This is a genomic window from Bacillus bruguierae, from assembly GCF_037104725.1.
In the GTDB taxonomy this organism is placed as follows: Bacteria; Bacillota; Bacilli; order Bacillales; family Bacillaceae_G; genus Bacillus_A; species Bacillus_A bruguierae.
In genome coordinates this window covers 729,864-787,534 of sequence record NZ_JBAWSX010000001.1, presented here as the reverse complement: position 1 = coordinate 787,534, position 57,671 = coordinate 729,864, and the positions used below count along the sequence as shown (strand labels likewise).

General features: G+C 36.6%; 64 protein-coding genes, 3 pseudogenes and 1 riboswitch (2 of these 68 cut by a window edge). Of the genes and pseudogenes, 24 read left to right on the top strand and 43 right to left on the bottom strand.

Annotation, left to right across the window (positions count from 1 at the left end; genetic code table 11):
- The 4 genes from nagA to WAZ07_RS04025 form a co-directional block, all read right to left on the bottom strand.
- On the bottom strand, positions 1-82 hold the 5' end (the start) of the coding sequence (gene nagA / locus WAZ07_RS04040; RefSeq protein ID WP_336471427.1) for an N-acetylglucosamine-6-phosphate deacetylase. It extends 1,061 nt beyond the left edge of the window; the window shows 82 of its 1,143 coding nt (coding positions 1-82); its start codon is at positions 80-82; its stop codon lies beyond the left edge, outside the window.
- A gap of 374 nt (positions 83-456) precedes the next feature.
- Positions 457-1,359 (bottom strand): ComEC/Rec2 family competence protein, encoded by a 903-nt coding sequence (locus WAZ07_RS04035; protein ID WP_336471388.1) that lies wholly within the window; start codon positions 1,357-1,359, stop codon positions 457-459.
- A 77-nt stretch (positions 1,360-1,436) separates the two neighbouring features.
- Complete coding sequence (scpB, locus tag WAZ07_RS04030; protein ID WP_336471387.1) at positions 1,437-2,009, bottom strand: SMC-Scp complex subunit ScpB; 573 nt, start codon at positions 2,007-2,009, stop codon at positions 1,437-1,439.
- 85 nt (positions 2,010-2,094) lie between these two features.
- Entirely contained in the window at positions 2,095-2,826 is a 732-nt protein-coding gene (locus tag WAZ07_RS04025) for a segregation/condensation protein A (RefSeq protein WP_090914132.1), read from the bottom strand.
- A 169-nt stretch (positions 2,827-2,995) separates the two neighbouring features.
- Between WAZ07_RS04025 and WAZ07_RS04020 the strand changes: the two genes are divergently transcribed.
- On the top strand, positions 2,996-3,091 hold the full coding sequence (locus WAZ07_RS04020; RefSeq protein ID WP_081904749.1) for a YjcZ family sporulation protein: 96 nt from the start codon (positions 2,996-2,998) through the stop codon (positions 3,089-3,091).
- Positions 3,092-3,228: 137 nt separating this feature from the next.
- On the top strand, positions 3,229-3,747 hold the full coding sequence (locus WAZ07_RS04015) for a DUF309 domain-containing protein (protein ID WP_336471386.1): 519 nt from the start codon (positions 3,229-3,231) through the stop codon (positions 3,745-3,747).
- Between the two features lie 17 nt (positions 3,748-3,764).
- Here WAZ07_RS04015 and WAZ07_RS04010 read toward each other — a convergent pair whose 3' ends face one another.
- Positions 3,765-4,130: a GNAT family N-acetyltransferase gene (locus tag WAZ07_RS04010; RefSeq protein ID WP_336471385.1), complete on the bottom strand. Its 366-nt coding sequence runs from the start codon at positions 4,128-4,130 to the stop codon at positions 3,765-3,767.
- Positions 4,131-4,617: 487 nt separating this feature from the next.
- Positions 4,618-5,055 (bottom strand): peptidylprolyl isomerase, encoded by a 438-nt coding sequence (locus WAZ07_RS04005; protein WP_090914126.1) that lies wholly within the window; start codon positions 5,053-5,055, stop codon positions 4,618-4,620.
- A gap of 208 nt (positions 5,056-5,263) precedes the next feature.
- Between WAZ07_RS04005 and WAZ07_RS04000 the strand changes: the two genes are divergently transcribed.
- A complete protein-coding gene (locus tag WAZ07_RS04000) occupies positions 5,264-6,130 on the top strand; it encodes a DUF1002 domain-containing protein (protein WP_336471384.1) in 867 nt (288 codons plus the stop codon).
- Positions 6,131-6,158: 28 nt separating this feature from the next.
- On the opposite strand, the gene WAZ07_RS03995 is transcribed toward WAZ07_RS04000, so the two are convergent.
- The 12 genes from WAZ07_RS03995 to WAZ07_RS03940 form a co-directional block, all read right to left on the bottom strand.
- Positions 6,159-6,965, bottom strand: coding sequence for a Cof-type HAD-IIB family hydrolase (locus tag WAZ07_RS03995; protein ID WP_396547493.1), 807 nt, complete (start codon positions 6,963-6,965; stop codon positions 6,159-6,161).
- Between the two features lie 91 nt (positions 6,966-7,056).
- Positions 7,057-8,529, bottom strand: a complete 1,473-nt coding sequence (locus WAZ07_RS03990) for a spore germination protein (protein ID WP_336471382.1) — start codon at positions 8,527-8,529, stop codon at positions 7,057-7,059.
- Positions 8,507-9,085: a stage V sporulation protein SpoVABEA gene (gene spoVAEA, locus WAZ07_RS03985; RefSeq protein ID WP_090914118.1), complete on the bottom strand. Its 579-nt coding sequence runs from the start codon at positions 9,083-9,085 to the stop codon at positions 8,507-8,509. The genes WAZ07_RS03990 and spoVAEA overlap by 23 nt, the downstream gene beginning before the upstream one ends.
- A gap of 5 nt (positions 9,086-9,090) precedes the next feature.
- Positions 9,091-9,441, bottom strand: coding sequence for a stage V sporulation protein AE (gene spoVAE, locus WAZ07_RS03980; RefSeq protein WP_090914116.1), 351 nt, complete (start codon positions 9,439-9,441; stop codon positions 9,091-9,093).
- A gap of 3 nt (positions 9,442-9,444) precedes the next feature.
- Positions 9,445-10,458: a stage V sporulation protein AD gene (gene spoVAD / locus WAZ07_RS03975; RefSeq protein ID WP_336471381.1), complete on the bottom strand. Its 1,014-nt coding sequence runs from the start codon at positions 10,456-10,458 to the stop codon at positions 9,445-9,447.
- A 37-nt stretch (positions 10,459-10,495) separates the two neighbouring features.
- The gene (gene spoVAC / locus WAZ07_RS03970; RefSeq protein ID WP_396547296.1) at positions 10,496-10,957 is read right to left on the bottom strand and encodes a stage V sporulation protein AC; all 462 of its coding nucleotides are present in this window, start codon (positions 10,955-10,957) and stop codon (positions 10,496-10,498) included.
- Positions 10,958-10,962: 5 nt separating this feature from the next.
- Positions 10,963-11,379, bottom strand: a complete 417-nt coding sequence (locus WAZ07_RS03965) for a stage V sporulation protein AB (protein ID WP_336471380.1) — start codon at positions 11,377-11,379, stop codon at positions 10,963-10,965.
- Entirely contained in the window at positions 11,372-11,992 is a 621-nt protein-coding gene (locus tag WAZ07_RS03960) for a stage V sporulation protein AA (protein ID WP_090914109.1), read from the bottom strand. The genes WAZ07_RS03965 and WAZ07_RS03960 overlap by 8 nt, the downstream gene beginning before the upstream one ends.
- Before the next feature lie 91 nt (positions 11,993-12,083).
- Positions 12,084-12,842 (bottom strand): RNA polymerase sporulation sigma factor SigF, encoded by a 759-nt coding sequence (sigF, locus tag WAZ07_RS03955; protein WP_090914107.1) that lies wholly within the window; start codon positions 12,840-12,842, stop codon positions 12,084-12,086.
- Positions 12,843-12,854: 12 nt separating this feature from the next.
- Positions 12,855-13,295, bottom strand: a complete 441-nt coding sequence (gene spoIIAB / locus WAZ07_RS03950; RefSeq protein ID WP_090914105.1) for an anti-sigma F factor — start codon at positions 13,293-13,295, stop codon at positions 12,855-12,857.
- Complete coding sequence (gene spoIIAA, locus WAZ07_RS03945) at positions 13,296-13,646, bottom strand: anti-sigma F factor antagonist (RefSeq protein ID WP_090914103.1); 351 nt, start codon at positions 13,644-13,646, stop codon at positions 13,296-13,298.
- Positions 13,647-14,034: 388 nt separating this feature from the next.
- Entirely contained in the window at positions 14,035-15,213 is a 1,179-nt protein-coding gene (locus WAZ07_RS03940) for a D-alanyl-D-alanine carboxypeptidase family protein (protein WP_336471379.1), read from the bottom strand.
- 167 nt (positions 15,214-15,380) lie between these two features.
- Here WAZ07_RS03940 and WAZ07_RS03935 point away from each other — a divergent pair, with 167 nt between their 5' ends.
- The 6 genes from WAZ07_RS03935 (at position 15,381) to WAZ07_RS03910 (ending at position 22,063) form a co-directional block, all read left to right on the top strand.
- Positions 15,381-15,800: a GntR family transcriptional regulator gene (locus tag WAZ07_RS03935; protein ID WP_139207614.1), complete on the top strand. Its 420-nt coding sequence runs from the start codon at positions 15,381-15,383 to the stop codon at positions 15,798-15,800.
- The gene (locus tag WAZ07_RS03930; protein ID WP_336471378.1) at positions 15,766-16,647 is read left to right on the top strand and encodes an ABC transporter ATP-binding protein; all 882 of its coding nucleotides are present in this window, start codon (positions 15,766-15,768) and stop codon (positions 16,645-16,647) included. The genes WAZ07_RS03935 and WAZ07_RS03930 overlap by 35 nt, the downstream gene beginning before the upstream one ends.
- Complete coding sequence (locus tag WAZ07_RS03925) at positions 16,637-17,722, top strand: ABC transporter permease subunit (protein WP_336471377.1); 1,086 nt, start codon at positions 16,637-16,639, stop codon at positions 17,720-17,722. The genes WAZ07_RS03930 and WAZ07_RS03925 overlap by 11 nt, the downstream gene beginning before the upstream one ends.
- A gap of 48 nt (positions 17,723-17,770) precedes the next feature.
- Entirely contained in the window at positions 17,771-18,841 is a 1,071-nt protein-coding gene (locus WAZ07_RS03920) for an ABC transporter permease subunit (protein WP_336471376.1), read from the top strand.
- 50 nt (positions 18,842-18,891) lie between these two features.
- The gene (locus WAZ07_RS03915) at positions 18,892-19,959 is read left to right on the top strand and encodes an ABC transporter permease subunit (protein ID WP_336471375.1); all 1,068 of its coding nucleotides are present in this window, start codon (positions 18,892-18,894) and stop codon (positions 19,957-19,959) included.
- Between the two features lie 319 nt (positions 19,960-20,278).
- Entirely contained in the window at positions 20,279-22,063 is a 1,785-nt protein-coding gene (locus WAZ07_RS03910; RefSeq protein WP_336471374.1) for an adenine deaminase C-terminal domain-containing protein, read from the top strand.
- Positions 22,064-22,075: 12 nt separating this feature from the next.
- On the opposite strand, the gene WAZ07_RS03905 is transcribed toward WAZ07_RS03910, so the two are convergent.
- Together WAZ07_RS03905 and WAZ07_RS03900 are read right to left on the bottom strand one after the other, a co-directional pair.
- Positions 22,076-22,621, bottom strand: a complete 546-nt coding sequence (locus tag WAZ07_RS03905) for a hypothetical protein (RefSeq protein WP_336471373.1) — start codon at positions 22,619-22,621, stop codon at positions 22,076-22,078.
- Positions 22,622-22,930: 309 nt separating this feature from the next.
- Positions 22,931-23,350: a MarR family winged helix-turn-helix transcriptional regulator gene (locus tag WAZ07_RS03900; RefSeq protein ID WP_139207613.1), complete on the bottom strand. Its 420-nt coding sequence runs from the start codon at positions 23,348-23,350 to the stop codon at positions 22,931-22,933.
- Between the two features lie 311 nt (positions 23,351-23,661).
- Here WAZ07_RS03900 and WAZ07_RS03895 point away from each other — a divergent pair, with 311 nt between their 5' ends.
- Both WAZ07_RS03895 and WAZ07_RS03890 read left to right on the top strand, forming a co-directional pair.
- Positions 23,662-24,321 carry an SIMPL domain-containing protein gene (locus tag WAZ07_RS03895; RefSeq protein WP_336471372.1) on the top strand — a complete coding sequence of 220 codons (660 nt, stop codon included), beginning with the start codon at positions 23,662-23,664 and terminating at the stop codon, positions 24,319-24,321.
- A 134-nt stretch (positions 24,322-24,455) separates the two neighbouring features.
- Positions 24,456-25,745: an NCS2 family permease gene (locus WAZ07_RS03890; protein ID WP_090914083.1), complete on the top strand. Its 1,290-nt coding sequence runs from the start codon at positions 24,456-24,458 to the stop codon at positions 25,743-25,745.
- A gap of 81 nt (positions 25,746-25,826) precedes the next feature.
- Here the strand turns inward: WAZ07_RS03890 and corA are convergent, their stop codons facing one another.
- From corA to spoIIM, 9 genes are all read right to left on the bottom strand, one after another.
- The gene (gene corA, locus WAZ07_RS03885) at positions 25,827-26,789 is read right to left on the bottom strand and encodes a magnesium/cobalt transporter CorA (RefSeq protein WP_139207625.1); all 963 of its coding nucleotides are present in this window, start codon (positions 26,787-26,789) and stop codon (positions 25,827-25,829) included.
- Between the two features lie 77 nt (positions 26,790-26,866).
- Positions 26,867-28,171: a pyrimidine-nucleoside phosphorylase gene (locus WAZ07_RS03880; protein WP_336471371.1), complete on the bottom strand. Its 1,305-nt coding sequence runs from the start codon at positions 28,169-28,171 to the stop codon at positions 26,867-26,869.
- A gap of 7 nt (positions 28,172-28,178) precedes the next feature.
- Positions 28,179-29,000 carry a purine-nucleoside phosphorylase gene (locus tag WAZ07_RS03875; RefSeq protein ID WP_336471370.1) on the bottom strand — a complete coding sequence of 274 codons (822 nt, stop codon included), beginning with the start codon at positions 28,998-29,000 and terminating at the stop codon, positions 28,179-28,181.
- Positions 29,001-29,012: 12 nt separating this feature from the next.
- Positions 29,013-30,197 carry a phosphopentomutase gene (gene deoB, locus WAZ07_RS03870; RefSeq protein WP_336471369.1) on the bottom strand — a complete coding sequence of 395 codons (1,185 nt, stop codon included), beginning with the start codon at positions 30,195-30,197 and terminating at the stop codon, positions 29,013-29,015.
- A 430-nt stretch (positions 30,198-30,627) separates the two neighbouring features.
- The gene (locus WAZ07_RS03865) at positions 30,628-31,371 is read right to left on the bottom strand and encodes a FixH family protein (protein ID WP_336471368.1); all 744 of its coding nucleotides are present in this window, start codon (positions 31,369-31,371) and stop codon (positions 30,628-30,630) included.
- A gap of 138 nt (positions 31,372-31,509) precedes the next feature.
- On the bottom strand, positions 31,510-32,400 hold the full coding sequence (gene xerD, locus WAZ07_RS03860) for a site-specific tyrosine recombinase XerD (RefSeq protein WP_336471367.1): 891 nt from the start codon (positions 32,398-32,400) through the stop codon (positions 31,510-31,512).
- Between the two features lie 6 nt (positions 32,401-32,406).
- Entirely contained in the window at positions 32,407-32,637 is a 231-nt protein-coding gene (locus tag WAZ07_RS03855) for a YqzK family protein (protein WP_336471366.1), read from the bottom strand.
- Positions 32,638-32,741: 104 nt separating this feature from the next.
- A complete protein-coding gene (fur, locus tag WAZ07_RS03850) occupies positions 32,742-33,197 on the bottom strand; it encodes a ferric iron uptake transcriptional regulator (RefSeq protein WP_035429393.1) in 456 nt (151 codons plus the stop codon).
- A gap of 107 nt (positions 33,198-33,304) precedes the next feature.
- Entirely contained in the window at positions 33,305-33,955 is a 651-nt protein-coding gene (spoIIM, locus tag WAZ07_RS03845; protein WP_090914071.1) for a stage II sporulation protein M, read from the bottom strand.
- 124 nt (positions 33,956-34,079) lie between these two features.
- Between spoIIM and WAZ07_RS03840 the strand changes: the two genes are divergently transcribed.
- Positions 34,080-34,631 carry a GNAT family N-acetyltransferase gene (locus WAZ07_RS03840; protein WP_336471365.1) on the top strand — a complete coding sequence of 184 codons (552 nt, stop codon included), beginning with the start codon at positions 34,080-34,082 and terminating at the stop codon, positions 34,629-34,631.
- A 59-nt stretch (positions 34,632-34,690) separates the two neighbouring features.
- On the opposite strand, the gene WAZ07_RS03835 is transcribed toward WAZ07_RS03840, so the two are convergent.
- The gene (locus WAZ07_RS03835; RefSeq protein ID WP_090914066.1) at positions 34,691-35,230 is read right to left on the bottom strand and encodes an NUDIX hydrolase; all 540 of its coding nucleotides are present in this window, start codon (positions 35,228-35,230) and stop codon (positions 34,691-34,693) included.
- A gap of 74 nt (positions 35,231-35,304) precedes the next feature.
- Between WAZ07_RS03835 and mciZ the strand changes: the two genes are divergently transcribed.
- Together mciZ and WAZ07_RS03825 are read left to right on the top strand one after the other, a co-directional pair.
- Entirely contained in the window at positions 35,305-35,433 is a 129-nt protein-coding gene (gene mciZ, locus WAZ07_RS03830) for a Z-ring formation inhibitor MciZ (protein ID WP_090914064.1), read from the top strand.
- Between the two features lie 53 nt (positions 35,434-35,486).
- Complete coding sequence (locus WAZ07_RS03825) at positions 35,487-36,401, top strand: aldo/keto reductase (protein ID WP_336471364.1); 915 nt, start codon at positions 35,487-35,489, stop codon at positions 36,399-36,401.
- A 26-nt stretch (positions 36,402-36,427) separates the two neighbouring features.
- Here the strand turns inward: WAZ07_RS03825 and WAZ07_RS03820 are convergent, their stop codons facing one another.
- A complete protein-coding gene (locus WAZ07_RS03820; protein WP_336471363.1) occupies positions 36,428-37,255 on the bottom strand; it encodes an aldo/keto reductase in 828 nt (275 codons plus the stop codon).
- Between the two features lie 181 nt (positions 37,256-37,436).
- Positions 37,437-37,979 carry a DinB family protein gene (locus WAZ07_RS03815; RefSeq protein WP_336471362.1) on the bottom strand — a complete coding sequence of 181 codons (543 nt, stop codon included), beginning with the start codon at positions 37,977-37,979 and terminating at the stop codon, positions 37,437-37,439.
- Between the two features lie 211 nt (positions 37,980-38,190).
- On the opposite strand from WAZ07_RS03815, the gene WAZ07_RS03810 reads away from it, so the two are divergent.
- Entirely contained in the window at positions 38,191-39,156 is a 966-nt protein-coding gene (locus WAZ07_RS03810) for a quinone oxidoreductase family protein (protein ID WP_336471361.1), read from the top strand.
- 39 nt (positions 39,157-39,195) lie between these two features.
- On the opposite strand, the gene WAZ07_RS03805 is transcribed toward WAZ07_RS03810, so the two are convergent.
- Positions 39,196-39,711 (bottom strand): GrpB family protein, encoded by a 516-nt coding sequence (locus WAZ07_RS03805; RefSeq protein WP_336471360.1) that lies wholly within the window; start codon positions 39,709-39,711, stop codon positions 39,196-39,198.
- 24 nt (positions 39,712-39,735) lie between these two features.
- The gene (locus WAZ07_RS03800; RefSeq protein ID WP_336471359.1) at positions 39,736-39,996 is read right to left on the bottom strand and encodes a DUF3886 domain-containing protein; all 261 of its coding nucleotides are present in this window, start codon (positions 39,994-39,996) and stop codon (positions 39,736-39,738) included.
- Positions 39,997-40,599: 603 nt separating this feature from the next.
- On the opposite strand from WAZ07_RS03800, the gene WAZ07_RS03795 reads away from it, so the two are divergent.
- Entirely contained in the window at positions 40,600-42,189 is a 1,590-nt protein-coding gene (locus WAZ07_RS03795; RefSeq protein WP_336471358.1) for a bifunctional metallophosphatase/5'-nucleotidase, read from the top strand.
- Positions 42,190-42,446: 257 nt separating this feature from the next.
- Here WAZ07_RS03795 and WAZ07_RS03790 read toward each other — a convergent pair whose 3' ends face one another.
- Complete coding sequence (locus tag WAZ07_RS03790) at positions 42,447-42,905, bottom strand: ribbon-helix-helix domain-containing protein (RefSeq protein ID WP_336471357.1); 459 nt, start codon at positions 42,903-42,905, stop codon at positions 42,447-42,449.
- A gap of 178 nt (positions 42,906-43,083) precedes the next feature.
- On the opposite strand from WAZ07_RS03790, the gene WAZ07_RS03785 reads away from it, so the two are divergent.
- Complete coding sequence (locus tag WAZ07_RS03785) at positions 43,084-44,085, top strand: alpha/beta fold hydrolase (protein ID WP_336471356.1); 1,002 nt, start codon at positions 43,084-43,086, stop codon at positions 44,083-44,085.
- A 143-nt stretch (positions 44,086-44,228) separates the two neighbouring features.
- Here WAZ07_RS03785 and WAZ07_RS03780 read toward each other — a convergent pair.
- Positions 44,229-45,173 (bottom strand): annotated as a pseudogene (locus WAZ07_RS03780) (LacI family DNA-binding transcriptional regulator).
- 113 nt (positions 45,174-45,286) lie between these two features.
- Positions 45,287-46,453, bottom strand: a complete 1,167-nt coding sequence (locus WAZ07_RS03775; protein WP_336471355.1) for a cation:proton antiporter — start codon at positions 46,451-46,453, stop codon at positions 45,287-45,289.
- Between the two features lie 350 nt (positions 46,454-46,803).
- Between WAZ07_RS03775 and WAZ07_RS03770 the strand changes: the two genes are divergently transcribed.
- The gene (locus WAZ07_RS03770) at positions 46,804-47,727 is read left to right on the top strand and encodes an alpha/beta hydrolase (RefSeq protein ID WP_336471354.1); all 924 of its coding nucleotides are present in this window, start codon (positions 46,804-46,806) and stop codon (positions 47,725-47,727) included.
- A gap of 8 nt (positions 47,728-47,735) precedes the next feature.
- Here WAZ07_RS03770 and WAZ07_RS03765 read toward each other — a convergent pair whose 3' ends face one another.
- Positions 47,736-48,194 carry a DUF4352 domain-containing protein gene (locus tag WAZ07_RS03765; protein ID WP_336471353.1) on the bottom strand — a complete coding sequence of 153 codons (459 nt, stop codon included), beginning with the start codon at positions 48,192-48,194 and terminating at the stop codon, positions 47,736-47,738.
- Positions 48,195-48,618: 424 nt separating this feature from the next.
- Here WAZ07_RS03765 and WAZ07_RS03760 point away from each other — a divergent pair, with 424 nt between their 5' ends.
- On the top strand, positions 48,619-49,716 hold the full coding sequence (locus WAZ07_RS03760) for a serine hydrolase (RefSeq protein ID WP_336471352.1): 1,098 nt from the start codon (positions 48,619-48,621) through the stop codon (positions 49,714-49,716).
- A gap of 430 nt (positions 49,717-50,146) precedes the next feature.
- Here WAZ07_RS03760 and WAZ07_RS03755 read toward each other — a convergent pair whose 3' ends face one another.
- Entirely contained in the window at positions 50,147-50,389 is a 243-nt protein-coding gene (locus tag WAZ07_RS03755; protein ID WP_090914031.1) for a DUF2552 family protein, read from the bottom strand.
- Positions 50,390-50,532: 143 nt separating this feature from the next.
- On the opposite strand from WAZ07_RS03755, the gene WAZ07_RS03750 reads away from it, so the two are divergent.
- Entirely contained in the window at positions 50,533-50,736 is a 204-nt protein-coding gene (locus WAZ07_RS03750; protein ID WP_336471351.1) for a CDGSH iron-sulfur domain-containing protein, read from the top strand.
- Positions 50,737-50,770: 34 nt separating this feature from the next.
- On the opposite strand, the gene crcB is transcribed toward WAZ07_RS03750, so the two are convergent.
- Entirely contained in the window at positions 50,771-51,124 is a 354-nt protein-coding gene (crcB, locus tag WAZ07_RS03745) for a fluoride efflux transporter CrcB (RefSeq protein WP_336471350.1), read from the bottom strand.
- A complete protein-coding gene (locus WAZ07_RS03740; RefSeq protein ID WP_336471349.1) occupies positions 51,121-51,525 on the bottom strand; it encodes a fluoride efflux transporter FluC in 405 nt (134 codons plus the stop codon). The genes crcB and WAZ07_RS03740 overlap by 4 nt, the downstream gene beginning before the upstream one ends.
- Before the next feature lie 696 nt (positions 51,526-52,221).
- Positions 52,222-52,365, top strand: a riboswitch (FMN riboswitch).
- 302 nt (positions 52,366-52,667) lie between these two features.
- Here WAZ07_RS03740 and ribD point away from each other — a divergent pair.
- From ribD to ribH, 4 genes and pseudogenes are all read left to right on the top strand, one after another.
- A pseudogene (gene ribD, locus WAZ07_RS03735) lies at positions 52,668-53,827 on the top strand (bifunctional diaminohydroxyphosphoribosylaminopyrimidine deaminase/5-amino-6-(5-phosphoribosylamino)uracil reductase RibD).
- Positions 53,761-54,405 (top strand): riboflavin synthase, encoded by a 645-nt coding sequence (gene ribE, locus WAZ07_RS03730; protein ID WP_090914023.1) that lies wholly within the window; start codon positions 53,761-53,763, stop codon positions 54,403-54,405. Before ribD ends, ribE begins: the two are co-directional and overlap by 67 nt.
- A gap of 13 nt (positions 54,406-54,418) precedes the next feature.
- A complete protein-coding gene (locus tag WAZ07_RS03725) occupies positions 54,419-55,612 on the top strand; it encodes a bifunctional 3,4-dihydroxy-2-butanone-4-phosphate synthase/GTP cyclohydrolase II (RefSeq protein WP_336471347.1) in 1,194 nt (397 codons plus the stop codon).
- A 386-nt stretch (positions 55,613-55,998) separates the two neighbouring features.
- Positions 55,999-56,460, top strand: coding sequence for a 6,7-dimethyl-8-ribityllumazine synthase (ribH, locus tag WAZ07_RS03720; protein WP_020059455.1), 462 nt, complete (start codon positions 55,999-56,001; stop codon positions 56,458-56,460).
- Between the two features lie 189 nt (positions 56,461-56,649).
- Here the strand turns inward: ribH and WAZ07_RS03715 are convergent.
- Together WAZ07_RS03715 and bioB are read right to left on the bottom strand one after the other, a co-directional pair.
- Positions 56,650-56,868: pseudogene (locus tag WAZ07_RS03715) on the bottom strand (hypothetical protein); the annotation flags it as partial.
- A gap of 338 nt (positions 56,869-57,206) precedes the next feature.
- Positions 57,207-57,671: the end of a biotin synthase BioB gene (bioB, locus tag WAZ07_RS03710; RefSeq protein WP_090914019.1), read on the bottom strand. 534 nt of this gene lie beyond the right edge of the window; only the last 465 of its 999 coding nucleotides appear in the window; its start codon lies off the right edge, out of view — the gene reads right to left on this strand; the stop codon is at positions 57,207-57,209.

Sequence of the window (57,671 nt, the reverse complement as noted above, 5' to 3'; positions counted from 1 at the left end):
GATCCGTGTAACGAATAAAACCGCTTTCTAACACTTCATGACCTGTATAAATTTTGGCATTGATGACGACTTGCGTTTTCATTTTCATCGATCCTTTCCCATATAATCCCTACTTCTCTTATTACCTATCCTTATCATAATATATACACGAGTAGTTGTCTATACATTATGGATGGGTTTTGATATAAGAAAAAAGTAATTTTGTTTTTCTTCTCTCATTATAATATAGAACTTTCATTTTATTCAAAAGGACTTTCAAAATATTTCCTCGTATAAGAAACAAAAAAGCGACTACACTTGTAGAAATACATCATATTATGTATGACTTAAATATTTTATTAAACAAATATCAAGAAATGCTCTAGAACGCTACTGTATATAAACAAATTTAACTATACTTATCATTTCAGCAGCTTTGATTTCTTTCATATGCTGCTGAAATGAATGATACATACACTATTTTAACAACGGCAAAGGTAACTGATGCTCAAAAGTAATACACTCACCATCTGTTTCAATTTCAACATCATTTTTCACGGTAGTATGCACAATCACCCCGTGCCGATATAATCGTTTCACCACACTTCGATGCGGATGGCCATACGGATTTTTTTTATCATACGAAATAATAGCAAACTGCGGTGCAACAGCCGTTATAAACTGTTCGCTCGTTGATGTATATGAACCGTGATGGCCAACTTTTAACACATCTGCATGTACATCGTACTTCTTCACAATTTCTTCCTCCGTATGTGTATCAGCATCCCCCATGAATAAAAAATCAGCCTTACCATAACGAATTTTCAATACAATAGATGACTCATTATTTTCTCGTTTTGTTTTTCCATCATTTAATACTTGAACAGAAATATGAGGATCTAAGGGAATATATTGCCCTTCCTTTACACGTAAAAATGGAACTCCTCTTTTTTTAATACTTCTTATATACGAATGATATGTAAATGAACTATATAATTTCCCACTATCTAACACAAGTGAAACCGGCATTTGTTCAATAATTGGAATTAACCCTCCGATATGGTCCATATCAGGATGTGTACCGATAACAACATCTAAGCGTTTAATTCCCTTTTTAATTAATTTATCTATAATAGGCTCCCCAGCCTCATACGGACCACCATCAATTAAAATTGTTTTCCCGTTTGGTAAGGAAATAATTGTTGCGTCACCTTGCCCAACTCTTAAAAAATTTACAGTCATCTTACCTAAATGCGTACGCTGACTTGAAAAGGAGGAAACCATATGTATAGAACCATACTGACGTATAGGAGTTGCACTATTTAAAGTTATACATAATACTGCTGAAAATAGAAAAAGAGCGATACGCACATCTTTCATACACCTTCTCCTTTTTCTATTTAGTATGACGCAGCTTTGATTTCATATACAAAAAAGCTTGGCAAAATGCCAAGCTTTCACTTCGAAATTTCTTGTAAAGAACCAAAGAATAAATCCGCTTCATTCATTCCTTCGCCTTCTTCTGACAGAGCAGGTAATTCATCTAATGTTTGCAATGCAAATGTATCTAAAAACTCTTTTGTTGTGCCGTATAAAATAGGGCGTCCCGGCCCTTCTACACGTCCTACTTCTTTAATTAATAAATGGGATACAAGCGTTTGAAGAGCGCGATCTGTTTTTACACCGCGAATCTCTTCGATTTCGGTTCTTGTAATTGGCTGGCGATAGGCGATAATCGCTAATGTTTCTAATGCTGCTTGTGATAAAGATGCAGTTGTTGGCGCATCCATCAATTTTTGATAATACAGTGCGTGCTCTTTTTTCGTTGCAAAACGATACACTTTTGCAAATTGAACAATCTGCAAGCCGCGTTGCAATTGATCATATTCTTCCTGTAGCTCTTCTACAAGCTTTATTGCAGCTTTCACTTCTACCTCTAATACTTTTGCAATTTGTTCTGGGTAAATCCCTTCATCTCCTGCTACAAACAGCAGCCCCTCTATAACTGCCTTTTGTTCTTGTCTTTCCAACGTTAAAAGCTCCTTTCTCACATTCTTTGTATCCATATACGTCATAAAGACCGAACAACAATTTACGGTCGGTCGAACATTACAGCTATTGTTTCATTAAAAAGATTTCATCAAAATTATGCTCTTGCTCAATAACAATTTTCTGATGTTTCATAAGTTCCAAAATTGCTAAAAATGTAACAACAATTACATCTCGGTCATCATCTACAAATAAATCGTAAAAACTTTGACGACCTCCTGCAAGTTCCAATTGTTTTAAAACATCGACCATTCGTTGTTCGATTGGGATTTCCTGCCTAGTAACTGTAGCTGTTACCGGCCGCTGTATTTTCTTTCGACGCATGAGCTTTTGGAACGCTGCTAACATATCATATAACGTAACATCAATCGGCAGCTTTTCAGCCTCCTCTTTTTGAAACATCATAAAATCAAGAGGAGGCCGTGTATATAACTGCGCTCGTTCTTGTTCTTTTTCTTTTAATTGAGTAGCAACTTGCTTATATTTCTTATACTCAATTAGACGTTCCATTAATTCTTGCCGAGGATCTTCCATAAATTCTTCACTGCTATCCTGTACATCTTCTTCATACTTTGGAAGCAACATTTTACTTTTAATTTGCAATAGCGTCGCTGCCATAACTAAATATTCACTTGCAACATCAAGCTGTAATTCTTTCATCGCATGGATATATGATAAATATTGTTCTGTAATTTCCGCTACAGGAATGTTATATATATCAATTTCATAACGATTAATTAAATGTAATAGTAAATCTAAAGGGCCTTCAAATGCCTCAACTTTAAAATTATATTGCACAAATCATCCCACCACATTTTTTCTGTAACACCATAAGTATAGTGTATACTTATGGACTATCCAACCTTTTTCAAAAAATTAATTAAAAATAGACGTATACCTAGGCCACAATGCCCATCCCATTCATATGATGACAGTGTAATGAGTACATTGTAGGAGGTTACAAACTATGGGTCATGTTTCTGGAGGTTTCCACGGCGGATTCGCTTTACTGGTTGTGTTATTTATTTTATTAATTATTGTCGGCGCAGCTTGTTTTTGCTAACTGACATAAAGCGACTAGAGCACTCTCTAGTCGTTTTATATTTATCCCGCTATTCGTGGGCAGTAAGACCCCCACTGATGGAAGTTTCACTTTATGCTACACTATATACAACACTGCTTAGAATTGGAGTGAAAAGCATGTATCATGAAGCATACATACAATTTTTAATTCATTTTCATAGTGATTACGACTACTTTGAATGTCACGAAGTTTTAGAAGAACATTGGAAAACAAAGCCACGCGGAGAGCGAGAACAGCATTGGGTTGGACTCATTCAAATTGCTGTCGCTTTATACCACCATAGACGCTCTAATTGGAACGGTGCTGAGCGAATGATGAAGAGTGCCCTATTCATTTTACAGAATGAAAAACAACATATAGAAGCATTAGGTTTAGAGTATTTGAAACTACTATTGCTTCTTAAGGAACGACTGCACATCATTCAAAATCATGATTCTTATACAACATTATTTCTTCCTTTTGCTGATTCGAATTTAGAAAACATATGTATACAATTATGCAAAACGAAAAGATTGCCGTGGAAAGAGACTTCTTCTACTCCAAGCGAGGATATTATTCATAAACATTCTCGTCGTAATCGTGAAGATGTGATTAGTGAACGAAATATTCAATTACAAAAGAGAAAGCAGAGATAAGGTTATCTCTGCTTTTACTAATGCACATTATGTTCAACTTCTTTACACTTCTCACAAAAACTAGATGTTTGTTCGTTTCCGCATACCGTAATATTCGGCAGAATTGTTTGTAATTCTTGTACCATTTTTGTTCCAATTCCCGCTTGACGATGCGAAGGATTCACACTAATATGTTGAATTTCTAGCACACCAGTATCGTGCTTTACCGTCCCAATAATCCCAACAATCGCATCGTCTTCCTTCCATAAGTATAGCTGCCAATCGTCATTTTGTTCATAATCCTTCATCGTTGCTTGTAATCGTTTTATGTCTTTTTCCATTGGCATAAATGAAAGAAGTCCCATTGCAATTTTTTCATAACTTTTTTTAAAACGAATTAACATGGAATTTATCCCTTCTTACAAAAGTTACAAATCATATCCCCTTAATCAGCATGTTCATATCATGTCTATTTTACAACATTTCTAACCTACTGAGAAGGCTTGCCTAAAAACAACTTTATAATCATACAAAGAGGGAGAGTGGAAGTCAAATGTTGATATTCTGTTTATATTATGCTAGTAGCATTATATTGTTCGTACCTAATATAAATAAAAAAACGATATAAAAAAACTCTTTCTTTTAGGTAAGCGAGAGCATCTGACCATGCATAGAATCGGTCAGATCCTTTTCCTGCCACATGCGAGGTTTAAAACAAAGGGAGGAAGCGAGTCCAGATCACACTTTTGCATAGTAGCAACTTATATGTTGAAAAAGTTTAAATGACACAAATGATATGCAAAGTCTCCTATACGTATCTTTTACTTGTCTTACCTTACAAATTCTTTTTTTAATAAAAAAAGAGAGAGCATTTTGCTCCCTCTTAATATTTTACTCTTCCCAAACCTTAACTTCTTTCATAACATCGCCTTGACGCATATTTAGTACTGTTTCGATGCCATTTGTTACTTGACCAAACACAGTATGAACGCCATCTAAATGCGGTTGTGGCTCATGTACGATAAAGAACTGGCTTCCTCCAGTATTTCTTCCAGCGTGCGCCATAGAAAGTGCCCCTACTTTATGTTTGTGAGGATTTCCATCAGTTTCACAAGGAATGGAGTAACCAGGACCACCTGCTCCTGTTCCTGTTGGATCGCCACCTTGGCTTACAAAACCAGGAATTACTCTGTGGAAAGTAACTCCATTATAAAAACCTTCATTAGCTAATTTTCTAAAGTTTTCTACTGTTTTTGGTGCTTCTTCTGTGAAAAATTCTAATTCGATTTTTTCACCGTTTTCCATTAATATGTATCCTAAAGTTCTCATGTATAATAAGCTCCTTTCAACAATCTCAGCCTTATATTACCACAATCGCTGTAATAAACAAAAATATTATTGTGAAAACCTTTATAAAATCCGACAATCCTGCTATTTCTTTCTAAAATCAATCTAAAGGCGGATGACAAATACAAAAAATATACTATAATTACTTTGTTGCCCGAAAATTTCAGAAAGAGAAAGGGAGCGATTTTTCGTGAAAACGAAATTGTTAGCACTGCTATTAGCTGTTATGGTCTTTTTGATTCCAGCAGCTTCATATGCAGACGTGATTGAGGGAGAGTCTATTGTTACATTAGGAGAAAATTTAACAGAACAGCAAAAACAACAACTTCTCCAAGAAATGAAAGCGCCAAAAGATGCACAAATTATTACGGTGTCAAACGCGGAAGAACATAAATATTTAGATGGAGTTGTACCAAGCGCTCAAATCGGCACAAAAGCAATTTCTTCTTCTATGATTACGTATACAAAAAAAGGATCTGGTCTTGTTGTACAAGCGCATAATATCAATTGGGTAACAGATGCAATGTATACAAACGCATTAATTACAGCAGGTGTAAAAGATGCGAATATTTACATTACAGCACCATTTAAAGTATCAGGGACTGCCGCTTTAACAGGCTTAATGAAAGCATACGAGACAACAGCAAAAAAAGAAATTCCAGAAGAAGTTAAAAAAGTCGCTAATGAAGAAATGGTTCAAACTGCAAAACTTGGTGACCAAATCGGAAATGATAAAGCTGTACAACTCGTTGCAAAAGTTAAAGAAGAAATCGCAAAAGAACAACCAAAAACAACAGAAGATTTACGTTCACTCATTAAAAAGATTGCGGATCAGCTCGGAATTACATTAACTGATGAACAACTTGATAATTTAGTAGCACTCTTTGACAAAATGAAAAACTTAAATATTGATTGGAATCAAGTTAGTAACCAATTAAATAAAGCAAAAGAACACGTTTCAGCGTTTCTAGGCTCTGAAGAAGGTCAAGGCTTTTTAGAAAAGTTAAAAGGCGTATTCGCTAGCTTTATTGACTTTATTAAATCGCTATTCAAGTAATAAAAAGCTCGTTATTGACGAGCTTTTTTTATGCTAACAATGGTAGTTTCATAATGGCTTCTTCTACAGAACGAACAACATGACTCGCTTTTTCTTTCACATATGGATGAGCATGATGTAATGTAAAGGAATGCGGCGTCACAGAAAACATGGAAATATCATTAAAAGAATCCCCAATACATGCTACTTCATGTGCTTCTACTTGTAAATGTTCCATTAAAAGCTGCAGTGCACTTCCTTTACTAATCCCAATTGGCATAATATCCACATATCGCTTTCCTGAAATCACGACTTCCGCCTTGCCTTGAAATTCGTTTCGCAGCTCTTGATCTAACATTGTAATTTCCTCTTCTTCTCCATAAACAAATAATTTTGCCGGATGAATAGTTTGTCCGAAGTCTTCCTCTAATGTCTCTACTTCTGCGATTTCTCCTTTAATATATTCTTCAAACATACGATGATGTTCATTTTTCTTTTTTGTATATCGATGCTCCTTCGCACATACAATATCCGCCATCTTTTTTTCATGTATATATTTATATATTTCCCGGGCAACCTCACCATCAAAAGTTGATTCGTTTAACATTTCTCCTTCTTTCGTTAATAAAACGGCACCATTTAATCCTGTTGTATAATAAGGGAAAGCGAATTGTTTCACAACAGCATGAATACGGTGAGTAAAACGACCAGAAGCAAAACAAATATTCGTACCTTTCTCTGCTAACCAGCATAATGCTTTTTCATCGTCACGATGGATCCGATTCACGTTATAAACGAGTGTGTCATCTAAATCGCTAACAAATAACTTAATCATGTAATCTCCCCTTCCATACATCATATTTACTTCTAGTGTACAAAAGAAATGTTATGTTTTTGTTAAAAACAAATAAATTTATAACAAAAATGAGCAGAATTTATTCTTCTGCTCATTTTTGCCTCCTTATATTTTGAGGATGGACGATACTAGGACGTACCTTTAAACTAGAAATAGATGGGCGAATTAAAATTTTCACCAATGCTTCCCAATCAAATGGAAGAAACGGCCAAAGATACGGCGTTTGTAAACTTCTAATAGATGCTAAAAATAAAATTAACAATGTCATTCCAACAACAAAGCCTATTTCCTGAAATAAAGCTGTACATATAATAAGGAATAATTTCCCGATTTTATTCCCTAATCCTAATTCATAACTTGGCGTTGCATATGATCCAATCATAGAAATGGCAGTATATAAAATGACTTCTGGTACAAATAGACCGACATTAATTGCAATTTGACCAATTAATATAGCCGAAATTAACCCTGCTGCTGATGACAGCGGTGTTGGTGTATGAATTGATGCCATCCTCAGAAATTCCAGTCCTACTTCTGCTAAAATAATCTGCAAAGCAATCGGTATATTGGTCACTTTATTCGGTCCAATAAACGCTAACTTTTCTGGTAATACAGCAGGATCCATTACAAACACAAGCCAAAGTGGCAATAAGAACAGAGAAAATACAACTCCTAGAAAACGAATCCAGCGTAAAAATGTTCCAACAGCAGGATTTTGCCGAAATTCCTCTGCATGTTGTACATGATGAAAATATGTTGTCGGTGTAATAATTGCACTAGGAGAAGTATCTGTCAGGAGTAAAACATGTCCTTCTAACAAATGATTCGCAGCGACATCTGGTCTTTCTGTATAGCGAATAAGCGGAAAAGGGTTATATCCTTGTTTCACAAGAAACTCCTCAATTGTTTTATCCGCCATTGTTACACCGTCGATTTGAATATTTGCTATCTCCTGCTTTATTATTTTCACTAAATCAGGATTCGCAATATCTTGTATATATGCGATACAAAGATCTGTGCGTGATCGCTCTCCCACCCGGATAATTTCATGTCGCAAACGCGGATCACGAATACGTCTCCGAATAAGAGCTGTGTTTACAATAATATTTTCAACAAATCCATCACGTGCCCCCCTAACAACTTTCTCTGTATCCGGCTCTGTCGGAGTGCGTCCTGGATAACTACGAACATCAATTACAAATGCTTCTGTCTCTCCCTCAACAAAAATAACGATTAAGCCTGATAAAACTTGTAATATGACATCATCCATCGTCTTTATTTTACTTACTTGCTGATGAATCAGACGATTTTCTAACAACTTTACTGTACCTTCTCCATACCTTTGGATTTCATTCGTATCAATAGCCTCTTCGAGAATGTGTATGATATAGTTTGTATCACATAAACCATTCACAAACAAAACACCAATTTCTTTATCTAAAATATGAAATTTACGAATTCCCACATCAAAGGTAACGCCAAGTCCAACTGTTTGCTTCAAATAATTTTCATTGTCACTTAAAAATGAAGAAATTGGTATATTAATCTTTTTTGTATTGGTCATAAAACCCACTCCTTTCTAAAATCAATTGAATTGCTTGTTTTGTAATTGGCGACCCGCGTTTCCAGTCATCATTGCCGTACATTTTCCCAATATCACCGATTCCAACAATAATAGGAACATGCAATTCGTCTAAACAGTAAACGGTATCACCGTTAATTCTTCCTATTTCAACATCCGCCAATCCAAATTTATCAACACCATACTCAGTTAATCGTCCTTCTCGATCAACACTTACATCAACACGTGCCCATTCCCAATGATGCGTATTCGAAGCAACCGCTAACACGCCAAGCACATCAATTTGTTTGTTCGTTGCCACATATTTTAATGCTTTTTCTCCTGATCCTTCCCCAATATATCCACTATCATCAAACATAACAAAAACAGGGTCATGTGGTGTTTGCATGATAAGCTCAACAATCTTTCTCCCTGTTAATTTCGTTGGATTACTTTGCGATGCCGAAATACATCGTCCCCCAAACTCCTTTGCCAGTAACTCGATTGTTCGCTGCGCATATTCATCTCCGTCTGTCACCAAAATAACCCTTCTTCTCATCTTATTTATCCTTTCGGTTTAAAAATAAGTGCTGCTAAAAATGCAAATAAAATTGCTGCTGAAATTCCAACAGATGTTAACTTAAACATTCCCATTCCAATCCCAAGATAACCATACTTTTCTGCTGCTTCCATCGCTCCATGCAATAAAGAATGGCCAAAACTTGAAATCGGAACAGTCGCTCCCGCTCCTGCAAACTGAATCAGTTTATCATAAATGCCAAAACCATCTAAAATAGCACCCATTACTACGAAAATTGCCATAACATGTGCAGGTGTTAATTTCGCAAAATCTAACAGGAGTTGTCCGATAACACAAATCGCCCCTCCAACTAAAAACGCATATATAAATTCCACATATTACACCCCTTTTATTCTTTCAAATACAATACCGTGTGCAATTGTTGGAATCGATTCTTTTTGTTGAATCATAATCGGACTTAATAAAGCACCTGTTGCGACGACAAAAATCCGCCTGAGATTCCCCTTTTTCATTTCTTTCATTAAATGTCCATATGTTACAACTGCGGAACAAGCACAGCCACTTCCTCCCGCAAATACTTGCTGGTCATCTCTATAAATCATTAAACCGCAATCATTATAGACATTCCCTAGATCATAGCCTTCATCTAACAAAAGCTGTCGTGCAATCGGCGTTCCTACTGCCGACAAATCTCCTGTCACAATCAAATCGTAATCAGCAGCACTTCTGTTTAAATCCTCAAAATGCTGTCCGATTGTATGAGCTGCAGCAGGGGCCATCGCAGATCCCATATCAAACGGATCTGTTATACCTAAATCTTGCACTTTTCCAATGGTTGCTGCTGTGACTTTAATTGCACTTCTTTCCCGACTAATTAAAGCTGTACCGGCTCCTGTAACAGTAAATGTCGCTGTAGTTGGCTTTTGTCCTCCGTACTCTGTTGGATAACGAAATTGCCGCTCGGCCGTAGCATTATGACTGCTGACTGTTGCTAATACTCGATTTGCAAATCCCCCATCAATAAATGCTGCGCCAACAGCTAACGTCTCCATCGAAGTGGAACACGCTCCAAACATACCTAAAAATGGGATTGAAAGTTCTCTTGCAACATAATTTGCCGTAACTGTTTGATTTAACAAATCTCCAGCTAAAAAAAAATCAATATCAGATGCTTGTATCTTTTCTTTTCGCAATGCTTGTTGAATCGACTCTCGCATTAACCGTCTTTCTGCTAGCTCCCAATTCTCTTCTTTGCAATGTAAATCATCATATGTAATATCAAAACTATCTCCAAGCGGTCCCTTTGCCTCTTCCGGTCCAACGGCCGTCCCCGTTGCATTCACATATACATCATTTTGAAATAGCCACGTTTGCTTCCCAGTTAATCTCATCTGCCTTCTCCTTTACTTACATTAACTGAAACTTCCATCATTGGAGGAGCTTCCATGTATACCGAATGAGACCTACAACATACGCTCCAACAACGCCAAATACAATTACACTTCCAGCAATTTTGAACATATTTGTGGCAATCCCAAGAACAATTCCTTCACTGCGGTGTTCCATTGCTGCGCTCACCATTGAATTTGCAAATCCAGTAACCGGAATTGCTGAGCCTGCTCCTGCAAATTGTCCAAGTTTATCATATACACCAAGCCCCGTTAAAATTGCTGATAGTAATATTAATGTTGTAATTGTTGGATTCCCTGCATTTTTCTCCGTAAAATCGAAATAATGTATATACATCTTTGTCAAGACCTCACCTAATGTGCAAATAAGTCCACCCACAACAAAAGCCTTGATGCAATTCATCATATAGTTAGGTTTTGGATGATACTCTTTCACTTTATTCGTATAGTCGTCTTTTAATCTATGCAGTGCCACTAACATGCCTCCTATTTCACAAAATAAATCCAATGAAATAAAGATCCTACTACCTTACCAAGAACAAGTGCAATAAGAAGAATAACAATTTTCCCATCAACCCCAACACGTTTTGCTAATATTGGAAGTACATTCAGCACTTCTGTTAAAGCAGCAGCAAGCATTCCGATAAATGTGCCGCATAACAGTCCAAGTAACAAAAGCCAATACGGTGAAGCAAGCAATGTAACATCGCGTAAACTGCACCACGCACCGCTTAGTGCACCACTCACAACAGCCCATTCATAATATTGAACTCGATGTCCACTTTTCGTTAACTGAGCGAGCCTTGGAATCATACCCAATACAGTTAAAAATGCAACGTATCCTCCTCCAACCGCAATTCCACCAGCAAATCCAATAAAGATAACCTCAATATATTCAATCATTTCGAATTTTCTTTATCATTTCTTTATTTTCATTCATCATCACATATTGATCGAGAGATTGCTGATATTGAAACATTTCAACTTCTAATGGGCTTGGCTCTTCATTAATGCGCTTTTGAAAAACGTGATTAAAAAAAAGAATCATTCCAAGTCCAAGCCCTAACGAATATGGGATTTGAAATAAAAGTGGCTTTCTGTTACTTTCTCCTGTAACCATGTAATATAAACGTTGATGCACTTGCTGCATACTAACGTCTTCATGAAAATAAATAATCGCAAGAGCCGCTCCCACAAATAGCAATAACCATACCATCCCAAAGAGAAATGGATTTACTTCTTTTTTTTCATATACAATTTCAACAATCGTTTGCGCCGAACCGAGCAAATTAATTTCTAAACTGCTGGAATACTGCCTAATACTCTGAATAACTTTCATCACATCAATTACAACATGCGTTTTATCTTTCTTTGTAATTTTGTATACAGCCTGTCGTTTTATCTCGTCTACAATATGCGATTCTCCAACCACTTGTGCAACATCACCAATTTTAATCTCATAAGCAGGCGACACTTGTAGACGATTCCTCATCTTTACATATATCGTTTGCTCCACTCCAATCACCTCTTAACTATTCCTCGTAGTTGTAGTATGGATATTGGAAAATTTTCTAATACAACTTTTTTAAAATAAAAAAACGAATAGACTATTCGCCTATTCGTTCCTTCATTTGCTTTAATATTTTCTTTTCTAGCCGTGATACTTGTACTTGAGAAATTCCTAAACGCTCCGCTACTTCCGATTGTGTTTGATCTTTATAGTACCGCAAATATACGATCAATCGTTCACGCTCATCTAATTCACGAATTGCTTCTTTCAACGCAATCTTATCAAACCACTTTGTTTCAGAACGATCCGCTATTTGATCTAAAACAGTAATAGGATCACCATCATTTTCATACACCGTTTCATGTATAGATGATGGTGTCCGGCTTGCTTCTTGCGCCATTACAACTTCTTCCGGCGTTAACTCTAACGCCTCTGCTATTTCGGTAATTGTTGGTGCACGGCCATACTCTTTTGATAATTCGTCTTTCATTTTACGAATTTTATTTCCAGTTTCTTTTAAAGAACGACTTACTTTCACTGTCCCGTCATCCCGTAAAAAACGTTGAATTTCTCCAATAATCATGGGAACTGCATATGTTGAAAACTTTACATCAAAAGATAGATCAAATTTATCGACAGATTTTAGCAAACCAATACAGCCAATTTGAAACAAGTCCTCCGGCTCGTAACCGCGATTTAAAAAACGTTGTACAACCGACCAAACAAGTCTCATATTATTTTGTATAATTAAATCTCTCGCTCCTTGATCACCATCTTGACTTCGCTTAATTAATTCTTTTAACTCATGATCCTTTAACTGACCTTTTCCTTTTTCACTTCTGACCTCTATGTCCATAGGCAATTCTCCTTAATTGCATAGAGCGTTACTTTTTGATAGATGCTTCGTCAAATGGATCGTTGTCCCGAAGGATTTATTAGAAATAACCTCTACTTCGTCCATAAAATTTTCCATAATGGTAAATCCCATTCCGGAACGCTCTAATTCGGGTTTTGTTGTAAAAAGGGGTTGCCTTGCTTCATCTAAATCTAGAATTCCAATCCCTTCATCACGAATCGTTAACTTTACCATACCATCTTCTAAAATAACCGTAATATACACAACGCCATCTGGGTGTCCTTCATATCCATGAATAATAGCATTTGTTACCGCCTCAGACACAACTGTTTTCACTTCCGTTAACTCTTCCATCGTTGGATCAAGCTGCGCAATAAAAGCCGCAACTGTAACCCGAGCAAACGATTCATTTTGACTTAATGCTGAAAATTGAAGGTTCATCTCATTTCTCATCTATGCCACCCCCAATGTCGCAAGCGCATGCGCTTCATCTTCTTCTAATCGAATAATTTTAAATAGCCCTGACATCTCAAATAAGCGCTTTACAGCAGGAGAAATTGCACAAACAACCATTTCGCCGCCTAAGCTTTTGACATGTTTATATCTACCTAATATAACACCAAGACCAGAGCTATCCATAAATGCTAATTGTTCTAAATTTAAAATAATATGATGAACATGATGCGTCTCAATCATATCAGTTACTTTCGCTCGCAACTCTTCGGCAGTATGATGATCTAGTTCGCCCGCTAAACGAACACATAAGACGTCACGCTTTACTTCTAAATGGATGGAAAGACTCACTCTATTTCCTCCTTACATTCAAAATTCGCGTATACACGCAAAACATATAAGAAGTTTTCTCTAAAATAAATGTAGAATCCTTCCACCTGACAAAAGAAGTACTATTTCGTCATAAAATGAACCTTCTATATAAATCCAAATTAAAAAACCGACATAAAACCATTCTTTTTCGGTGGGCGAGAGCATCTGGCCATGTATAGAAGCGGTCAGTTCCCTTTCCTGCCACATACAAGGTTAAAACAAAGGGAGAAAGCAAGTGCAGGTTCCTTTTCTTCTGCATAGCCGCAATCTATATGTCGAAAAATGAAAATGGATTCATATAGAAACATCTCTCACTATCGAAATCATAGCAAAATTACTAAAAGAGAAAGCGGCAACTAAATTGCCGCTATTTCGATGTCGAAAACATCCCAAAACTTCGTTTAAATAATTCCCACCAGCTCGCTGCTGCAACATCTTCTTTTGCAACAATTGTTTGTTTGAGTAACACTTCATTCCCTTTTTTTATAACAAGTGTACCTAAGGCATCTCCTTTTTTAATTGGAGCTTTCACCTTCTCCTCAGCAACTACTTCTTTTTTGAGATTCTTCATTGTTTCTCCTTTTTTCATTAACAGAGAAACATTGTCAGAAGCTACTAAGTCGACAGTTTCTTTTTTTCCTTTTCCTACTTTTACCGTTTGAATTTTTTCTCCCCTTGTATACATCTTTTTCGTCATATATTGACTAAATGCATAATCAAGAAGCTTCGTTACTTCCGCATTTCGTTCCTTTGATGTTGGAGATCCCATAATAACAGAAATGACACGCATGCCATTGCGTTCTGCAGATGCTGTTAAACAATATTTTGCTTCTGTTGTAAAACCTGTTTTTACACCGTCAACACCTGGATAGAAACGAACAAGCTTGTTTGTATTTACAAGCCAAAATTTCTTATCCGTATCTTCTCGTAAATAATCTTCATATTTCCCTGTATATTTACGGATTAACGGGTATTTCATTAATTCCTTTGCCATAACTGCCATGTCATATGCTGTTGAATAATGATTTTCGGCTGGAAGACCTGTTGGATTTTGAAAATGAGTATTTTTAAGTCCTAAATCTTTTGCTTTTTTATTCATCCTATCTACAAATCCTTCTTCTGATCCAGCGATATGTTCTGCAACTGCAACTGATGCATCATTTCCAGATGCAATGGCAATGCCTTTTAACATTTCATCGACTGTCATTTCTTCACCAGGCTCAAGGAAAATTTGTGATCCGCCCATAGAAGCTGCATGTTCACTCGTTCTCACTTTATCTTTCAGTTTTAATTTTCCTTTTTCAATTTGTTCCATAATGAGTAACATGGTCATAATTTTTGTCATACTAGCAGGTGGTAACTTTTCATTTGGACTTTTTTCAAATAAAACTTTCCCTGTATCCTGCTCAATCACAATTGCTGACGATGCTTGTTCTGCTAGTTTCGGTTTTGTTTCTGCTTCTCTTTTCTCAGACTGTGCAAAACCGATTGGAACAGCAGAAAGCAATAACATGAAACACACAAGTATTCCTATTAATCGCTTCATGACTAACCCTCCATTCTATATCACACCTATTTTTTCCAAACGAAGGGGTTTTATACCATAATTTTCTAAAAATATAGTTGACAAATCATTATGCACTATATATTGTATTAAGTGTATTACACCTAATAGTACACTTATACTTTTTTATTAGAAAGGAGACATTGCTCTTGCACATTCAACTAGATCCAAGAAGCAACACTCCGATATGGGAACAAATTGTTCATAATGTTAAAGAGCTAATTTTAAGAGGGATGCTCGAACCTAACGATAAACTCCCTTCCGTTCGTGAACTTGCCTCTTCACTAGTGATTAATCCAAACACAGTGAGTAAGGCTTATCAAGAATTAGAGCGGCAAGGAATTATCGAAACGCTGCGCGGCAAAGGAACATTTGTCTCGCAATCCATTACTCCCGCACAAGATGAAAGGAAAATTGCTATGGTAGAAAAACAATTTCATCAATTGTTACTAGAAGCTTCTTATCTCGGTATTTCAAAAGAAAAAATTCATGATTGGATTGATTCATACTATAAAGAGTTAGGGGGAAATACGCATGTTAAAAGTGACGAACGTAAAGAAAACAATTGATAATCAAACGATATTAGAAGATATTTCATTTACTTTAAAAAAAGGAAGCATTACCGGATTACTCGGAAGAAACGGAGCTGGAAAAACAACGTTATTACGTACACTCGTTGGAATCTTAAATCCAGATGAAGGCACTGTTACCTATAACGAAGTTGACGTGCACAAACACCCTGAAGTGAAACAAACAGTTGTATATGTTCCAGACTCTACAAACGTATTAAGCGGCTATACAGTAAAAGAAATCGTAAAATTCTATAAAGCAGTCTATCAAAATTTCAATGCAGACTATTTTTATGAGTTACTAGAGCGTTTTAACTTACCAGACAAACGTATTCGCAGCTACTCCCGCGGAATGAAAGCATTATTAGCAATGATCTTAGCTTTTTCTACTGGCGTAGAATACATTATTTTAGATGAGCCAACAAACGGACTTGATCCAATCGTAAAAAGACAAATCCTGCAATTTTTAATTGAAGAAGTAGCAGAACGCGAAATTACCATTCTCATTTCTACGCATCACTTAGATGAAATTGAAAAAATCGCAGACACAGTCATCATTTTAAAAGATCATACTATTGCATCGATTACAGCTTTAGACGATACAAAATCACGGTATGCAAAAATTCAAGTCGCTTATGAACGTTCACTACCACAAAAGCTAGAAAACTTAAGTAATGTAAAAGTATTACAACAAACCGGAAAAGTATACACCGTTTTAATCGAAGGCACTGTAGCAACTACGTTAGAAAAATTTCATAAAGAACAGCCGCTCTTATTAGAAGAATTACCAATGTCACTTGAAGATGTATTTGTTACGGCTTTTGAGGAGGGGTCACATGTTTCATAGGGCGTTGTGGATGCGGACGTTTAAACAGGGGAAATATGTACTTTTATTATTTTGGTTAAGTAGTTTATATATGCTTCCTTATCAATATTATAACGGTGCACAATCTGAATTATCTCAATCAACAATGAAATTTGATGGCTATGTATATTACTACGCCTATTCTTTTCAAACAGTAGATCCAGTCATGATACAAGGTATCGCTCTCATTGCACTCGCTTGTCTATTGATTGGCTGGGAACGCAGCAATCAATCTATTGATTTTCTTTTCTCTATGCCTTTTAAGCGAAAAGATATTTTTCTAACAAAATGGTTGTTTGGTATTTTTAATATTATAATCGTAAACATTGTTTGTTGGATTAGTATGTATGGTATTAAAAAAATCTCTTTTCATGATCAATATCAAATATTTAGTCCGTTTCACACTTACTTTTTGTACACTATGATTATACTCATTGCTGTCTATACATTTGCGTTGTTTATTGGCACAATTACAGGAAATCTTCTTTCACAAGGTTTCTTAACAGCAAGTATTTTATATCTTCCATACATTTTAACAGTAGTAATATTTGGATTTTTTCAAGTTCATGTAGGAGATTCAAATGAAAAATTATATAAAACAGAACATAAGATTAGTGAATATATAGAACAGACAAGCGTATTGGCACCATTACACGAATTTTATATTCAATATGATTACCATCCTATTGAAAATTTTGATCAACATGGGAATAAAATATCCGAATCACCAAGGTTAAATCCTATGGAAAAGATATCAATACCATCTCCTTGGAGTCTCCTCAGCACGATTGCTTATATTATCATATTTCTTCCATTAGGAATTACTTTATATAAGTATTCTCCTAACGATCAAAATGGAAAAATCCTTTTGTTTCCACAGTTACAAAAATGGTTCATTGCTTGTACTGTCATTTGTATTGCGCTGTTAGGTGGACGCATATTGGGAATGCGCCTCTCTATATGGGGATATTATTTAAGCGTTTTGGGAACTGGGATTATTAGTTATATCATGTTAACTCGATTGCTGAAATGGAAATTCTCCCTCGGTGGAAGATAACGATATTTTTAATCAAGAAGTAAACACATACAAATAGAGGTGAATTACATGTTCCATAAAGCATTATGGATGCGAAACTGGAAACAAGGGAAATATACCATCTTACTCTTTTGGCTCATTAATTTCTATATACTGTCGTACAAGTATTATGAAGCGGCCGCAAAAGAGTTTGAAAACTTACAAATGATGCGTCGATGGAAATATCATTTCTATTATCACTATATTTTCCCTGAAGAAACTATAGTAATACAAAGTGCACTTGTTATTGTCCTAGGTTGTGTACTCATTGGTTGGGATCGTCATAATCAATCTACCGACTTACTTTGGTCGATGCCATTTAAACGAACACACATCTTTCTTGCAAAATGGATTTTTGGTGTTTCGAATATTATTGGCATGCTTATTGTAAACTGGGGAATTTTCGCTATTTTGAAAAAAACAACTTTTCATAATAAGTATCAAATATTTTCACCGTTTCAGTATTATTTCCTATATGCAACTATCGTACTCATTGCAATCTATACGTTAACACTATGTATTGGAACAATTGCTGGAAATATTGTATCACAAGGCTTTTTAACTGCAATTGTTCTTATTTTACCGTTCGTATTGTCTATTTTAATTGCTGGATTCATTTCTGTTCATACGAATAAATCTTATTCCAACACTTACGAACAAGAAAATACATATATGAATAATGCCGGAACACTTACGGCATTTTCACCGATGATGTATTTTCAAATTTACTTCAATTATAATCCTAACCTTAATTATAAAGACGACAATGGCAAGCATTTAGACGAGCCTAATTTCACTAAGATTCCTTCCGCATGGAAGCTTTTAAGTCCAGTTATATATATACTTTTTCTATTACCATTAAGTACGTACTTATATGCTCGGTCACCTAACGAACAAAACGGAAAAATACTCCTTTTTCCAAAACTACAAAAGCTCTTTATCGTTTGTACCGTAACGTGCTTTGCCTTACTTGGTGCTCGTTTACTAGGAGGAATCAATTCGTTAGTAAGCTATTATATCGGTTTTTTAGGCACAGGAGTTATCACTTATCTCCTTCTATCTCGCCTACTAAAATGGAAATTCTCCTTCAGTGGAAGATAACGATATTGGTTTAACCAATAAAAATACACGTATAAATTGAGGTGAATTACATGTTCCATAAAGCATTATGGTTGCGAAACTGGAAGCAAGGGAAATATGTTATTGCGTTATTCTGGCTCAGTACCTTATATCTCTTACCATATCGATATTATAGTGACGCACTGCACAAAGCTGAGTACTTACGTGAAACGACGGATACGTATTATTCCTATCATTTGAGCGGAGATAGTCCTACATTTTTTCCTGCTCTGCTTTTAATTGGATTAGCTGTCATATTAATAGGCTGGGAGCGTCATAATCAAACAAATGATTTTTTATGGTCTATGCCATTTAAACGCTCACATTTATTTTCATCAAAATGGTTATTTGGTGCGGTTCATATTTTCAGTACACTAAGCGTAAATTGGATTCTTATGTATATTGTCTACAACACAACGATACATGCCGAGTATCAGTCTTTTACGCCATTTCATTTGTATTTCGTGTATACGATTATTACACTGATTGCTGTATACACGTTAGCACTTTTCATTGGAACAATTACCGGAAATGTGATTTCACAAGGGGCACTAAGTTATATTTTAGTAGTTTTCCCTCTCTATATTTTTCAGCTTGCGTTTCCGTTCTTTGCGTTGCATGTTGATTTATCACAAAAAGAATATAATAACATTTATAATAAAAGTTCCATGTATATAGAAAATACAAGTACATTAGCTCCTCTTACCCATTTTAACATTAACTATGATTATCAACCGCAAAGAGAAGCTATACAAGATGAATACGGAGAGCTACATGTAGAGCCTGCTTATCATCATATCCCGTCTGCATGGACACTACTGAGTCCTATAATTTATATACTCATCTGTCTTCCATTAGGAGCTTACTTATATGCTCGCTCGCCTAATGAACAGAATGGAAAGATATTGTTATATCAAAAACTTCATATCTATTTCTCAATATGTACTTCCATTTGTTTTGGACTTCTTGGCAGCGAAGTGTTTACTGATGGCAGTAAATCTATCCTACTTCATTACATGTATTTTATCGGGGTTGGCATTTTGACATACGTCATTTTACAATGGTTGTTAAAACATAAACTTTCTTTATATGCAAAATAGCCTCCTAGTCAGGAGGCTATTTTCAGAGTGTCGAAAAACAAACTTGTCTCTATACACTTGCTTCTCTTCCCTCCTCTTTACAATTAAAAGAGGAGTTTTCATATGTACTTTATAAAACAGAAGCTAAAAAAGTGAGCCACACTTCGTTTCCTACGCGGGCCTGGCCTAGATTTAACCTACCAAAAAACAGAAGAAAAAAAGACTGTCTACAATGCAATCACCCTTTATAGTAAAATATAAAAATAGATAAGACTGAATCTTTAGATACTTAAACATGGACTAAAGAGCGTGAAAAAAACAGATTAGGGGGGAGACTTACGTGAGATACATTGAAAGGGATACATTATGGAAACTTATAGAGGTATCAAGGGGGAAACATCCGGCAACAGTTTGGATTACAGGAGGAATTGTGTTTAATGTATACACAGGAGAGCTAGAAAGAAAAGATATCGTTTTGTATGAAGATCGCATTGCTTATGTAGGAATGCGGGAACCACAAATTGATGAAAAAACACAAATTATAGATGCATCTAGCTTTACGTTAGTTCCAGGATACATCGAACCTCATGCACATCCGTATCAATATTATAATCCTACGTCATTTGGAGAATTCGCTTTAAGCTTAGGCACAACGACTTTAGTGAATGATAATCTAATATTTTATTTAAATGCAGATCAGAAAGGCTTTGAATATTTAATAGACTATAGCAGTCATTTGCCTGTCAAAAATTATTGGTGGGCAAGGATGGATCCGCAAAGCAACCACCCGGATATGTTAGCGAAATTCACGACTGAGCGCTTGGTCAGTTTACTTCGTCATAAGCAGATTATACAAGCCGGTGAATTGACAGCTTGGCCTGCCGCCTTGGCTGGTGATGAAACCATACTAGAAGGAATAGCAGAAGCGCGGAGGCTCGGCAAAAGAATTGAAGGGCATAACCCAGGAGCCTCTAGTGAAACCTTAAATGCTTTGGCAGCACTCGGTGTTACGGCTTGTCATGAAGCTATCAATGGAGAAGAAGTAATCAGAAGACTTCGTTTAGGTATGTATGCAACTTTGCGTCACTCCTCCATACGTCCTGATTTGCCAGGCTTAATTAAAGATTTACAAGAGCTCGACTTTGATTTTTCTTCCGCCTCAAGACTTATGTTAACAACAGATGGCTCTATGCCCCCATTTCTTCAGCATGGGCTAATGGACTATCTTATTAAGATTTCTCTCGATAATGGCGTTCCTTTCCATGCCGCTTATCGGATGGCCACTTTAAACCCAGCAACGTATTATGGATTGGATCAAGAAATCGGCGGAATCGCCCCAGGACGAATCGCAGATATTCTTTTTCTCGAGGATATAAGCAAACCTTCTCCGATCAAGGTGATGGCAAACGGGCAGCTGGTTGCGACAAACAGGCAGCTATTGAACCCGTTTCCTGTATGTGATTGGCAGCAATTGCAATTTGAGCCCATGCACATAGAATGGCGCGTTCAGCCGGAATGGCTTGATATGACCGCTGAGCATCCGGAAGTCCCTGTAATAGAAATGCTGAATGCGGTCATTACGAAATCCAGTCTAGAAGCATTTCCGCTAAAGCAAGGCATTATTGACTTAGAAGCTAGAGAAGGATATTGTTATGTCAGTCTTATTGATCAACAGGGGAAGTGGGTTACTAACGGCATATTAAAAGGGTTTGCTAATCACCTAGATGCTCTAGCGACAACCTACACAGCATCTCAAGATATTGTTGTTATAGGGCAAAAGAAAGAGATTATGATACAGGCTGTAAATCAGCTACTCGCTCAAGGCGGCGGTACCATATTAATGGAGGGAGAGGAAACCTTATTCAATTTGGAATTACCGCTTGGAGGGAAAATGAGCAAGTTACCCATGCATGAACTGATTTCAAAAACGATAAGACTTGTACAACTTCTGAAAGAGAGAGGACATCAGCATATCGATCCACTATATACGATGTTCTTTTTGACATCGACCCATTTACCAGCGGTACGCTTAACAGCTGAAGGAGTATACTCTGTTAAAGAGAATGTGGTTGTTTCTTCGGTTAGGAGAATACAGAGTGACTATCAGATAAACAATGTAAAATAGCCTCCTAGGAGGCTATTTTACATTGTTTCGTTTTTCACTATAATCCTTCTCTTCATCTGTCCCAAATCCATCGCCATTTGTCACAATTTGACCTGTCGGCGCAACAATACTTTCAGCAATTTTCCAATCTCCATACTCTCGTACAAATGCTTGTAAGAAGTAGTTCGTTCCATTCATTTGATAGGTGTTTTCTTTTTTCACATCATACTGCACAGCTAAATAGTACACTTGTACATTTTCTTTTCCGAATTTTGATACATACTGAGCAACTCGCGGCATATAAACCGCAGCTTTCGTTAGTGACATTTGTTTTATATCGACAAGAGATGAATGCTTTATATTATGTAAAGTATCTTGATGATGAATGCGGTCATTATGATGAAATAATACAGACGTCTGCATTGAACGCATCCATAACTTTGAATATAAAACAGGTTTATGGTTTGAGATATATTCCAGTTCTTTTTGGACAATTTGATTGGGAGACGCTGCACTGATCTCAGTTTCGTAACATAATAAACAGATACCGACAATTCCAAAAGAAACAATACGCTTCATTGTCTGCCTCCTATTTCATATACGTAAAGTATAGGAATATAGGTCTATTTTTATGCAATATATAAATCCATTTTAATCTTTCGACATTTTTGTCCAGCTCCAGCGGTTATGCAGAATACAGTATGCCCTGCCCTCACTTTCTCCCTTTGTTTTAAACCTTGCATGTGGCAGAAAAAGGCACTGACCGCTTCTATGCATGGCCAGATGCTCTCGCCCACCTAAAAAGAAAGAGGGTTTTATGCCATTTTTTCAATTTGCACATGTATTTACACATAAAAAAATAGAAAAGCAATCGTTGCTTTTCTATTTTCATAGGACTCTATCAAAGAGCTCTAATGCCATTTCTATTTCCTCGTCGCTCCAGTCTTGAAACTTCTCTCTATAGTATTCTTTTCGAACATTTTCAAGTTTTTCAGCAACTTCTCTCCCACTATCTGTAATTTCTAAATACACGATGCGCCTGTCTGAATTAGATCGCTTTCTCATTACAAGCCCCTTACGAGCAAGGCGATCTGTAACTGCTGTAATATGACTGGATGTAACGTTCACTTCACTTGCAATTTGCGATGCCATTTGCGGGCTTTTCCAATATAACGCACGCAGTACAGAAAACTCATTCCATGGCATATGTTCAGAAAAAAGTTCATTAATATCGCTTTGTAATAACCGAAGCATTCTCCGAAAGGAAGTAGATAAGTTTAAAATAAGCGCTTCTCGTTTTTCGTTCACTGTTCTCGACCCTTTTTTATAATATTTACACATATTATAATGCATGAATACCTTAATTGTATATATTTTCTTTCTACTTAGATTTTCTGCTATCCCGCATTAACAGGCAGTAAGTCCCCCACCTCAAGATTCAGAGAAAAGCGCGAAAGATAGGTGGGGAATAACAGCCTGTAAAAGCCCGATTGGTTCAACTAACCATCAGTGGGGGATGAAGCCCCCCCACTGATGGAAGTTTCACTTTATATTTCTAAATTTAAGGAAAAAATGGACTCCCTTCTTTCATATACATAAAGAAAGGAAGGTGAACAATCATGCAAATGGGCATGCCCCCATATTCATATGAATTACGTAACGGCAAAGAGGCAACGATTACTGTACAAGGTGAAGGTGTCGTGAAAGCAAAACCGGATGTTGTCGTCCTAACAATTGGTGTTCGGACTGAAGATCTAAATGTAAAACAAGCACAAGCAGAAAATGCTGCTCTTTCTACTAATTTACTTGCTTCTTTAAAGCAACTTGGAATTACAGAGCAAAATATTAAAACACTTTCTTACACCATTACACCACAATATGAACACGTGAACGAAAAGCCTACCCTACGAGGTTATCAAGTTGATCATTTATATGAAATTATTGTGCTCAATGTACAAAAAGCAGGCGAAGTATATGAAGCAGCTGTAACAAACGGAGCAAATGTCGCCAGAGGACTTGTATTTCGCGTTTCAGGGCCAAATGCTTACTATAAACAAGCATTAGTACTCGCTGTGCAAAACGCTCAAGAAAAAGCAAGGACAATTGCTAGTACATATAATCTAAATATAAATCCAGTTCCTAATTCTGTCGTTGAAGAGTCTTCTCAGATGCCGCGGGAATTTGTTGCTCATTCTGCTGTTCATGGCGGCGCTCCCCCTATTCAATCAGGCGAAATGGAAATCATTTCAACTGTACGTGCTGTTTTTACTTACATGTAATTGTATATCTAGTAAAAAAGAAACCGTTCTCATTTTATTGTTGTAAAAAACTATTGTTTTGCTATAATAATAGACGGTGGGCCTTACATAGGGATATCACGGGTGGGAGAGGGATATGAAAAAGAAGGTTTAACATGAAAGGAATTCTCGAAAAAACATTTAAATTAAACTTACATCAAACATCACCAAAACAAGAAATACTGGCTGGTGTAACATCATTTTTCACGATTGTTTATATTATGATTGTGAATGCATCGATTTTATCAGATGCTGGCATTCCTCTTGAAGCAGGAATTTTAGCAACAGTATTCAGCTCATTTGTCGGATGTCTATTAATGGCATTTTGGGCAAATGCACCGGCGATTCTTGTACCAGGTATGGGAGTAAATGCGTTCTTTACGTACACGGCTGTGCATACACTTGGTTTAACTTGGCAAGAAGCATTAGCAGCAGTATTTATCGCTGGTATTATTTTTGCAATTGCCGCCTTTACACCAATTGCTCGCACACTTTCTGCCGCAATTCCAACGTCATTAAAAGAAGCCATTACTGTCGGTATCGGACTCTTTTTAGCATTTATCGGCTTACAAAAAGGCGGTCTTGTCGTTGCAAATTCAAATACTGCTGTTGCATTAGGAAAATTAAGTAGTCCAGTTGTTCTAGCAACACTGCTTACTCTTATTGTTGCATTAGTTTTATTTATTCGTAACGTACGTGGAAATTTTTTATGGACAATCGCAATCGGAACCGGTATCTCCTGGTTATTTGGTGTTGTTGATACAAGTCAAGTTGGTAATAGTTCATTCTCCTTTGCTAACTATGGTGATGTTTTTGGAGCAATGTCGTTTGGGAAACTGACTTCTTTACCATTTTTAATCGCAACGTTCTCATTGAGTATGGTACTCATTTTTGAAAACATGGGACTTTTGCACGGTTTATTAGAAGATCAGCGTAAATTCCCTCGTGCTTATCAAGCAAATGCAATTTCAGCGATGACGTGCGGTCTATTCGGCACGAGTCCAACTGTTTCTACAGTGGAAAGTGCTGCTGGTATTACAGCGGGCGGCAAGACAGGTCTGACGTCTATCGTCACTGGTGGATTATTCTTTGCCTCATTATTTGCACTGCCGTTTGTAAAATTGATTCCAGATAGCGCAATCGCTCCAATTTTAATTATTATTGGCGGTTTAATGATTACAAACATTCAACAAATTCCTCTGAACGATTTTTCAGAAGGATTTCCAGCGTTTTTAATCATCGTTATGATTCCGCTCACATATAGCATTGCTGATGGTATCGCTTTTGGATTCATTGCATATCCAATCTTAAAAGTAGCACTTGGTAAACATAAACAAGTTGCAAAACCGCTTTATGTTATCACATGTCTCTTCTTAGCCATGTTTGTGTTACATGCCATTGGCTAAATAAAAACGCCGGGAATTCCCGGCGTTTTTATTATTCCGCCATTCGTGGGCAATAAAACCTCCACTGATGGAAGTTTCACTTTATTTAAACCAGCCCTTCTTATAAAACCAGACCATCATGCCTCCACCAATAAAGGCCATTATGGCTAAACAAATATAATAGCCATACTCCCACTTTAACTCTGGCATATTATCAAAGTTCATTCCATATACACCAACAATAAATGTTAATGGCATAAAAATGGTTGAAAAAACCGTTAATGTTTTCATAATGTTATTCATATGATGAGAGTTGAGCGAAAAGTAGCTATCGCGAATATCAGCTGTCAGCTCTCGGCTTGCTTCAATCATTTCGGCAAGCTTTAAAAGATGATCGTGAATATCTTTAAAATAAATTTCATGTTCATTGACACCATAAAAGCGCGTTGAATTCAAAATACGATACAATAAATCGCGCATCGGTACAATTGTTCGTCGTAATTTTGATAAATCAGAACGAATATCAAATACCTCTTCTAATACAACACCGGCTGTATCTCCCGTTAAATTATCATCAATTGCATTTAAATGATCTTCAATATAATATACAGGAGCAAAATAATCATCGACAATTTGGTCAATAATCATATGGGTCACATGAAGGGTACTTCTCTTTATACGCTGTTTTTCCCCCAGTTTATTCCACGCCCGTTCAATCGCCTTATTATGCGAAAAGTGAAAAGATACAACAAAATGATCACTAACGAATAAATCAATTTCATGCGGCTCTAGTCCCTCTTCACTAAAAGCATGAAGAACTAAAAAATTATACCCTTCATAAAAGTCAACTTTCGGCCTCTGTACGTACTCTAAACAATCTTCAATCGCAAGGGGATGGAATTTAAAATAATCTTGTAAAATGTATGTATACTCTTCTTTCGTCGGTTTACATAAGTCTAACCAAAACCATACGATATCTTCTCGCTTCGTTTCTTCTAATGATACGTCATACAATACTTCATTTTCCTTTGTTACTGCACAAATTCTTATCATAATTTCACCCATTATTATTATATGCAAAAAAAGCTAAGGAGAAAACTCCTTAGCCTTTTTATGTCACAATTTGTGAACAAATTGTCACTTTATTTTTCTACGATGCCGTGTACTAACTTCGGTGCATCTACGTACTTCGAAGACACTGTCACGTTTTCGTAAATTTTTTGTTTTACATCTTCTACATTTTCACGGTTTGCGTAAATCGTTACAAGTGATTCACCCTTCTTCACGCTATCGCCAACTTTTTTACGAAGCATTAGACCAACTGCTAAATCGATTTCAGATTCTTTTGTTGCTCGTCCTGCACCAAGAAGCATCGCTGCTGTACCAATTTCATCTGCTACAATTTCAGATACATAGCCATCTTCTTTTGCTTCTACTTCAATCATATATTGTGCCTGCGGAAGTTTCGCTGGATCATCAACAACAGAAGCATCGCCGCCTTGTGCTGCTAAGAACGTTTTAAACGCTTCTAGTGCCTTGCCATTGTTCATCACTTCAATTAGCTTTTCACGTGCATCCTCTAAAGAAGAAGCTTGTCCAGCTAAGTAGACCATTTGACTTCCAAGTGTTAAACATAACTCTTCTAAATCTTTTGGTCCTTTTCCTTGCAATGTATCAATCGCTTCCTTCACTTCTAGAGCGTTACCGATTGCCTCACCAAGCGGCTGACTCATATCAGAGATAACAGCCATTGTTTTACGTCCAACATTGTTACCAATACGAACCATCGCTTCTGCTAATTGCTTCGCATCCTCATCCGTTTTCATAAATGCACCCGCACCTGTTTTTACATCAAGAACGATTGCATCCGCACCAGCTGCAATTTTTTTACTCATAATAGAGCTGGCAATTAACGGGATAGAGTTTACCGTTGCCGTCACGTCACGAAGTGCATATAACTTTTTGTCAGCAGGTGTTAAATTCCCGCTTTGCCCAATAACAGCAATTTTGTTTTCATTTACAAGACGAATAAATTCCTCGTTTTCAATTTCTACATGGAATCCTGGAACCGCTTCTAGTTTATCAATTGTACCACCTGTATGTCCAAGACCACGACCAGACATTTTCGCAACTGGTACACCCAAAGCAGCTACTAATGGACCTAATACAAGTGTAGTTGTATCACCAACACCACCTGTTGAATGCTTATCTACTTTTACGCCTTCAATCGCTGATAAATCAATTGTATCTCCACTATTTACCATTGCCATCGTTAAATCAGCACGTTCCTGCTCATTCATATCTTGGAAGAAAATTGCCATTGCAAGTGAACTCATTTGGTAATCTGGAATATCACCATTTGTGTACCCTTCAATGATAAAATTAATTTCTTCTGTCGTTAATGCTTTGCCATCACGCTTTTTTGCAATTAGGTCCACCATTCTCATTGTAAACTCATCCCTTCATTTGTTTTACAATTTCTTTTACAAGTGCTAAGAAGTTTGCTTTTACACGCTCTGTTGTTTCAATTACTTCCTCATGATTAAGCGGCTGATCTAAAATACCAGCTGCCATATTTGAAATACAAGAAATACCAAGTACTTTCATACCAGCATGACGCGCTACAATAACTTCTGGTACAGTTGACATTCCAACTGCATCGCCACCAACTGTACGAATCATACGAATTTCTGCTGGTGTTTCATATACAGGACCTGTCATCCCAGCGTATACGCCTTCTTGCACTTTAATATTTAAATCAGCTGCAACTTGTTTCGCCATTGCGCGAAGATCTTTACTATAAGATTCAGACATATCAGGGAAACGTACACCCATTTCAGAATCATTTGGTCCAATTAACGGATTGTAGCCCATGAAGTTAATGTGATCTGAGATTAACATTAAATCGCCTGGCTCATATGATGTATTTACACCACCAGCTGCGTTTGTAACAACAACTGTTTCTACTCCTAATTCTTTCATAACACGAACTGGGAATGTTACTTTTTGCATATCGTATCCTTCATAGTAATGGAAACGACCTTGCATTGCTACAACTGTCACTCCTTGAAGTGTACCGAATACTAATTGACCAGCATGACCTTCAACTGTAGATACAGGAAACTCAGGAATTTCATTATAAGGTACAGCTACTGCATTTTCGATTTCATCAGCTAATACACCTAAACCTGAACCAAGGATTAGTCCTACTGTTGGTGTTTCTGAAAATTTACCTTTTAAATATGATGCAGATTTTGAAATTAATTCACGATTCATTTTATATTCCTCCTATTTACCTAGCTCGTTTAAGAAACTTTTTCCGTATTTTGGCATTGTCACATTGAAGTTTTCGGCAACTGTTGCACCGATATCAGCAAATGTTTGACGAAGTGGCAATTCTTGTCCACCATTTTTCATACTTGGGCTATACGCTAATAATGGTACATATTCACGCGTATGGTCTGTACCGTAGTGAATTGGGTCATTACCATGGTCAGCTGTAATAAGTAATAAGTCGTCCTCTTGTAACTTTTCAAACACTTCAGGAAGGCGTGCATCATATTCCTGCAATGCTTCTCCATATCCTTGAGGATCACGACGATGACCGAATAACGCATCAAAGTCAACTAGATTTAAAAAGCTTAAACCAGTAAAGTCCATGTTTAATGTATCTACAAGTTTATCCATGCCATCCATGTTGGATTTTGTACGAAGAGACTCTGTTACACCTTCTCCATCATAAATGTCAGAAATTTTGCCAATTGCAATTACATCATAGTTAGCATCTTTTAATTCGTTCATAACTGTGCGACCAAATGGTTTTAAAGCGTAGTCATGACGGTTCGGTGTACGTGTAAAGTTTCCTGGCTCCCCAACGAATGGACGAGCAATCACACGGCCAACCATATATTTTTCATCGAGTGTTAACTCACGTGCAATTTTACAAATGTTATATAATTCTTCAAGTGGTACAACTTCTTCATGAGCAGCAATTTGCAGTACACTATCAGCAGATGTATACACAATTAATGCACCTGTCTCCATGTGCTCTTGTCCAAGCTCATCGAGAATTCCTGTTCCAGAAGCTGGTTTATTCCCAATGATTTTGCGTCCTGTTCTCGCTTCTAGCTCATCCAGTAATTCTTTTGGGAATCCTTCTGGGAACACTTGGAACGGCGTATCAATGTAGAGACCCATGATTTCCCAGTGTCCTGTCATTGTATCCTTACCAGTAGATTTTTCTTGCATTTTTGTATAACACGCAAGCGGTTTCTCTACTTTTGAAATCCCTTTCATTTCACGGATATTACCAAGACCTAAATTCATCATGTTTGGCATTTGTAATCCATTCATATGCTCTGCAATATGACCAAGTGTGTCAGATCCTTTATCGCCATATTTCTCAGCATCTGGTGCTTCTCCAATTCCTACGGAGTCCATTACGATAAGGAAAATACGTTTATATTTGCTCACAACTGTAACCTCCTATATATGCTACTAATGTAGTATGTTCAAATTGCTGTAAAAACTTCCTTCTTCTTCTAAGTCAGATGTCAGACATCTCCCACAGCTATCATAACATGTTCACGCTTTCTTTTTAAGGAATTTTTATCACATTTCATATTTTCTACACATTTTCATTGTAATCTATTCTGCACAGAAGTGCTAATAAAACCAATATATAAATCCATTTTGACTTTTTAACATATCAGTCGCTGCTATGCAGAACAAAACGTGATCTGCATTCGTTTTCTCTCTTTGTTTTAATTCTTGCATGTGGCAAGAAAAGGCCCTGACCGCTTCTATGCATGGCCAGATGCTCTCTACTGCCTAAAAGAAAGGCTTTTGTTATTGGTATGTATACCAATAATAAATAAAAACAGCTCTCTCAAAGAGCTGTTCGTTACTTCACTTCAACCGTTTCTTCTTTATGATCATGAAGATCACCTTTTCGTACATGAACCTTCACTTTATACGTGCCTGCTTCTTTAAATGTATGAGCGCTTGCATATTCACCTTTGTTACCTTCTTTTGCTGGAACAAACTCGTGCTTATCTGCACCATCTTTCCAAATTTCAAGTTGAACTTCCGCACCAGTTAATGCTTCTTCTTTTTGTTTTAAGTGTACTTTCATTGTAGATTCTGTATTTGCTTTTACACCATCTGCCATAAGATGAATCATTGTCTCACTTTTATGATCACCATGACCTGCCCCATGACTATCATGAGCTTTCTTTTCTTCTGTTACTTTTGCATTTCCAACAGCTACTTTTACTTCTGGCATCACATGCATATCACGTGCATTTGTATGTGCAATAATATGATAAACACCGTCAGATGGGAATATTTTATCGATTGTATAAACGCCGTTTCCTTTATGCTTCGCATTTACCATTTCTTTTTTCTCTTCGCCATCTTTCCAAATTTCAAATTTCACATCATCTGCATCTGTTACTTTTTCTTTCCCTTGTGTAACAATTGCTTGAACTTCCACTTTTTCATTTGGCTTGATTGTTTCAGGATTTGTTTTTACTTGTACTTTTACTTCTTCAAGCGGCTTATCCTTTTTCGCTTTCTCGTCTGATTTCGTATTACAACCAGCTAATGCTAGTATAGTGATAAATAATGTAATTAAAAGTTTCTTCATTATAACTTCCCCCTTCGTCCTATATAGTATAGAGGAAATATACGTTCAGATTCTAGCCTTCTGCTGAAAACAATGTACGAAATGTTTGTGAAGTTTTTGTGAAGTTTTTTCACCATAATAGCAAAAGGACATGAAATTTCATGCCCTTGGATGGAACTGTTTATATACATCTTTTAATCTAGTTTTTGAAACATGCGTATAAATTTGCGTTGTTGAAATATCAGCATGACCAAGCATCTCTTGTACCGCCCTTAAATCCGCCCCATTCTCTAATAAATGCGTTGCAAAAGAATGACGTAACGTATGTGGAGTAAGTTCTTTTTGAATATTTGCTTCTTTTGCAAGTCTCTTTAAAATTTTCCAAAACCCTTGGCGAGATAAACGATTTCCATGATGATTTAAAAAGAGTGCTTCAGCGGTCTTCTTTCCTAACAGTTCCGGTCTTCCTTTTTCAATATAATGTTGGATCGCTTCAGCCGCTAAGCTGCCAAGAGGGATAATTCTCTCTTTATTTCCCTTTCCAATGCAACGAACAAAACCCATCGTTAAATGTACATCAGCTAAGTTTAATTCAATTAATTCAGAAACACGTAATCCTGTTGCATATAATAACTCCAGCATAGCCTTATCACGAATTCCGAAGGCACTTGTTCCTTTTGGCGTTTGTAATAACGCTTCTACCTCATCAATGGATAACACTTTCGGTAATTTACGCTCAGCTTGAGGCGTTTCAATATGTACAGATGGGTCATGTTCTACAACACGTTCACGTAATAAAAATTGATGAAACGATCGTACAGATGCAATGTGACGCGCCATCGTTTTCGAAGATTTATCATTCTCTTTTAGATGGTGTAAAAAATTAACAATATGCATGCGTGTCACATCATGAAAAGATGTAATCTCCTCTACTTTTTGTAAATACTTCATATAACTTTTTAGATCACGTTCATATGATACAACTGTATTTTTAGCTAATCCTTTTTCAACAACCATATAATGAATAAAGTCTTGTAATTGATCTTCCAATCTTCTCTACTCCCCATTTTCATAGAAAAAAATCATTCTGTTTACGAAAGCATCTTTCGCAGGTTCTTCTGTTCCGGATACTTTTTCTACCATTTCTTCTTTCGGTTTTTCATAACGATGGTAACTTTCATATTCTTCATTTATCCATAGTATAGCGAAATAAAACAAAATGGTACAACTGGTAAACAATAAAAATACTTTCATACCATCAAAAATAAATTTCATTGCTCGGCGCATTGTAAATTCCTCCAAAATATATGTTATTACAACATATGCCAAGCTTTTCATCATTTATACCTAATTATGAACAAAAAACCTCTTCCTAATTAAATAGGAAAAGGTTAATTTTCTTCTGTTAATTTTTCTTGACAATTTTCACAAATACCGTGGAACGTTAAACGATGGTCTTTTACTTTAAAGCGCCACTCTTGTTCTACTCTTTTTTCTACTTCGCCAAGTAAATCTTCTTGAATTTCTTCTACTGCACCGCACTCCGTACAAATTAAATGATGATGAAAACGTGATGCTCCTTCTTGGCGTAAGTCATAGCGCGAAACACCGTCACCGAAATTAATCTTGTCGACAATCTTTAACTCGGATAATAATTCCAAAGTCCGATAGACGGTTGCAAGTCCGATCTCTGGCGACTTTTCTTTTACAAGGAGGTAAACATCTTCTGCGCTTAAATGGTCTTCTTCATTTTCTAGCAGCACGCGAACCGTAGCTTCACGTTGTGGTGTTAATTTATAACTCGCTGCATGTAACTGCTTCTTAATTCGATCAATTCTTTCTTCCATTCGGTACTACTCCCTCCCTCGCCACTCTTACCCCATTATATCAGAAGAAGGGCAACTGTCAAAAGAAAAATAATCAAAATTACTTGATAGTAATTCTCAAAGTATAATTACTTTTTATTAATAGTATCCATGACTTGTTTCATAAAATTTGGCGATAAATATGCCTCAATTCCCGAAGAAGCCGCTAACACCGCACCGATAATAAGAAAAAAGCAAGTGTAGCGCATAAAAAGTGGTAACAATGGCTCATTTACTTTGCGAATAAATTGATGACGAATCATACGCAGCGAAAAACTAGCTGCAATCGTCGTCATAATAAGAAACGTTGGTATGATAATTAAATTTTGGGGAAGTACAGCTACAAATGCTAATAATAAGCCGTTCCATCCAAGTTGACTTACTAAAAAACCTACTGTAAATCCAACAACGACTCCTTTTAAAAATAATAAAATAAAAATAAGTGGTAAACCAATGATGGAAATGCCTAAAATCCAAATAAAGCCAATGTATTTCAGTTGCGATAAGTAACTTTCTCGAAACATCTCACCCGCATTTGCAAATTGTCCTTTGGAAACTTGTCCAAAAAAACGACTCAAATAAAAGTACAAATCTTGCTTTTGACTTACTTGTAAACTATTCACAAGAATTGCTCCAAAAATAACTCCCATTAATAAAAGGACAGCTACAAATACATATAATGAAGCGTGTTCTTGTACATGATATGTTACACGATCTTGCCAAGATGATTTCCTTAGCATATTATGTCCCTCCGTTCTTCCTCTTACTAGAATGTATGAGAGAAAGAAAAAAGTATGACGAATTAGCATTGAAATTCCACGTCACTTTGCTAAACTTAAAAGAAGAGAATAGGAGGGATTTCGTTTGAAACAACTATTATTAGATTTTCCAACATTATTTCAAACTGAGCGCTTACAAGTGCGGAAACCATTCCCAGGTGATGGGGCGGAAGTTTACGAAGCAATTCAATCTTCTTTAGAAGACTTACAGCCATGGATGGCTATTACACATGAAACTGAAGAAAGTGCAGAGTCAGCAGTTAGAGAAGCACATGGAAAGTTTTTACTTCGTGAAACATTACCGTTTCATCTATACGATAAAACATCGGGTACTTTCATCGGTGCACTCACTCTTCACCCAGAAAATTGGGATATCCCAAAGTTTTCGATTAACTTTTGGCTTCATAGCTCTTATACAAAACAAGGATATATGACAGAAGCATTAAAAGGAGCTGTTCAATTCGCTTTCGATAAACTTGGAGCAAAACGTCTTGAAATTCGCTGTGATGCGAATAATACAAATACACGATTAGTTGCAGAACGCCTAGAATTTATTCTAGAAGGTACGCTCGAAAATGATTTCCTTGCTCCTGATGGTAGTTTATGTGATACGTGTGTATATGCAAAAATACAATAAAATGAGTAGCTAGTCATTTTTACATTCTAAAAAAATAAACACTTGCATGAAGCGAGTGTTTATTTTTTTAATTGTAAATATTGAATTGCAAACATTGTCTTTGCGTCATGGATACGTTGTTCTTTTATTAGTTGCAGCGCTTCTTCTAATGATACTTCCATTAACTCGACGAACTCATCCTCATCAAGATCCGCTTTGTTTTCCTTCTTCTTCAATCCAGTCGCTTCATATACGTACACAATTTCATCTGCAAACCCCGGTGAAGTGTAGAATGACGTAATGAGCTCCATGTTCTCACATATGTACCCTGTTTCCTCTTCTAATTCACGAATTGCTGTTACTTCAGGTTTTTCCCCCTGCTCCAACTTTCCAGCAGGAATTTCTACAAGCGCTTTTTCCATCGCTTTACGATACTGTTCAACTAACACAATTTTCTCATCATCTGTAATTGCAATAATTGCTACCGCACCAGGATGCTTCACAATTTCACGTTTACTTGTCTCACCATTTGGCAACACTACTTCATCAACACGAACTTTAATTACTCTTCCATCAAAAATAGGCTCAGTTGCAACCGTTCTTTCTTCAAGATTACTCACAAGACTTCATCTCCCTGTTCTATTTCCTAGTCTTTCTTCATACATTCTATCACATCGAAAGGAGCGAAACGAAAATGAAAGTGTATATTTTACCAAATCGAGTAACGTTAGTCGGAAAAGCTTGGGAAATTCGTCATACGCTAAAACAATATGAACAACGTTATAAAACTGTTCATAACTGGATTACAAATACACAAAAGTAAAGTGTTTGTGTAACTCCTTACGCTTTCGTACAATAAAAGTAAGGAGGAGAATTATGAAAACACGTCAATTGGGAAATTCAGATTTATATGTAAGTGAAATTGGACTTGGATGCATGTCACTTGGAACAAATGAAACAGAGGCCATTCAAATCATTCATGAAGCATTAGATTTAGGCATTAATTTTTTGGATACAGCTGATTTATACAATTACGGATTAAATGAAGAGTTTGTTGGAAAAGCATTGCAAGGAAAACGAGAGCAAGTTATCCTTGCCACAAAAGTTGGGAACCGTTGGACAGAAGAAAAAAATGGTTGGTCCTGGGATCCTTCTAAGACATATATAAAAGAAGAAGTAAAAGAAAGCCTACGCCGATTAAAAACGGATTATATCGATTTATATCAGCTGCACGGCGGAACAATTGAAGATAATGTAGACGAAGTCATTGAAACATTTGAAGAACTAAAACAAGAAGGATTCATTCGTCATTACGGTATTTCTTCCATCCGTCCTAATGTCATTCGCCAATATGCAGAGCACTCTAATATTGTAAGTGTTTTAATGGAATATAACATGTTCAATCGCCGCCCTGAAGAATGGATTCCGCTCTTGCAGGAACACCGTATTAGTGTAATTGCCCGCGGCCCACTTGCAAAAGGCTTATTAACGAATAACAATGAGCAAAAATTAGCTAAAGTGAAAGAAAAAGGCTATCTCTCTTACAACTTTAATGAAGCAAAACACGCTGTATCTCGTATAAAAGAAATAACTGATGAGCGATCTCTAACAGAAACCGCGCTCCAATATTGCCTGCATACGTCAGCAATTGCAGCTCTTATTCCAGGCGCTAGCTCAATTGGCCAATTACGCGAAAATGTAAAAGCAGGTACTACACATGCATTGACAGACGAACAATATAAACACATTCAAGCACTCTTAAAATTGGATACATATGAATCTCATCGTTGAAAAAGCTACCGAAAATCGGTAGCTTTTTACATCGTATCATATTTCTCTGGATTGGTTCCTGAACGCTTATTACAATCTAATTGATCAATTTGGTGCACTTCTTCTTCTGTTAATGAAAAATCAAAAATATGGAAATTTTCTGCAATGCGAGATGGTGTAACAGATTTCGGAATTGTTACAATGCCGCTTTGAATATCCCAGCGCAAAATAATTTGAGCAGGTGTTTTTCCATATTTCTTAGCAATTTCTTGAATAATAGGATGTTCAAACACCTCTCCGCCTCGCATAAGCGGACTCCATGCTTCCATTTGAATTTGTTCTTGCTGACAAAAATTACGAAGCTCAACTTGTGCTAACATTGGATGGAGCTCGACTTGATTCACCATCGGTTTAATGTGACAGTTTGCTAATAAATGTTTTAAATGATGAATATGAAAGTTTGACACACCAATCGCACGCACTTTACCTTCTTCATACAATTTTTCAAGCGCACGATATGTATCTACATACTTCCCACGTATCGGCCAATGAATTAAATATAAATCAACATAATCCATCTGTAATTTCTTTAAACTTGTATCGAAAGCTTTCAGCGTCGTTTCATATCCTTGTTCATCGTTCCATACTTTCGTTGTAATAAACAACTCTTCGCGAGCAATTCCAAATTCACGAATCGCTTCTCCGACACCGCTTTCATTTTCATAAATGGCAGCTGTATCAATAGAACGATATCCGATCTCAAGAGCAGTCTGCACTGCTCGTTTTACTTCCTCTCCTTCTTTCGCTTTATATACGCCTAAACCGAGCATTGGCATTTTCACGCCGTTATGAAGTGTTGTTGTTGGGATATACATAAAAAAATCCTCCTTTCCTTCATTTCAACAAGAAAGAAATAAAAAGTCAAAAGAAAAGCGATTTGTTCACAAAATTTTGTTATGTTAAAAATTAGAAGGAGGTATATAAATTGAAAAAAGATTAATCATTTTCAGCACATATTATTGAACGTTAGCAGAATAACATGTCGCATCACTTATTTTAGTAGACTTCTTTTTTAATCATTCTCTCCTTCTCTTCTTTATACCATTTGCGAAGCTGTTTAACATGAGCCTGGTGATATCTATTATGATCTGCTATATGCCAAATGCCCCATCGGATAGTTGCAGTTGCTCCATCCTCATAATCAACTATTTTATTCAATTGTTTGTCAGTTAACTGAAAGCAAATAGACTTAAACATGTTAAATATCTCATCATAATCAGAAAGAATCCTTTCTAAAGAAACTCCATAAATCAATGGGATTTCATTGTTTTTATCTAACATAGGTCCGTACTTATCTTCAAGAAGTTCCGGTACTGGCTCACCCTTAATTCTAAAAACCCAGTTAAGGTCTACATATGCCAAATGCCTTATTAATTGTGCTGTACTGTTATATTTCTGATTTGGCCCCTTATAATCTAATTCCTCCTGTGACATATCTGCAACAATGGATATTAATCGCTTATAATTACCATCTACAGCAGAATAAAGCATACCTACAATGGGCTCCATTTGGGATTCACCTTTTAAATCTAAAATCATTAATCTCCACCTCACTCAAAATTAAATGAAATCTTTCATCCTACGATAATACAATTCAACTTTGTTTCAAACCAACACCAACGCATCTGCCCATACATAGAAGCAATCCGCACCTTTCCCCACTTTTTCCAAAACGTAATCCCTTGCTTTCCTCGTCCTTTTATCTTACAGTGTAAGCGTAAAACAAAATACACAAAGTAGAGGAAAAAAGATGAAAGCTCTTATATTTAACACATTTGGAGAACCAGAAGTATTACAATATAAAGAAATCCCTAATCCTGTTATCGGACCTAATGAAATTCTTGTAAAAATGAAAGCAATTGGCTTAAATTTTGCCGATGTTTATAGAAGAAAAGGTAATTATCACCTTGCTGGTAAACCACCATACATTTTAGGTTACGAAGGTGCTGGAATTGTAGAAATGGTAGGAAATAATGTTACGGCAATAAAGCAAGGAGACTCTATCGCATTTGCAGATGTTCCTTATGCAAATGCAGAACTTGTAGCAGTTCCAGTAGAGAAGGCAATTCCACTTCCTCATCATATTTCACATGAAACTGCTGCTTCTATTTTACTACAAGGTTTAACAGCTCACTATTTAACCCGCGATAGCTATACGGTAAAAGAAGGAGATATTGTACTCGTACACGCTGCTGCCGGTGGTGTTGGGCAACTTCTTGTACAAATTATAAAGTTATTAGGTGGCAAAGTGATTGCACTTACTTCTTCTATTCAAAAAGCAAAAACTGCTGAAGCAGTTGGTGCAGACTGGACCTTTTTGTATGAGGATGATTGGAAACAGAAAATCATGCATACGACTAACGGAAAAGGTGTAGATGTCGTATATGAATCTGTTGGTTCTACGTTGACGGATAGCTTTGAAGCAACACGCATTGGAGGAACCGTTGTTTTTTACGGAATGGCAGGAGGCGATCCAGCGCCTGTAGACCCGCGCATGCTTATGGATACATCTAAGACGCTAACTGGCGGGGATTTATGGAATGTACTCACTTCTCTGAAAGAACGCGCTATTCGTTCTAACGAGCTATTCACGTGGATTCAACAAGGAAAGATTAAGTTATCTAAACCAACTACATTTCCATTAAGTGAAGGTGCAAAAGCACACCATCATTTAGAAAGTAGAAAAAGCACAGGGAAAATTTTATTACTTCCGTAAAACAATGATAAAAATAACGTGCCACATCTATATGGCACGTTATTTTTTCTTCATCCACTCTATCGCTCTTTGTTCCCTCTCACGAACAAATGCATCTTTTCCTTCAATATACTGCTCGATATCATATGTAAATTGTTTCGCAAGCTCTTGCTTTAACGTTGCATATGCTTCTGCCTCTTCACAATGCTCCATCATATAATCACGAAAAGAGAGATGACGCATAATTTCTTGGTTACCTGTTTCATATACATGTAAATGATAACTTCGCTTTTCTTCTGTACCGTATATGTAGAAACGCCGTCCCGAAATACCATTTTCACCTTTTGATGTATAACCGAGTTTTTGGAAGATATCATTCCAACTATCCACTTTATCAATATTTGCAACTTCCATAATCATATCAATAATCGGTTTTGCCGCTAACCCTGGCACAGATGTACTGCCAATATGGTGAACTTTCACATGTTCTGGCATTGCTTCCTTTAAACGTTTCGCTTCTTTCTGAAACTTTTCTGCCCAATGATTTTCATAGGGTACTACTTCCACTTTTCTCATGCCCATCCCTCTTATACTCGTTTCTTACTTAAAGTCTTTCCATGACAAACTACTTTCACTTAATAATTCTTCAAATGATTTATTTTTTTCCCGTTCACGCTGTTCTTTGCGCTTTCTCTCTAATTCCATTTCTTTTTTCTGTTCTTCTTGCTCTTTTAACTCTTTCTGCTTACCTTTTAGTTGCTTCATTAGAGTTTCATTCAATTGATCTCCAATTGTTATTGCTTCTTTTTCCATCTTCATTGGTGTTTGGTTCTGCGTACGCTTTTGTTTTTTCTTTGCCATAATCAAATCACCTTTTACTTTTTTCTTTATTATAGTAGAAATTGTGAATTAGCAGCAACCAAAAGGATAGTTTCGCTATTTTGCTACACAAATCCTAGCTTTCTCTATATACAAGCGAGGTGAAAAACGACATAAAAACCTCTTTTCGTTTTAGGAGGGGCGAGACCATCTAAAACGAAAAGGGGTTTATGTCAGATTTTTAATTTGGATTTATATATATAAATCCAAATTACTTTCCAACACACAAGTCGCCGCTATGCTGAACAAAAAATAACCTGCCACTTTCTTTCTCTCTTTGTTTGAACTTCGCACGTGGAAGAAAAAGGCCCTGACCGCCTCTACGCATGGCCAGATGCTCTCGACCATCTAAAAAGAAAAAGGGTTTATGTCAGGTTTTTAATTTGGATTTATATATATTGAACACTCCAAATAGGTTTATAGAGTTAACCGCTTTCAATTAATTATTTATTTTCTATATAAAAATAAAAGTTTTTTTTGTGAATTCTTTTAAAACAGCAATTTTTTTATAGATTGTTTTCTCGTAATCTATTAAAATTGTGTCGTATGATGTCAGATTTATATAAAAGGGGGAGAAACAAAAACATGTGGAAAAAAATTATACCTGCAGTTGCTGTTTTAAGCACAGTTACATTCTCAAGCGTCTTTGCAGCACCACCAATTTCTACACCAGCACAAGAAAATCGTTACATTGATGTTCAAATGCTGGGCATTAATGACTTCCACGGTCAATTAAACACAGTAACAAAAATAAACAATAAGGATGCGGGTGGTGTCGATTACTTAGCTACATATTTGCGTGATCGCGAAAAGCAAAACCCAAATACATTACTTGTTCATGCCGGAGATGTAGTTGGAGGAAGTCCACCAATTTCTGCTTTATTACAAGATGAGCCAACAATTGAGATCCTCAATGATCTTGGCTTTGATGTTGGCACACTTGGAAACCATGAATTTGATGAAGGTATAAATGAAATGCGTCGCCTTATTTACGGTGGGTATCACGAGAAAACAGGAAACTTTAAAGGCGCTCAGTTCCCTTACGTTGCAGCTAACGTCTATAATAAGACAACAGGACGCTTATTCTTACCACCATTTACAGTTAAAATGGTACAAGGCGTTCCAGTCGGTTTTATTGGTGTTGTCACAACAGAAACGCCAAACGTCGTTATGCCAAAAATGATTGAAAATGTACAGTTCACAGATGAAGTAGAAGCAATTAACAAATCTGCCGAGCAATTAAAACGATTAGGCGTAAAATCAATTGTTGTACTAGCACACAATCCTGGTACAACGGATGATAAAGGAATTACAGATGGGGATCTCATTCGCTTAGCCCAAAATACCGATTCAGAAGTCGATGTCATTTTTGGCGGGCATAACCACGCATATGTAAATGGAACTGTAAATGGGAAACTTCTTGTACAAGCTTATTCGTACGGTGCTGCTTTCGCAGATGTTGATTTAAAAATTGACAAGAAAACAAAAGATATTGTAGAGAAAAAGGCTGAAATTGTTCCAACATTCCGCGACGGCATACAACCAGATTCACAAATTCAGAAAAAAGTCGAACAATATAAAGAAAAAGTTGCTCCTCTTGTAAATGAAGTTGTCGGCAAATCTGCAACTGCTTTAGACAGAAAACAATCACCTGCTGGAGAATCAACGCTCGGTAACTTAATTGCTGATGCACAGCGCAGTGCGATGAATGGACAAATTGCTCTTATGAATCCTGGTGGCATTCGCAACGATTTAGACGCAGGAGATATTACGTGGGGAGAATTATATGGCATTCAACCTTTTGGCAATCAATTAATAAAGTCAACATTGACTGGAAAAGATATTCGTGACATTTTAAATCAGCAGTGGCAAAAAGATAAAACACGTATGCTCCAAATTTCCGGCATCACATATAAATGGGATGATAATAAAGCAGTTGGTGAAAAAGTCGTTGATGTACGTCTATCAAACGGTGAATCCCTCGTTGATTCGCAAACATATACTGTCGTGGCAAATGCCTTTTTAGCTTCTGGCGGGGACGGTTTTGTTTCATTTAGAAATGGAAAAAATGCAGAGGCAGGCCCGAATGATTTAGATGTACTAGTAAATTATGTGAAACAAGCAAAATCACCAATTGAAGCAAAAATTGATGGTCGTATTCAAAAAATAAATTAGTCATTATAAAATACAGATTTAGAGTCTTTTTCAAACCTTATTACCTATAATATATAAATTTTAAAAAAGCGACATAAAAACCCCTTTCTTTTTAGGGAGGACGAGAGCATCTGGCCGTGCATAGAAGCGGTCAGGACCTTTTCCTGCCACATGCGAGGTTTAAAACAAAGGGAGCATGCATTCTGTATAGCAGCCACTCATATGTCGAAAAATGAAAATGGATTTATATAGTGGAATAAAAGCGGGAAATCCCGCTTTTATTCTTTTTCACGATATCTTTTTAAATATTCTTCCAGCGCAATTTCAACAATTTTTGACTTGTGCACACCATTTCTAACAGAAAAACAATCTAACTGTTCTAATATTTGCTTTGAAAGAGAAAACGTACGTTTTTTTTTCTCTCCTTGTTGGATAGAAGTAATACACATTCCATACTCCTGTTTTTGCAACAACTTATAAATATTTTGCAATTGCTCATAAATGAGACGTTGATAATCTATTTTTTCCTGTTGTATGCTCACAGCTTCTTTTAATTGTAAATGACGAGGCTCTGCTCCCTTCCCAACAAACATCCTTTTTTTCTGTTCATTATCATATTCATATCCGAGCAATCGTAATTTTTTTGATAGTGTATATGGACTCATTTCTAGTCGTTTCGCAACAATTGCTATCGGTTCATGATTATTTAAACGATCAATAATTTCACCAATCTCCACCTCCTCCCTCCTCTCCCTTAAACATAACGTGAAACTTCTATCTTTAAGCATCTTACTGCTCATTCGTGCGGGATAAAGTTATTATGTTATGATACAATGATTTCTTATTAGTATATTTAGTATATGATGAAAAAAACGACACCGTTCACTATATTGCGCTCAAAAGGAGGTCTCTCTCATGTTCAGTCGCAGCAGCACTCCCTCTTTTTACGATAAAAATAAGCAATTGATTTCAAATAGCATTGCTACAATTGAAAATGTTCTTATAAACAATCGCAAACAATCGTTGCTCATTCGTGGGCAAGATCTCAAACAACCGCTTTTATTATGTTTACACGGTGGACCAGGAATGGCTCATATTGGCTTTACACGCCATTTCCAAAAAGAACTTGAGAAACATTTTATTGTTGTCAACTGGGATCAACGCGGAGCAGGAAAATCCTTTTCATGGCGAGATTTCAAAGAACCGCTAACAATTGAGCAATTTATTTTGGATACACATAAACTAATTGACTATCTTCTAAACAAGTTTCAAAAAAAGAAGTTATTTCTTGTTGGGCATTCCTGGGGGAGTATCATTGGATTATCTGCTGCACGGCAATCTCCCCAATCCATCGAAGCCTATATTGGAGTTGGTCAAATTGTGCATATGAAACAAAACGAGAAATTACTTTTTGAACATTTAATTCAATCCGCAAAACAGCACGGACATGACCAGGCACTCGCTTCTTTAAAAAAACTTGGAAAACCACCATTTCTAGATAAAAAACGATTACTTATTCAAAGGAAATGGCTTGGTATCTTTGGGGGTGCTATTCAAAATGGGACATTTTTTTCGTTCATTCGAAAAGGATTTTTTTCATCTGAATACTCATGGATAGATTGGATAAAATTTTTTAGTGGAAATATAAAATCCGGAGAATTATGGAGAGAAATGTTAACAATTGATTTCTTTTCACAAATTCCAAGCGTCTCGTTTCCTGTCTATTTTTGTTCCGGACGCTATGACTATCAAACACCTTATGCACTTGTACAACAATATTGCGATGTTCTGAACGCGCCTATCAAAAAAATGATTTGGTTTCCTAACTCAGCCCATTCTCCACACTTTGAAGAACATGAACGTTTTACGGAAACGTTACTCGAAATTAAACAAGAACACTTCTTACTGCACCCTTGAATACTTCGACTTTTTCTATATTTTATAAAAAGGATTGTGCACTGCATGAAGCATGTTTCTTGTTCAAAGTGAAACTTCTATCAATCGAACTCTTACTGCCTACAAGTAGCGAAATAGAAAAGGTGCGTGTTCTCACGCCCTTTTCATTTGGTTGACTCTCTCTCAATTAGAATGAAATCTAACTTCTCTATATCTTGGTTATATTCCGCTTTTTTTATTTTTGCGATTAATTTATGAATAGCAACTTTCCCTATACTTGTTATCGGCTGCACAATTGTCGTTAAAGACGGCGTAGACCACTCTCCTTGCACAGTTCCGTTCAAACCAATAACCTGTAAACGTTCTGGAATGGAGATATGTAATTTTTGCGCAGCACGGATAAAATCAATTCCGACAGTATCACTACAAGTAACGATTCCATCTATATATGGATGTTTTCTCAATACCTCTGCAGCTATTTGTTCTAAATCTGTCTCTCTTCTATGCGTTTCTATCACTCGATAAGATATCTTTTTCTTCCAAACCGCGTCTAAAAAACCAGTGAAATGTTCTTCTATCGCTTCATTACTTGGTTCTTCATGAATATAAGCAAGAAAGTGACATCCTTTCTCTTCTAGAAACGAAACAGCTCGCATTGCTCCATTATAGTACTGCGAAGCCATTTCCTCGATTGAATCTACAATTACAAATGGAACTGATACTCTTTCTTTTTGTAACCCTTCATATACATCACGTGTCATAAGAATACCAGCAATATTATTTTGTTCCAATATATCCATGTAACCACGCTTACGTTTCACATTACATATCACGATTTGATACCCTTCTTTATAAGCTTCTTCTTCAATAACCGTAAGAAAGGATAAGGATGCTGGGTCTTGTAAGTCAGATACAAGTAAAGCAATCATGGTGGAAGACTTTTTAAATAAAGCTTTGGCTACCGCATTTGGTTTATATTACAACTCCTCAATTGCACTCTTCACTTGTTTTACCGTATCTTCATGGACATATCCTTTTTCATTTAACACTCGTGAAACTGTCGCGACTGAAACTCCTGCCAACTTTGCAACATCACGTATCGTTGCCACATCTTCACCCCTCAGCATGGAAATGGTTTACAATTTTAACGTAAAACAAATTGACCACCACGTCAAGGTTATTGTTTTATATTTCTGAAAATTGTTACATAAAAAAGAAGTGCTTACAGAGCACTTCTTTCCTCTTTCAATTGTTTGTCTTTTATCGCAAATGTTTTCTTCAACATTGGTGGTGTAATCATCGTTGTCAAAATAACAACAATAACGATTGCTGTAAAATAATCTTTTGCTAATAATCCTGACGTAAGACCTTGTCCAGCAATAATCAGCGCTACTTCACCACGCGAAACCATTCCAGAACCAATGATTGTAGAAGACTGTAAATTAAAGCCCGTCATCCGCGCTCCAAGACCACAACCAATTAATTTTGTTAACACAGCAATTACTGTTAAAATGGCAATAAACCAAATTTGATCTCCAATTCCTGCAAACGTAATATTCATCCCAATACTTACAAAGAAAATAGGAACAAACATTGCATATGCAATTGGTTCAACTTTCTTCTCAACTTCATGTTTATAATCTGTTTGAGAGATAGCAATCCCTGCCGCAAACGCTCCGATAATTCCCGCTATTCCTAATAATTCTCCGAAATAAGCAAAAGAAAAACAAATAATAAGGGCTGCGCTAATAATAGATTCTGACACGCGAAGCGGAGAAAGCCAGCGCATAATCATCGGAACGCCTTTCCATCCGATTAAGATTATAGCTGCGAAGAAAACAACCTTTTTCAAAATAACCATTGTTAAATTCACATCATCTGCACCTAAGAAGCTCATTGCAAATGCAAGTAAAATAACAACAAGGATATCATCAAATACAGCGGCGCCAAGCATTGTTGTACTTTCGCGCGTTTTCATTTTCCCTAAATCTCGAAGCGTTTGCACAGAGATGCTAACGCTAGTTGCACAAAGAAGTAAGCCTAAAAATACTGCATTTGCTTGCTCCATTCCCATAATAAGACCGGCAACATAGCCGCCTAGAAACGGCAAAATAATTCCACCAACTGCTACTGCGAAAGAAGAATTGCGATTTTCATTCAGTTCCTTTAAGTCCGTTTCTAATCCAGCCATAAACATGAGGAGAATAACCCCAACCTCACTTAACTGCTTTAGTAAATCCGTATTATCAATTAATCCTAGTACCGCTGGACCAATTATAATACCAACAATAAGCTTACCAAGTACAGATGGTTGCCCTAATCTGACACTTAAGTCACCTGCAAGCTTTGTACTTAGCAAAATTACTGCTAATTGAAAGAAAAATATCATCTCATCTCTCCTTTTCCTATTTTACTCATTTGAATAATTATATATGATTTATACTAGTCTGTGAAATTATCAAATCCATACCTTTACGCAATTATTATGTGTATTTTTTCCCAATAATTTCTTGTTATAAAAAAACTTCCTATTTATAAAACATAGATATTTTTCTTAGTCAGACCCCTTATTAATCTTACAAAAAAAATTTTCAAACTTAATTTTAAGTAAGATTATATCTCTATCATAGTCAATATTTCCTCTTTATATTGTGAATTCCTACCACCCTTGCTGCTCTCACCTTTTCATATGGTTATGATACAATGTAATTATCATATGTACTATATGGAGGATAGAATATGAAAGCGTTTTGGACAGCATTACTATCGATAATCGGTACTCTTATTGGAATTGGCATGTTCTTTACGAATAAAGTCATGTATTTAAAGAAAAAAACAGAAGAAGAAATTTTAGAACGTGAAACAAAACAACATTTTCGCTTGGAGGATTTTGAAGCTCTACAGAAAGAAGAAGTATACCTCTCTTCTCAATTTGGTTATAACATCCATGGTTACTATATTCCTGTTAGCCATTCAAATAAGTTCATGATTTTTTGTCACGGCGTCACCGTCAACAAAATAAATTCTATTAAGTATGCAAATTTATTTTTAAACAGAGGATTCAACGTGTTTATTTATGATCATCGCCGCCACGGCCAAACAGGCGGCAAAACAACAAGTTATGGTTATTACGAAAAACACGATTTAAAAACGGTAGTGGATTGGCTCAAACAACGATTCGGTTCAAATATTACACTTGGTATTCATGGTGAATCTATGGGAGCAGCAACGCTCCTGCAATATGCAGGTATGGTTGAGGACGGTGCTGATTTTTACATTGCTGACTGTCCGTTCTCTGATTTTTACGAACAGCTTCATCACCGTTTAAAAGTTGAGTTTCATTTACCAAAATGGCCACTTTTACCAATGGCTAATGCATTTTTAAAAGTACGTGATGGTTATACGATTCGGGAAGTTTCGCCAATTGAATGTGTGAAAAATATTAAAAATCCTGTATTATTCATCCACAGTAAAGATGATGATTACATTTTATGCAATATGACGCAATCATTGTATGAAGCAAAAGACGGAGCAAAAGAACTCTTTATTGCCGAAAAAGGAGCTCATGCTTGTTCGTATGCAGAAAATAAAGAAGAATATGAAGCTGCAGTTGATCAATTTTTAACAGCATATGTAAACGAAACAAAAAACAGGCTCGCATAAGCCTGTTTTTATTTTAAGGAAATAACAATCGGTTTATCTTTAGCAAAAGAAGGAGCAAATAATAATTCAGATGCCATCTCTTCTTTAGGTATTTCAAATATAATGCTCGATTGCAATGAATCGTATGATTTTAGCTGTCTATCATGCAATACACTTGTATTCCTTTTCGTTTGAACAACTCCATATATTTTTCCGGTTTCCGAAATAACATTAAACTGAGAAGGCTTAACAATAATACTTTTGTTTCTACTGTTCTTTAAAGAAAAGTTTACAACAAGAAGCGTGTAATTATTTTTTGCAGTCCATACATCATAATGCGGTACACGATTTACATTTTTTATAACAAAATCTATTTGATGATCGGATAAAATACCTTTAACACTTGATTTATTAGCCTGCTCTTCCCTATTGCATCCAGCTATGCAAAAGAAAATAATACTACTTATTATAAATAATCGTTTCCACAACAACTTCCACCTTCTTTGCTGTTTCTATCGATTGTATGTTGCACACATTGGATGTTTTTATGCATTAGGAATTAAATATCCATGGTACTGATACAAATTTTATCCCGCATTAACGTGCAGTAAGACCCCCACCTCAAGATTGAGAGAGAAGCGAAGAAGATAGGTGGGGGATAACTGCCCGTAAAAGCCCGATTGGGCGGGCTTTCCATCAGTGGGCGATGAAAAAAACCTCCACTGATGGAAGTTTCACTTTATTTGTACAAATAATAACTTCAGCTTTACTCGTCATTCGAGGTGTTTGGATATGTAAAATTTCATTCCAGAAAAACAAAATTGGTAACACGTGTCATAAAAGGTAATTTTATGATATAATTATATTACAAAAGTTTACAAAATAATTAGACAGACAGAAGGAGCAGTTGAGTTGAAACTCATTAAAAGACTAGGAATTATATTACTAATCATTTTCATTTTCTTTATTGTACATAAACAAAAAGAAAATTATGATCCTGTTATGGAGTATTTAAAGACACATAAGACAGATAAAAATGTATCTTTTATTCTACAAAGAAACGGAAAAAATCTAGTTAATATACATTGTGATGAGGTAATCCCTTTAGCAAGCATGATGAAACTAATGATTGCTGTAGAATTTGCTAAACAATCTGCAGAAGGAACAATTAAAGCTGATCAACAAATTCCTTTAAGTGATTTAGAAGCTTATTATGTGAAAGATACAGATGGCTCTGCTCATCCAGATTGGATTCATTATTTAAAAGAAAAAAACCTTATTCAAAATAATCAAGTAACGTTAGAACAAGTTGCAAAAGGGATGTTGCAGTTTAGTTCTAATGCAAATGCCGACTATTTAATAGACAAATTAGGTCTTGAAAACATTAATCAAACGATAAAAAATTTACAATTGCCTCACCATCAAGAAATATATCCCCTTGTATCTGGTTTATACGTTGCTGGCAATTTAAAAAAAGAAGAGAACTTAACCGAAGACGAAACCTTTAAAAAACTGAAAGCTATGTCACAACAAGAATTTTCTAGGGAATCTATTAAGATTCACCAATGGATGAAAAATCCTACTGAATTTAAGCAGCGTAATATTCCATACCTTGACGATATGAAATTTCAAAGAATTTGGTCAGATAATTTACCAGCCGCATCTGCAAAAGACTATCTACTATTGATAGAACGACTGAATCGTAAAGACTATTTTCCACCAAATATGCAAAAAGAGTTAGACAAAATTGTCGAATCACTAATGGAAAACCCAACTAACAAGGAGTGGTTAATACATGCCGGACAAAAAGGTGGTTCAACAACAGCATTTCTATTGACAAACTCCATTCATGCAAAAGATAAAGATGGAAATATGACGGAAATAGTATTTATGTTTAATAACTTAACCGAAACTGAATATATGAACTTGAGTGAGCATTACAATGAATTCCAATTAAAAATTTTGAAAGACCAAAAATTCAGAGACCGCTTAATTAAAGATTTAAATTAATTAACAGATATACCTTATCGCTATCAATTTAACGAAACTATATAAATACAAATTAAAAAACCTTTTCTTTTTAGATGAGTAAGGGGATCTGGCCATGCATAGAAGCGGTCAGTTCCTTTTCCTACCACGTACACAGGTTAAAACAAAAGAAGAAAGCAATTGCAGGTCATGTTTTGCAGAGCAGAGACTGATATGTCGAAAAACTAAAATGTATTTATATAATTACTCTCAAAATAATAAAAACATACTACATTACTATGACAATATAATTTCAAACGATCCTTTCTGTTTACTCAGGTCGTCTTTGCTGGCTATGAAATCCCCCACATGATTACATACAAAAAGGCTAATTCATCTCCAAATGAATTAGCCTTTTTCTTATCTCAACCAACAGCAAAAATTTTATTACATTCACAATGGCGAGCTTGTATTACGCCAATACATCTGTAACTTGATCCATATTTTCAGAAATCCACTTTACTGCTTCATCAAGTGATGGAAACTCTGTTGTTTGAAATGTCACTTCATCTTGTAATAACCATACATCCTTCACTTCTTGTTGCACACCAGCAATTGACCAATGAAGTAAGCTGTACGGATGATTATCATTTAAAAACGATACCCACGTTCGCTCTGTTGCAATGTTTTGTAATGTACGTAATTGTTTGTTCATATTTATGTTCACCTTAATATATTTTTAGTATATGACTTATTATATCATTTCTATTTTCTCACAAAAAGCATTGTTTCTAAACATTGTCAAGTCATTCTAGTAAGTATATGATAAACATATGCGTTTGGTAAGGGGGTGTAACAATGGGGAAAGTACAAATTAAAGTAAATGATAATGGTTCGTTCCGCATTACAGGGGATGTGGAACTAATCGATGCAGAAGGAAATGTATTTCCAGCAAAGCCGGCATTTTCACTATGCCGTTGCGGGTTATCCAAAAATATGCCGTATTGCGATGGTTCACATAAAGGAAAATTTGAATCTGCTGTACGTGCACCGAAGGAATAAAAAAACACGCGCACAAGAAAATGTGCGCGTGTTTTTACATCCTTCCCATATAAAATCCAGCAAAAGCACTGGCAATACCTATTACATAACTCATAACAAAATATAGTAATGCTTTCTGCCCTTCTCGTTTATGTATAAATTGTACCATTTCAAGTTGGTATGTCGAAAACGTCGTAAATGCTCCCATAAATCCTGTGCCGCATAACAATAGCCACATTTTAGCTACTCCAGCACCGTATAATATACCGAGTAAAAACGAACCAATTATATTTATAAAAAATGTTCCATACGGAAAAGAATCCCCATATTTTTCTTTCGCTATCGTACTAATAAAAAAACGGGCAATTGCACCGAAAAAGCCACCGATACTGACAAGTAAAATATTCATACGTTTCCTTCTTTCCTCACACCTCGTTCATATAGCATATTCCCAACATAAAATCCGCCAAAAGAGAAAAGCAATCCCCCTATCATACTCACACTCACATATAAAAAAGCAATCCTGAACGCTTCATGCTGCAATAGCTTCAGCGTGTCCACACTAAACGTTGAAAACGTTGTATATGAACCAATTATCCCTGTACCAATAGCACTTATCATAAGCGGTGAAACTTGTTTCATCCGAAAGATAGACATCGTTAAAAATGCTAATAAAAAACTGCCACTCATATTAGCTAACCATGTTGCGAATGGAAAACCAGTAAAAGATGTTGTTTCAAAAAGCAATCCTACTCCATAGCGAGCTAAAGCTCCAATAACACCGCCTACTCCTACAGCAATATACTTCATACTTTCACCTCATTTTAGACGCTATATAAAATTTTTCATAACTACTCAGCCATACAGTTCATTTAGAAATTTGGTAAGGAGTATAATTCCAGCGAAAATACGCTTACCTATAATTGCTGCCATGAAGATAAAGTGAAACTTTAATCAGTGGGGGGTTCTCTTCATCCCCCACTGATTATCAGCCCTCACCAATCGGGCACATGCCAGCAGTTTATCTCCCACCTAACTTCTTAAGAAAAGCGGAAGTGGCTCGTTCAGAATGTGAGGGGGATGGAGCTTCTGACGTAGAGGTTTTTTTCCTCGTAGGAAGAAGCGAAGCCACCGAACATTCTAGCCACTGGAGCTGGACAATGGCTTTCGCCAAATTTTGAGATGGGAGTATTACTGCCCACGAATAGCGGGGTAAAAATGGACATACACCTCGCTGCCTTTCTTTGTTTTAAAACTTTGCGCGTGGCAGGAAAAGGCCCTGACCGCTACTATACATAGCCAGTCCCTCTCGACCACTTAAAAAAATGCTTTTCTATCGGTTTTTCATAGAGTGACTGAGTAGTTACAATTTTTCTACACTAGTATAACAAATTTATTCTCTTCGCTAATGCATGATTTAAGCTCCCCTTTATTTTCATACAATTCTTCACATTCAAATATTTTTTTATAGCCTTTTGTCTTTTTTGTGCTATAATGTGAGCAAACAGCATCCTTCGGGGTCGGGTGAAATTCCCAACCGGCGGTGATGAAGTGCACACTTCTAAGTCCGTGACCCGTTTTCAAGTTGAAAACGGTGGATCTAGTGAAACTCTAGGGCCGACAGTATAGTCTGGATGGGAGAAGGATATGTTTTCTAGTACGTATAATAGGATACTATGTTTATTTCAGCATGCACATATATACTGTTTATTTTTAAACATACATATGTTGTCTTTCATATACCATTCTTTTTTTTGCTGAAATCATACAATAACACTAGCATGTAAAAAATAGATGTTTGCTAGGCTTCTTTTCTATGCAAACATCTCGATCAACGCTAGGTTTCTTTCGCATACTCTCGTATCCTTCTTATATTTCTAGAAACATCGTCTCTCTCACCCCAAGGATTATAATCCTTGGGGTTTTTTGATTTTTTTAGGAGAGGTGAGTTTATGACAGATCAAGAATATATGGCACTTGCTTTGCAATTAGCAAAAAATACAGCTGGGCAAACAAGTCCTAATCCAATGGTCGGTGCTGTTGTTGTAAAAGATGGGAATATCATTGGAGTAGGGGCCCATTTACGAGCAGGAACTGAACACGCTGAAGTTCACGCTCTTCGCATGGCTGGTGAAAATGCTCACGGCGCAACAGTATATGTAACGCTAGAGCCGTGCAGTCATCACGGAAAAACACCTCCTTGCTGTGACTTACTCATAGCAAAGAATGTAAAACGAGTTGTTGTTGCGGTACTCGATAGCAACCCACTCGTTTCAGGTCAAGGTGTCAAGCGATTACAGGAAGCTGGAATTGACGTAACAATTGGTGTATTAGAAAAAGAAGCAAAAGAATTAAATTGTTACTTTTTTCACTACATGCAAGCAAAGCGCCCATTTGTAACGCTAAAAACAGCCATGAGTTTAGATGGAAAGATTGCTACTCGTACAGGAGAAAGTAAATGGATTACAGGTGAAGAAGCACGTGCTGATGTACACCGTTATCGCCATACACACGATGCCATTCTCGTCGGTGTAAATACAATTATTACCGATAATCCGCATTTAACAACGCGGATTGTAAATGGCGGAAAAAATCCGATTCGCATCGTGCTTGATACACATTTACGAACCCCGCTTTCATCTCACGTAATTACAGATGGCGAGGCTCCAACATGGCTTATCGTTGGAAATGACGTTTCAAAAGAGAAAATCGCAAAATTCCAATCAGGTATGGTATCTGTATTGCAAATGAAGACGAATCATATTGAAATAAACGAACTGCTCGATCTTCTCGGAGAAAAAAATATTCTTTCTCTCTTTGTCGAAGGCGGACAAACAGTTCATGCAAGTTTCTTAGAAGCAAATTGTTTTCAGGAACTGATTACTTATATTAGTCCAAAGCTAATTGGTGGTAAAGAAGCCCCAACATGCTTTGGCGGAAATGGTTTTACACAACTGGAAGATGCACTCACGCTGCATATTCAATCGATGGAACAAATTGGTGATGATATAAAAGTAGTTGCCACTCCGAGAAAAGAGGTACCTTATGTTTACAGGAATTGTTGAGGAACTTGGAACAATCGCTAATATGCAGCAAACCGGCGAAGCTATGAAACTGACAATTTCAGCACAGATCATTTTAGTAGATGTAAACTTAGGTGACAGCATTGCTGTAAACGGGATATGTTTAACTGTCACTTCTTTTACACCCTATTCTTTTACCGTTGATGTCATGCCCGAGACGATGCGGGCAACGTCGCTACAGTCACTTAGCCGCGGTTCAAAAGTAAATTTAGAGCGTGCTATGAGTGCAAACGGCCGCTTCGGTGGGCATTTTGTTACAGGACACATTGACGGCACTGGAACAATTATCGATAAAAAACGAAGCCATAACGCTGTATATTACAAAATACAATTACCAAATGAATTGCTTCGATATTGTTTACAAAAAGGGTCTGTTGCCATTGATGGTACAAGCCTTACAATTTTCGGAATAGACGAATCTTCCATCATAATCTCTCTCATTCCCCACACATTAAGTCAGTCAGTAATCGGAACAAAAATTGCTGGCGATATCGTGAACATTGAGTGCGATATGATTGGAAAATATATTGAACGTTTTATTACACAACCAACATCAAAAAAGAGCTCAATTACAGAAAGCTTTTTACAAGACAATGGGTTCCTATAAAGGAGGAGATAAAATGTTTCATCGAATTGAAGAAGCACTAGAAGATTTAAAGCAAGGGAAAGCGGTTATCGTATGCGATGATGAAAATAGAGAAAATGAAGGGGATTTTATTTCTTTAGCCGAGTATATTACGCCAGAAACAATCAATTTTATGATTACACATGGGCGCGGTCTTGTATGTGTTCCCGTTACAGAAGAATATGCCCATCGTTTAGAGTTAGAGCCAATGGTTTCACAAAATACAGATTCACATGGTACGGCTTTTACAGTTAGTGTTGATCACATTTCAACGACAACTGGTATTAGCGCTCATGAACGCGCAACAACTGTACGCGAACTATTAAACCCTACAGCGAAAGCAAGTGATTTTAAACGCCCTGGACATATTTTCCCCTTAATCGCAAAAGCAGGGGGTGTTCTTCGCCGCGCTGGGCATACAGAAGCTGCTGTAGATTTAGCAAAATTATGCGGCGCAGAGCCAGCAGGTGTTATTTGTGAAATTATAAATGAAGATGGCACGATGGCACGAGTGCCTGATTTATTAGAAATTGCCAAGCAATTTAATCTAAAAATGATTACAATTGAAGACTTAATTGCGTACCGCCGTCATCATGAAACGTTAGTGCAACGCGAAGTCGAAATTACATTACCAACCGACTTTGGTACATTTAGGGCCATTGGCTATTCTAATTCTCTGGATAATCAAGAACATATTGCTCTTATAAAAGGCGATGTTTCTACAGGTCAACCAGCGCTTGTGCGTGTCCATTCCGAGTGCTTAACTGGCGATGTATTTGGATCTTGCCGCTGCGACTGTGGCCCGCAACTTCATGCAGCGCTCGCTCAAATTGAACGAGAAGGAAAAGGAGTTCTTCTATATATGCGTCAAGAAGGACGAGGCATTGGACTGCTTAATAAATTACGCGCATATAAACTGCAGGAAGAAGGTTACGATACTGTAGAGGCAAATGAAAAACTGGGCTTTGCAGCTGATCTTCGTGATTACGGTATTGGCGCACAAATTTTAAAAGATTTAGGGTTACAACAACTTCGCCTTTTAACAAATAACCCACGGAAAATCGCAGGCTTACAAGGTTATGATTTAGAAGTTGTGGAACGCGTGCCGCTCCAAATGCCAGCAAAAGAAGAAAATAAAGCATATTTACAAACGAAATCAACCAAATTAGGTCATTTATTAAATTTATAATATATAACTACAAATTGAAAAACCGACATAAAAACCCCTTTTTTAGGGGAGGGCGAGAGCGTCTGGCCGCGCATAGGAGCGGTTGGGGCCTTTTTTTAAAACAAGAGGTGCAGACAAGTAGCCAGCATATTATATTCTGCATATGAGCAATTTGTTTGTTAAAAAATCAAAGTGTATTTATATACAATTTGAAAAACGGACATTACAAAACCTTTCTTTTTGGGTGAGCCAGAGCATCTGGTCATGCATAGAAGCGGTCAGGACCTATTCCTGTCACATACAAAGTTTAAAACAAAGGTTGAAAGCGAGAGCAGGTCTTATTTTTCTTTTCACAGCAGTCACTTCTATATTGGAAAAATTAAAATAAATTAAGGGAGAGATACATGATGGTATTTGAAGGTCATTTAGTTGGTACAGGATTAAAAGTAGGTATTGTCGTTGGGCGTTTTAACGAATTTATTACAAGTAAACTATTAGGCGGTGCATTAGATGGTTTAAAGCGTCACGGGGTAGAGGAAAATAACATTGATGTCGCTTGGGTTCCTGGTGCATTTGAAATTCCGTTAATCGCCAAGAAAATGGCAAACAGCGGAAAATACGATGCTGTTATTACGCTTGGAACAGTGATACGCGGCGCAACAACACATTATGATTATGTTTGTAATGAAGTAGCAAAAGGCGTAGCTTCACTTTCATTACAAACAGAAATCCCTGTTATCTTTGGCGTGTTAACAACAGAAACGATTGAACAGGCGATTGAACGTGCTGGTACAAAGGCTGGAAATAAAGGCTGGGAATCTGCAGTTGCAGCGATTGAGATGGCTAACTTATCCCGCCAGTGGGCATGAAGTGAAACTTCCTCTTGTGAGACACTTTCTCTCACAAGGGGTTAGCCCACCCAATCGAGCTCTTATGGCTGGTTAGATTTTCTTCCTGTTCTTACTTTTTACCAGACGTTTGAGCAGAATGAACTGATTGCATTTCAAATACAAAATAAAAGAGGCTTCGGTCTCTTTTTATTTTTCTGTTTTTCCTTCTCTCTGTCCTTCTTGCAAAATTTGAAGTTCTTGACGCACTTCTTTTAATTTTTTACCTTCTGTTTCGATTCCAAAGTACTCAGCTTGGTGTCGAAAATGCTGTTCGACCCTCTTTTGCAAATCTTTCTGTTCAGGATTTTCAGCCGCTTTTACTGGATCTGCACTAACCGCTTTTAATAAAATAAGAAAACTCATAACTGCTAATATATATCTATGCATGCGAATCCTCCAAATCACGATTAAATTCTCTCTTACTATGCACAATTACAGAATGGGAAATTCAAATACATATTATGTAATCTCTTTACAAATCCAGTAATCGCAACACTTATATACGCTTTATTACATTTTATTTACAAAAAAAGAAAGCTCCTTCATGAAGAGCTTTCTTCTCAAGTTATCACTAGGTTTATCCCGCATTAACGGGCAGTAAGACCCCCACCTCAAGATTGAGAGAGAAGCGAAGAAGATAGATGGGGGATAACTGCCCATAAAAGCCCGATTGGTTCAACTAACCATCCGTGGGGATAAAGCCCCCCACGGATGGAAGTTTCACTTTATAATGCACATTCCTCAATTTCAAACCCTAAATCTTCAATCATTCCCCAATCTGCTGTTGGCTCTTGGCCAGCAGTTGTTAAATAATCGCCAACGAAGATTGAGTTTGCCGCAAATAAGCCAAGAGGTTGAACAAATCGTAAATTGATTTCACGTCCGCCAGAAATACGAATTTCTTTTGACGGATTCACAAAACGCATCATTGCTAATACTTTTAAGCACTGCATTGGTGTTAATTCTTTTTGTCCTTCTAACGGTGTTCCTTTTACAGCAACAAGGAAATTACATGGTATAGAATCTGCATCTAAACGATTTAATTCAAATGCAATCTCTACGCGTTGTTCCTTCGTTTCACCCATTCCGAAAATAGCACCAGAACACGGTGATATACCCGCATGCTTCGCTTTTTCAACTGTATCAACACGATCGTCATACGTATGAGTTGAACAAATGCTTTCGTAATT

Bases quoted from the DNA above. Each gene is read 5' to 3' on its own strand.
- WAZ07_RS04035 (WP_336471388.1), bottom strand. From the start codon at position 1,359: ATGAAAGATGTGCGTATCGCTCTTTTTCTATTTTCAGCAGTATTATGT.
- WAZ07_RS04020 (WP_081904749.1), top strand. From the start codon at position 2,996: ATGGGTCATGTTTCTGGAGGTTTCCACGGCGGATTCGCTTTACTGGTT.
- WAZ07_RS04015 (WP_336471386.1), top strand. From the start codon at position 3,229: ATGTATCATGAAGCATACATACAATTTTTAATTCATTTTCATAGTGAT.
- WAZ07_RS04010 (WP_336471385.1), bottom strand. From the start codon at position 4,130: ATGTTAATTCGTTTTAAAAAAAGTTATGAAAAAATTGCAATGGGACTT.
- WAZ07_RS04005 (WP_090914126.1), bottom strand. From the start codon at position 5,055: ATGAGAACTTTAGGATACATATTAATGGAAAACGGTGAAAAAATCGAA.
- WAZ07_RS03995 (WP_396547493.1), bottom strand. From the start codon at position 6,965: ATGTATGGAAGGGGAGATTACATGATTAAGTTATTTGTTAGCGATTTA.
- WAZ07_RS03990 (WP_336471382.1), bottom strand. From the start codon at position 8,529: ATGACCAATACAAAAAAGATTAATATACCAATTTCTTCATTTTTAAGT.
- spoVAEA (WP_090914118.1), bottom strand. From the start codon at position 9,085: ATGAGAAGAAGGGTTATTTTGGTGACAGACGGAGATGAATATGCGCAG.
- spoVAD (WP_336471381.1), bottom strand. From the start codon at position 10,458: ATGAGATTAACTGGGAAGCAAACGTGGCTATTTCAAAATGATGTATAT.
- spoVAC (WP_396547296.1), bottom strand. From the start codon at position 10,957: ATGTTAGTGGCACTGCATAGATTAAAAGACGACTATACGAATAAAGTG.
- WAZ07_RS03965 (WP_336471380.1), bottom strand. From the start codon at position 11,379: ATGATTGAATATATTGAGGTTATCTTTATTGGATTTGCTGGTGGAATT.
- sigF (WP_090914107.1), bottom strand. From the start codon at position 12,842: ATGGACATAGAGGTCAGAAGTGAAAAAGGAAAAGGTCAGTTAAAGGAT.
- spoIIAB (WP_090914105.1), bottom strand. From the start codon at position 13,295: ATGAGAAATGAGATGAACCTTCAATTTTCAGCATTAAGTCAAAATGAA.
- WAZ07_RS03940 (WP_336471379.1), bottom strand. From the start codon at position 15,213: ATGAAGCGATTAATAGGAATACTTGTGTGTTTCATGTTATTGCTTTCT.
- WAZ07_RS03930 (WP_336471378.1), top strand. From the start codon at position 15,766: ATGTTAAAAGTGACGAACGTAAAGAAAACAATTGATAATCAAACGATA.
- WAZ07_RS03925 (WP_336471377.1), top strand. From the start codon at position 16,637: ATGTTTCATAGGGCGTTGTGGATGCGGACGTTTAAACAGGGGAAATAT.
- WAZ07_RS03920 (WP_336471376.1), top strand. From the start codon at position 17,771: ATGTTCCATAAAGCATTATGGATGCGAAACTGGAAACAAGGGAAATAT.
- WAZ07_RS03915 (WP_336471375.1), top strand. From the start codon at position 18,892: ATGTTCCATAAAGCATTATGGTTGCGAAACTGGAAGCAAGGGAAATAT.
- WAZ07_RS03905 (WP_336471373.1), bottom strand. From the start codon at position 22,621: ATGAAGCGTATTGTTTCTTTTGGAATTGTCGGTATCTGTTTATTATGT.
- WAZ07_RS03895 (WP_336471372.1), top strand. From the start codon at position 23,662: ATGCAAATGGGCATGCCCCCATATTCATATGAATTACGTAACGGCAAA.
- WAZ07_RS03890 (WP_090914083.1), top strand. From the start codon at position 24,456: ATGAAAGGAATTCTCGAAAAAACATTTAAATTAAACTTACATCAAACA.
- corA (WP_139207625.1), bottom strand. From the start codon at position 26,789: ATGGGTGAAATTATGATAAGAATTTGTGCAGTAACAAAGGAAAATGAA.
- WAZ07_RS03880 (WP_336471371.1), bottom strand. From the start codon at position 28,171: ATGAGAATGGTGGACCTAATTGCAAAAAAGCGTGATGGCAAAGCATTA.
- WAZ07_RS03875 (WP_336471370.1), bottom strand. From the start codon at position 29,000: ATGAATCGTGAATTAATTTCAAAATCTGCATCATATTTAAAAGGTAAA.
- WAZ07_RS03865 (WP_336471368.1), bottom strand. From the start codon at position 31,371: ATGAAGAAACTTTTAATTACATTATTTATCACTATACTAGCATTAGCT.
- WAZ07_RS03855 (WP_336471366.1), bottom strand. From the start codon at position 32,637: ATGCGCCGAGCAATGAAATTTATTTTTGATGGTATGAAAGTATTTTTA.
- fur (WP_035429393.1), bottom strand. From the start codon at position 33,197: ATGGAAGAAAGAATTGATCGAATTAAGAAGCAGTTACATGCAGCGAGT.
- spoIIM (WP_090914071.1), bottom strand. From the start codon at position 33,955: ATGCTAAGGAAATCATCTTGGCAAGATCGTGTAACATATCATGTACAA.
- mciZ (WP_090914064.1), top strand. From the start codon at position 35,305: ATGAAAGTGTATATTTTACCAAATCGAGTAACGTTAGTCGGAAAAGCT.
- WAZ07_RS03825 (WP_336471364.1), top strand. From the start codon at position 35,487: ATGAAAACACGTCAATTGGGAAATTCAGATTTATATGTAAGTGAAATT.
- WAZ07_RS03820 (WP_336471363.1), bottom strand. From the start codon at position 37,255: ATGTATATCCCAACAACAACACTTCATAACGGCGTGAAAATGCCAATG.
- WAZ07_RS03815 (WP_336471362.1), bottom strand. From the start codon at position 37,979: ATGATTTTAGATTTAAAAGGTGAATCCCAAATGGAGCCCATTGTAGGT.
- WAZ07_RS03810 (WP_336471361.1), top strand. From the start codon at position 38,191: ATGAAAGCTCTTATATTTAACACATTTGGAGAACCAGAAGTATTACAA.
- WAZ07_RS03805 (WP_336471360.1), bottom strand. From the start codon at position 39,711: ATGAGAAAAGTGGAAGTAGTACCCTATGAAAATCATTGGGCAGAAAAG.
- WAZ07_RS03800 (WP_336471359.1), bottom strand. From the start codon at position 39,996: ATGGCAAAGAAAAAACAAAAGCGTACGCAGAACCAAACACCAATGAAG.
- WAZ07_RS03795 (WP_336471358.1), top strand. From the start codon at position 40,600: ATGTGGAAAAAAATTATACCTGCAGTTGCTGTTTTAAGCACAGTTACA.
- WAZ07_RS03785 (WP_336471356.1), top strand. From the start codon at position 43,084: ATGTTCAGTCGCAGCAGCACTCCCTCTTTTTACGATAAAAATAAGCAA.
- WAZ07_RS03775 (WP_336471355.1), bottom strand. From the start codon at position 46,453: ATGATATTTTTCTTTCAATTAGCAGTAATTTTGCTAAGTACAAAGCTT.
- WAZ07_RS03770 (WP_336471354.1), top strand. From the start codon at position 46,804: ATGAAAGCGTTTTGGACAGCATTACTATCGATAATCGGTACTCTTATT.
- WAZ07_RS03755 (WP_090914031.1), bottom strand. From the start codon at position 50,389: ATGAACAAACAATTACGTACATTACAAAACATTGCAACAGAGCGAACG.
- WAZ07_RS03750 (WP_336471351.1), top strand. From the start codon at position 50,533: ATGGGGAAAGTACAAATTAAAGTAAATGATAATGGTTCGTTCCGCATT.
- crcB (WP_336471350.1), bottom strand. From the start codon at position 51,124: ATGAATATTTTACTTGTCAGTATCGGTGGCTTTTTCGGTGCAATTGCC.
- WAZ07_RS03740 (WP_336471349.1), bottom strand. From the start codon at position 51,525: ATGAAGTATATTGCTGTAGGAGTAGGCGGTGTTATTGGAGCTTTAGCT.
- ribE (WP_090914023.1), top strand. From the start codon at position 53,761: ATGTTTACAGGAATTGTTGAGGAACTTGGAACAATCGCTAATATGCAG.
- WAZ07_RS03725 (WP_336471347.1), top strand. From the start codon at position 54,419: ATGTTTCATCGAATTGAAGAAGCACTAGAAGATTTAAAGCAAGGGAAA.
- ribH (WP_020059455.1), top strand. From the start codon at position 55,999: ATGGTATTTGAAGGTCATTTAGTTGGTACAGGATTAAAAGTAGGTATT.